This is a genomic window from Phenylobacterium sp. (assembly GCF_016793225.1).
Classification (GTDB): domain Bacteria; phylum Pseudomonadota; class Alphaproteobacteria; order Caulobacterales; family Caulobacteraceae; genus Phenylobacterium.
Window position 1 is genome coordinate 1 of the sequence record NZ_JAEUMN010000010.1, and the last position, 46,754, is coordinate 46,754.

The following is a 46,754-nucleotide window of genomic DNA, read 5'->3' on the forward strand; positions in this document are numbered from 1 at the left end:
ATCGCCGGGCAGGAGCCGGCCCTGCGCCGAGAGCAGGAAGGCGGGGAGCGCCAGCAGCCGCTCGCGATAGGGTTCGCCCGCCTCGCGACTGACGGCCCGGCCGGTGCGGGGGCTGACGTAGACCAGGTCGTCGACGGCGCCGGTGGCGGCGCAGCGCGAGAGGTCGAGGCCGAAGCCCAGGTCCTGCAGCAGCCCGGCCTCGAAGCGCACGAAGACGGCGGGCCAGATCTCGGCGTGCGCGAGGGCGGCGGCCAGCGCCTCGAAGGCGAGGAAGGCCCCCGGGTGCGGCTCGCGTTCGGGCAGCGCGCCTGCGGTGACGGCGGCGGCGGCGGCCAGGCCCGCCAGCGCCAGGGGATCGTCGAAGAGCGCTGCCGGCCCCTCACCCTGGGGTTCAAGGACCGCCGAGCCCAGCTGTTCGGCGACCCGGGCGCGGTAGCGGACGAGGCCACGGGCGCCGGGCTGCAGATGCGGTCGCATGCGCTTGGAGCCGCCGCCGGCGACGTGGGCGGCCCAGCGCCCGTGCCGGGCCGTGAGCAGCTCGACGATGGCCCCGCTCTCGCCGTGGGCGCGGGCCGAGAGCACGTAGGCGTCGTCGGTGAATTCCATCGGATCAAGCTGTGGGCTCCGCCCGAGGAAATCCAGCCCCCGGAAACAGCGTCCGCAGCGGCGGCGTCCGAGGCGGCGCTGTCCGGCCTGAAGGCGCTGCTGGAGGTCTACCGGGCGCAGGTGATGCGCGGGGCGCGCCGTCAGGCGGCGTAGAGCCTCACCCGTTCAGGGCGCGCCCCGGGCCGCCGTCTCGATCGCCGGACGCCACGACGGCTCGACGGGCAGGCCGAAGGTCTCGCGCAGGTGGTGCTCGATGCCGTCGGCGTCGAGGAACGCATAGGTGGGCTCGCCGCCCACGGGCCGGATCGCCAGGCGGTTGAAGAGCAGGCCGTAGCGGGCCTCCGGCGTCGTGCGGCCGGCCAGCAGGGTGTGGCGGAAGTGGCTGGTCGGGTGCGTGGAGGTGAACCAGTTGGCCATCTCGTAGTCGCGTGGCTCGCAGGGCGTCAGCGAGACGTCGTAGGCCGCGACCCAGCCGGCCTCGCGGCGCACCTCGAGGCGCAGTTCGTCGCCGACGGGCGTCAGGCGGTAGACGTCGTGCGGGGTTTCCGTCTCGACGTGCGGCGCGAGCGGCAGGGGCGTGGTGAGCACGCAGCCGCCGAATCCCACGTCGACCAGGCGGCGGCCCGGCTCGCCGGGAATCTCGACGCTCAGCACCTGGTGCGTGCGCGGCTGGGCCGGCGCGTCGGGCGGCATGTTCCAGCGGACCCGGGCGGCGAGCCCGGTGACCCGGAAGCCCAGGGCCTCCAGCACACGGCGGAACAGGCTGTTCTGCTCGAAGCAGTAGCCCCCTCGCCCGCCCGCGATGATCTTGGCGTCCACGGCCGCGGGCGAGATGTCGACCCCGCGGTCCAGCAGGCAGTCGATGGCCTCGAAGGTCACCGCGGCGGGATGCAGGGCGTGCAGGCGCGCCAGCACCTGCGGCGTGGCCGCGCGCGGGCCGTCGTAGCCGATACGGGCGAAGTAGGCGTCGAGGTCAACCATGCCGCTGACTAGTCCGCCGCGCGGCCCGGCGGAAGGGGTTGCGGGCCGGCGTCAGCGATGCACACGCTGGGTGCGGGAGGGTCGGACATGCTCCAGATCGTCGACATGGCGGGCGACGCGCGGACGCGCGGCGTCGCCTGCGGGCGGGCGCTGGCGGGCCGGATCGCGGCGCACATGGCCGACTGGGAGCGGTGGCTGGCGGCGGCGACCGGCCGGCCCGGCCTCGACTACGTGCGGGCGATGGTGCGCGACACCGACTACCGGACCGCCATCGCCGCCCACACGCCCGATCTGATGGAGGAGGTGCAGGGCCTGGCCGAGGGCGCGGGCGCCGATCCGGACCTGGTCTACGGCCTGCAGCTGATGGACGAGGAGTGGTTCTACCGGGGCCGGGCGATCCAGAAATGCACCAGCTTCGCGGTTGTCGAGCCCGGCGGCGACGCCTGGATCGGCCAGAACATGGACCTGGGCGCCTACACGGACGGCCATCAGGTGATGCTGCGGATCGCGGCCGACGGCGATCGCCCTGCCGCCCTGGTGTTCACGACAGCGGGCGTCATCGGGCTCATGGGCGTGAACGATGCCGGCGTCGGCGTTTGCGTGAACTCGCTGCCTCAGTTGCCGGCCGCGCCGCATGGCCTGCCCGTGGCGTTCGTGTTGCGGCGGCTGCTGCAGGCGCGCAGCGTGACCGAAGCGGCTGAACTGGCCTGCACGCTGCCGCACGCGACGAACCAGCACTACGTGATCGCAGGGCCGGGCGCGGTGCGCGCGTTCGAGACAAGCTCTGCGGGGGTCGTTGAGTACATGCCGCCGGATCCGGCGCGCGTGTTCCACACCAATCATCCCCTGTCGGACGTCGAGGCCGCGCCCGAAAGCGAAGCTGCTCGGCGGAACTCGGTTCGGCGGCTGGCCTCGGTGACGGCGCGGCTGGCTCAGGGACGCCCCGGGCTGCCGGAGTATCAGGCCGCATTGTGCGCCCGCGACGATCCCGAGCATCCGGTCTGCCGGGAGGGCGGTGGGAACATCGGCTTCACGTGCGGGGCGATGATCGCGCGGGTGGCGCCCGGCGAAGTCGAGGCCTGGGCGAGCCCCGGCCCGCCGCGGCGCGAAGGCTTCACGGCCGTGGGCTTCTGAGCCCGATGCGGCGGGCTCTGCTGGCGACCGTGCTGGCGTTGCTGGCGGCGGGTTGCGGCAAGGGTCCTGTCACGCGGGGCGACTGTCCGACCGACGAGCGCTGCCTGCGGGCCGGCAACGTCTCGGACCCCGGTACGCTGGACCCCGCCCGCGCCTTCGTGAAGCAGGAGCAGACGGTCATCAACGACTTGCTCGTGGGGCTCACCACCTTCGACGCCGCCGGGCGGCCGGTTCCGGGCATCGCCGAGCGCTGGACCGTCAGCCCCGACCGGCTCACCTGGACCTTCCACCTGCGCCCCGCTCAGTGGTCGGACGGGGTTGCGATGACGGCGCAGGACTTCGTGTTCTCGCTGCGCCGGGTGGCGGACCCGAAGACCGGCGCGCTCTATGCCAATCTGATCTACCCGTTCCTGAACGCGCGGGCGGTGATCCGCGGCCGCCTTCCCCCCGAGCGCCTGGGCGTCGAGGCGCCGGATTCCCGGACGGTCGTGATCCGGCTCGAGCATCCCGTCCCCTACCTGCCCGACCTGATGGCCCACTACGGCCTCGTGCCCGTGCCGCCGCACGCGGTGCGCCGCTGGGGCGACGGCTGGACCGCGCCGGGCCGGTTCGTCTCGAACGGGCCGTTCCGGCTGGCCGAGTGGCGGCTGGGCGACCGGCTGATCCTGGTGAAGAACCCGCGCTTCCACGACGCCTCCAGCGTCTGCCTGGATCGCGTCGTCTACCTGCCGATCAACGACTACGTCTCAGCCGAACGGCAGGTGAAGCGCGGCGAGCTGGACCTCAACTCGGCCTTCGCGGCCAACCGCATCCGGTATCTTCGGGGCGCGGGCGGCATGGGCGCCTATGTGCGCACGCACCCGTGGACCGACCTCGTCTACGTCGTCTTCAACCAGAAGCATCCGCCGTTCCAGGACGTGCGGGTGCGCCAGGCGCTGGCCATGGCGATCGACCGCCAGTTCATCGCCCGCAGGCTGCTGGGCGCGGGCCAGGCGCCGGCCGACGCCTTCGTGCCGCCCGGCATGGGAGCCCTGCCCGCCGCGCCCGACTGGGCGGGCCTGAGCTTCGCCCAGCGGCAGGCGCGGGCGAAGGCGCTGCTGGCGCAGGCCGGATACGGGCCGGAGCGGCCGCTGCGGTTCCAGCTCAAGACCTTCATCGCCTTCGAGCGGGTGACGCCGGTGCTGCAGGCCGACTGGCGCGCGATCGGCGTGGAGGTGACGCTCTCCACCACCGACATTCCGGTGTTCTTCGGCGAACTGCAGACGGGCGCGTTCGAGGCGGGTCTCACCGACTGGATCGCGGACTATCCCGATCCGACCAACTTCCTGAACCTGATGCGCTCGGACGAGCCCGGCGCGAACTACGGCGGCTTCGAGGATCCCGAGTACGACCGGCTGGTGGGCGCCGCCGAACGGGAGGCCGACGCCGGGGCGCGAGCCCGGCTCCTGCAGGCGGCCGAGCGGCGACTGCTGCAGGCCGCGCCCGTGGCCCCCGTCTGGGTCAACCCGAGCCAGAACCTGGTGAACCCCCGCATCACGGGCTGGGTGGACAACGTCGCGGACGTGCACCCCAAGCGCTGGGTCTGCTTCCGCGAGTGACGCCGCAGCGCGGCCCCGCCCGGCCCTACCGGTGCGCGGCGGCGGCCGTGCGGACGGCGCGCTGGAAGGCCGAGAGGGCGTCGAAAAGCGCCTTGTCGTCGGGCTTCGGCCACTGGGAGTTGACGGCGATCACCAGCCGCTCCTTGGGGACGATCAGGATCGACTGGCCGTAGATGCCCGACGCCTCGAACGCCTCGGGGCCGATCCACCAGAAGTAGCCGTAGCCGGCGGGTGCGGGACGGCCGTTGTCGATCTGGCGCGAGGTGGACTCCGCGATCCAGCCGGGCGGCACGACGCGGCGGCCGTCGATCACGCCGTCATCGAGCACGAACTGGCCCAGGCGCGCATAGTCGCCCAGCGTCATCAGCAGGCAACAGCCGGCGAGCTCGCGCCCCTGCGGGTCGACCCGCCAGGCGGCGTCGCGGGCCATGCCGTAGGGCCGCCAGATCTTGCGGGAGAGGTAGTCGGCCAGCGGCTCGCCCACGGCGCGGGCGATGACCAGGCCCGCGAGGTGGGTCTCGGCGGTGTTGTAGTGGAACGCCGCGCCCGGCGGCCGCTCGCGCGGCAGCTTCGCCATGACGTCCGTCAGCGGATCGCTCCCGCCAAGCGCCGCGCGGTACCAGCGGAAGAGGTCGGACGACCCGCCGACGTAGCCCTCCTCCCATTTGACGCCGGAACTCATGGTGAGGAGCTGGCGAACGGTGACGCCCTCGTAGGCCGACCCCTTCAGCTCGGGCACGAACCGCTCGACGCGGTCCGAGAGCCGCAGCCGCCCGTCGCGGATCGCGGCGCCGGCCAGGAGCGACGTCACCGACTTGGCGACCGACTGCGACACCCAGCGATCGGTGGGCTGGCGTCCGCCGGCGTAGCGCTCGAGGATGATCTCGCCGTCCTTCACCACCATGACGCCCGAGACGTTGTACGCGGCCATGTAGCTGTCGAGGGTCCAGCGCTTCCCCTGCCAGTCGTACGCCGGCGCGATCTGCCGGGCGGCGATCGGCAGGCCGCGGGCGACGGGCCCGCGGGGCACGATCCGCACCTTGAAGGGCGTGGCCGTGTCGTTGCCGCCGTCCATCGGCCCGTCGGGCGCCCAGGCGACGGGCGCGGAGGCCTGGCGCGACGGTTGGGCCGTCATCGGCGCGGCGACGGCCAGCAGCGCCGCGATGCTCGGCAGGACAGTTCGGCGCATAGGTCCCTCCCAGGCTCGCCGAAGGCCACCTCAGCAGGGCTCGAAGGCGCCGTCGACCTTGAAGTCCCAGGTCAGCTCGACGTCCATCTTGACCTGGGGGTTGAGCCTCACCGCCCGGCACCAGTCTGCCCGCCCCTCGTCCAGTTCATTGCGCAGGCTGTGGGCGAGCGCGCGCCCGTAGAGGGCGACGGCGTGCTCCGGGTGGTCGACAAGCACCTGATCGAAGCGACGCCGCGCCGCGAGGCCCTTGCCGACCTTGATGTTGAGAAAGCCGTTGTCGAGCAGGACCTCGGCGTTGCCGGGATTGAGGCTGACGGCATGATCGCAGTCGTTGAGCGAACTCTCGCGCCACCAGCCCTCAGCGGTCATCCGGCACAGCCGTGCCCAGGTGTTGGCGTCGTGCGGCTCAGCGTCGGCCTTCATGGCGAGCTGTTCGTTGGTCAGCTCGCCGATCGGAACATCAGGAAAGGGACTGTCGGGCGTCGAGGCGAGGACCACCAGCGCGACGACGCCAGCGATCGCAGACAGCCAGACCATCAGTCTGCGGCGGCGCGCGAGGCGTGGGTCCAGGTGGCGCTTCCACCATTTCACAGACTCCGGACTGAACTCAGGCTCCAGCCATCCGTCAGTGGTCGTGGCCCGTCGCAGGAGCCGGCGCACGGCGTCGCGGTCGAAGCGGGTGTCGCGGCTCTCCTTCCGCGGGGGCGGGCTCGTGAGGAGCTGATAGGCACGCGTGTCGCGGACCTCGGCGCGGTCGGTCACCGTGCGGCCGAGCTCACGGAGGGCATCCACTTCGGGCAGGCTCGCCCAGCCGAGCTGGCCGGCCCGGCGCCAGCCGAAATGGTCAAGCACCGGCCAGACCAGGACGTCGGCTTTGGGCGAGAGCTCAAGCAGGGCCCGGGCAAGGCCCACGCCGGTGTGCTGGAAGACTTCGAGATGGTCCAGGACCGGCGACTTCAGGATGGCGTCGAGGGCGGCTGTCAGGTCGGCGTCGGACGCTCCCCCGGAACGAGCCCGATCGATAAGCGCGCGGCAGGCCGCCCAGTGCTCCTCGAATGGGTCTCGGGCCTCGGCCTCGGGCGACGTCTCGGGCGACGTCTCGGGCGACGACGCAGCTTCGGAGGCCGACGGCGGCCGCGGCTCGCTCTCCCCTTGGACGGCTTCGGCCGCCTTCGGCCCGTGCTCGGCCCAGGCCATCGCCGCTTCGTAGGCGCTTCGGAGGCGCTTGAACGCCTCGGGGTCATCCTCGGGATGCGTGACCTTCAGCCGTTGCGCATAAGCGCGGCGGACCGACCTGGTGTCAGCGGTGGCCGCCAGGCCGAGTTCGGCCCAGACTTCCTCGGGCGTCACAGGACGACCTGACCCTCAAGGCGGTCGAGCGCTTCGGTCAGCTCGTTTCGGTGGTGCTCGATGGCGCGCGGGTCCTGGCCGGCGAGCACGGCCTCGAACTGGTGCATCCAGCCCGCGACGGCGGCGCGCTCGTCGCCCAGCAGGGACTCGAAGCAGCGGGCGGCGCGGGCCAGGACGGCGAGGTTGGCCTGCTCGTCTCGCGGGTGCACCTTGAGGGCCGCCAGCCTGGCCCTTCGCTCGGCGAAGTCGTCGCTGGACACCACGTCCGCATCGGCGATCACCAGTTCGCGTCGCTCGCCCGTCTCGGGGACGAGGACGTCCACTTCCAGCAGGCCATTGATGTCGTACGAGAAGCGGCAACTGATCGCGACCTGGCCTGCGGGCTTTGGCGGCACCTGGATGTCGACCGAGCCCAGATGGATGTTCTCGCTTACGAAGCGTGACTCGCCCTGGTAGACGCGCACCTCGATGTAGGGCTGGTTGTCGACCATTGTGCTGAAGACCTGCTCGCGGCTCGCCGGCACCGTGGTGTTGCGCTCAAGGATCGGCGCGAAGAGGCCATCCCGGACCCCGCCGTTCGGCAGGCTTTCCGCGACGCAGATTCCCAGCGAATAGGGGCAGACGTCGGTCAGCACGATCTCGTCGAGGGCCGCGTCGCGCGCCTTCAGCCCGGCCTGAATGGCGGCTCCCCGGGCCACGGCCTCATCGGGGTCGATCGCGCTCGAGGGGAAGCGGCCGAACATGCGGGTGACGGCCCGGCGGACCAGGGGCATGCGGGTCGCGCCGCCCACCAGGATCACCTCGTCCATCTCGTCCACGCGCAGGCGCCCGTCCTGCAGGGCGCGAAGCACCGGCTCGCGCAGCCGTGCGACGAGCGGCTCGGCCCAGCTCTCGTATTCGTCGACCGTGACCGTCATCTCCTCGCGATGGCCCTGCCAGGTGAGCGCGAGCGTGGCTTGAGGCTCGGTCGACAGGGCGCGCTTGGCGCGTTCGGCCAGGTCGCGGATCTTCTGGGTGAGCGCGTCGACCCGCTCGAGCTTCAACCCAAGGGCCTCTCCGAAACGGGCGCGCATGCGGGCGACCAGGATCTCGTTGAAGTCCTCGCCTCCGAGCCGGTTGTCGCCGGAGGACGCACGGACCTCGAGCACGCCCTCGAAGATCTCCAGGATCGAGACGTCGAAAGTGCCGCCGCCCAGGTCGAAAACCAGGAACCGGGTCTCGCGTCCTCGCTCAGCGATGCCATAGGCCAGCGCCGCGGCGGTGGGCTCGTTGATCAGGCGGTCGACCTTGAGGCCGGCGAGTTGCCCCGCCTGGCGGGTGGCCTTGCGCTGCTTGTCGTTGAAGTAGGCCGGGACGGTGATGACGGCCTCGGTGACGGGTTCGCGCAGGAAAGCCTCTGCGTCGGCCTTGAGGCTGCGCAGCACCACCGCCGAGAGTTCCTCGGGCGTGAAGGTCACCTGGCCAAGCCGCACCTTTCGCTGGGTCCCCATGTAGCGCTTGAAGGCGGTGGCGGTGAGCTCGGGATGGGTCACCTGCCGCTCCCGGGCGGCAAGGCCGACGATGACGTTCTGCTTCTCGTCTAAGCTGACCGCCGACGGCGTGAGCACGTGCCCCAGGCTGTTGGGGATCATGACGACCTGACCGTCGCGCCAGATCGCAACCGCGCTGTTTGTCGTCCCAAGGTCGATACCGATAATCACGCGCGTCCCCCTCGGGGACGCCCGCACCCCTGGGCGCGCCCGGGCCAAATCTGGCGCAAACCGGAGGGCATCGTCACGCTTGTTTTTCGAGTGTTGTCCGCCGGGCCGCGGGCGGCCGTTCTCAACAGGCGGCCTCGCGGATCAGGCGTCGAAGTCGAGGCCGACGGGGCCGTAGAACTCGCGCTTGTCGGCCCAGCGTTCGTCCACGGCCACGTGGAGGAACAGGTGAACGGGCCTGTCGAGCAGCTCGGCGAGCTCCTCGCGGGCCTTCTGGCCGATCCACTTCAGGGTCTGGCCGCCCTTGCCGAGGATGATCGGGCGCTGGCTCTCGCGCTCGACGTAGATGGTCTGCTCGATGCGGACGCCGCCGTCCTTGCGCTCCTCGAAGGCGGTGGTTTCCACCGCGGCCGAGTACGGCAGCTCCTCGTGGACGCGCAGGTAGAGCTTCTCGCGGGTGATCTCGGCGGCGAGCAGGCGGGCCGGCAGGTCGGCGGTCTGGTCCTCGGGGTAGTACCAGGGGTTCTCCGGCATCAGGGCCGCGAGCCGCGCCTTCAGGTCGTCGACGCCGTCGCCGGTCTTCGCCGAGATCATGAAGACCTCGTCGTAGACGCCGGTCTCGAACAGCGTCTGCGAGACGCCCAGCAGCTCCTCCCGCTTCATGCCGTCGATCTTGTTGAGGGCGAGGATCGCCTTGCGACCGGCCTTCTTCAGGCCCCCGACGATCGACTCGACGTCGGCCTGGGCCTTGCGGTCGGCCGGACTGTCGTGGAGCTGGGCGGGCACGTCCACGAGGTGGACCACCGCGTCGGCGTCCTCGGCCCCGCCCCAGGCGGCCCGCACCATCGCCCGGTCCAGCCGGCGGCGGGGGCTGAAGATGCCGGGCGTGTCCACCAGCACGATCTGCGCGTCGCCGTGGATCGCCACGCCGCGGACCGGGAACCGCGTGGTCTGCACCTTCTGGGTCACGATCGAGACCTTGGCGCCGACGAGGCGGTTGGTGAGGGTCGACTTGCCCGCGTTGGGCGCGCCGATGATCGCCGCGAAGCCGGCGTGCTGGGTCTGGGTCATGGGATCTCGGCGGCCTCCGGGCCTTCGCCTTCGCGCTTCTGCAGCATCGCCTGGGCGGCGGCCTTCTCGGCGGCCTGGCGCGAGCCGCCCTGGCCGCGCTCCTCGGCGAAGCCCTTGACGCGGACCGCCACCGTGAAGGCCGGGGCGTGGGCCGGCCCCTCCCGCGACAGCACCTCGTAGGCGGGCAGCGGCAGGCCCTGTCCCTGCGCCCACTCCTGGAGGCGGGTCTTGGGGTCCTTGGCGCGCGGGGTGTCGATATGCTCGAACTCCGGCGCCCAGAAGACGTCGAAGAAGGCCCGCGCGGCGCCCAGTCCGCCGTCGATGTAGAGCGCGGCGATCAGCGCCTCGCAGGCGTCGCCCATGACCGCGTCGGACCGCCGGGCGCCGACCTTGGTGGCGCTGGCCGAGAGGCGCAGGGCGGCCGGCAGGCCCGCCCGCTCGGCGGCGCGGGCGCAGGCGTGGTAGTTCACGAGGGCGGCCAGCCTGCGGCTCATCTCCCCTTCCCGCGCGTCGGGGTCCAGGGCCATCAACCGCTCGGCGGCGCAGAGGTTCAGCACCCGGTCTCCGAGGAACTCCAGGCGTTCGTTGTGGCGCACCTCGCGCGCGCCGTCGCCGACGCTGGCGTGGGTGAGCGCGCGCTCCAGGAGGTCGCGGTCGGAAAAGGTGTAGCCGATCCGGCGTTCGAGCTCTTCGACCGCCGCCGCCCGGGCGTTCATTCCGGGCTCACTTGAGGATCTTGAAGAACCGGCTGGGACGGGCGTCGAGGATCCACGTCCAGGGCTTGAAGATCGAGGCCTCCGGCTTCCAGGACAGCAGGATGATCTGGGCCTTGCCCACGAGGTTCTCGGCCGGGACGAAGCCGACGCCGCCGAAGCCGGACGGGACCCGGCTGTCCAGCGAGTTGTCGCGGTTGTCCCCCATGGCGAAGTAGTAGCCCTCGGGCACGACAAAGGCCTCGGTGTTGTCGAGCTGGCCGTCCGTGCCGAAGTCCTGGGTCACGAACCTGCGGCCGTCCGCCAGGGTTTCCTGGTAACGGGGCACGTCGACCGCGCCGTTGGGCGTCTCGGTGCGCGCGGGCGAGAGCGCGTCGCGCTGGACCAGCTGGTCGTTCACGTAGAGCAGGCCGTTCCGCATCTGCACGCGGTCGCCGGCCACGCCGATGATCCGCTTCACGTAGTCGGTGCGACCGTCGCTCGGCAGCTTGAAGACCGCGATGTCGCCCCGCTTTGCGGGCTGATCCATGATCCGGCCCTCGAACAGCGGCGGGCTGAACGGGATCGAGTGGCGCGAGTAGCCGTAGCTGAACTTCGAGACGATGATGTAGTCGCCCTCGTAGAGGTTGGGCTCCATCGAGGCGGACGGGATGGTGAACGGCTGGAAGAACAGGATCCGCAGGAACAGCGCGATCAGGAGCGCGTAGACGATCGTCTTCACGATCTCGACGAATTCCTGGACCGCGTTGCTCTTCTCGGGGGCCTGGGCGCCGCCCTGCACGTTCTCGCTCATGGAAGTCCCTGGTCCGCGCCGCGCCGTCCCGAAGCGGCCGTTAGCTAGCCGCTGGATACCCCATGAGCAAGTTCGGCGCCCGTGAACATTGCGACAGGCGACGATCGAGCGCGGCCGCCGGCCTGGGCGGGCGGGCCAATTCATGCTGTTTCCTGCCTCCCACGTTCGCCGAAGGAGCCTGACCCATGCCGACCCGCGAGACCGTCGACGCCTTCGTGGCCCAGGTGCTGCGCGGCGAGCACGTGGAGGCGATCCGGGACTGGTACGCCGAGGACGCCTCGATGCAGGAGAACCAGCAGCCGCCGCGCGCGGGCCGCGAAACCCTGATGGCCGGCGAGGCCCGGACCCTGGCGCGCGTGGCGGCGGTGAAGACCGAGCTCCTGGCGCCGCCGCTGGTGGACGGCGACCGCGTGGCCATCCACTGGCGCTTCACCTTCACCTCGAAGGCGGGCGAGGACCGCAGCTTCGAGGAGATCGCCCTGCAGACCTGGCGCGGCGACAAGGTCTGGCGCGAGGTGTTCTGGTACGACCCGGCGCAGATGACGGGGTAACCCGGCGCGGCGTCTCTGCGTCCTGCCTCACAGCCGGCGCCACCGACCCCTCCACCATGCTGGCGCATGGTCCCCCTCCCCTTGCAGGGGAGGACCGGAGGCTGTGTCCCCGGGCGACGCTATCCGCGCTCCACGGCGGCCTTGATGGCGGCGAGCCCGGCCCGCATCCAGGCGCCATAGGGTCCGTTCAGGAAGGCCAGCTTCAGCAGGAAGCCGCCGAGCCCGGGGCCCAGGACGCCCGGAAAGACATCGGGCTTCAGCTCGAACGAATAGGTCCAGGTGACGCGCGTCCGGTCGCCCTCGGCCGTGTAGAGGAAGTCTCCCAGACCGTAGCGGAGCGCCTTGGCGGCGGGCGTGGTGTAACCCCAGACCACATAGCGGAAGCGCCAGGCCGTCTCGGACCTTTCGTTGTCCAGCACCTGTTCGACCACCGTGGTGCCGTCGGTCAGGAACACGAGGTGACGGCCGCCCACCGGCCCGAAGCCGTTCGGCGTGAGCGGCAGGGTGTCGACCACGCCCGGGAGACCGGCCGCAGCCGGGTGGCGGCGGCTGAGGGGCGTGGCGTCCACCGCCCGAACCGTTTCGGCGAACGGGCGGTCGATCAGCGTCGTCTCGACGCGGCTCACCACCCGGTCCGACACGGGCGGGTGCGGCGTCTCGACAAAGCCTGGCGGCAGGCTCCGGCGGATCGTTTCGGACATGGCCCCTCCCCCTCGCGCCGCCGATCGGCGGCTACTTGATCTTGATGGTGGCCGCGCCCTGCGGCCCCTCGATGTCGAAGCTGTCGCCCGACTTCTTGTCCGCGGGATACGCCACGCACTGCTCGTTCGGATCAAAGTTCGATTTCGTGCACAGCTTGTCGCCGTCCCGCCGCCACTCGCCGGTGACCTGGCCTTCCATGGCGGTGAACTTGCCGTCGGGCGTGTACTTCACGTCGATCTCCATCCCCTGCACGCTGAGGATGATGCCCTTGCCCACGACCTCGTCGATCGTATCGGCGGCGGCCGGCGTCGCCAGCGCCAGGCAGGCGGCGGCCAGGATCAGTCTCTGCATCGTCATCTCCCCGATCTGTCGACGGACGCCGTCGAGGCGACCGCATACGGCGACGCTAGCACACATCCCGCTGCTTGACGCCGGCACGGGAAGCGTCGGATGGGATGGCCGGGCCGGACCCGACGGCCGTCGCGAGGCGAGCGCATGGCGTCTGGACTGGCTGCACTTCTGGACGACGTCGCCGCCATCGCCAAGCTGGCCGCCGCCTCGCTCGACGACGTCGGCGCGGCCGCGGGCAAGGCCGGCGCGAAGGCCGCCGGCGTGGTGGTGGACGACGCGGCGGTGACGCCGGGCTACGCCATGGGCTTCACGCCCGACCGCGAGCTGCCGATCGTGGGCAAGATCGCCCTCGGGTCGCTCAAGAACAAGTTCCTGTTCCTCCTGCCGGGCGCGCTGCTCCTCAGCGCCTTCGCCCCATGGGCGGTGACGCCGCTGCTCATGATCGGCGGCGCCTATCTCTGCTTCGAGGCCGCCGAGAAGATCCTCGAGGCCGTCCAGGGGGAGCATGCGGACGACCAGCCCGAAGAGCTCGCGCTCTCGTCCGAGGAGATGGAGAAGGAGAAGGTCGCCGGCGCCATCCGGACCGACCTGATCCTGTCGGCCGAGATCATGGCCATCGCCCTGGCGCAGGTGGAGACCCTTTCGTTGCCGATGCAGGCCGCGGCGCTCGCCCTGGTCGCGCTGGCCATCACCGTGGGGGTCTACGGCGTGGTCGGCCTCATCGTGAAGATGGACGACATCGGCCTGCACCTGGCCCAGCGGCGCGCCGCGGCCCTGCAGGGCGCGGGGCGCGCGCTGGTGAAGGGCATGCCGGCGGTGCTGAGCCTGCTGTCGACGGTGGGCACCGCGGCCATGCTTTGGGTCGGCGGCGGCATCATCGTGCACGGCCTTCACGAGTATCACTTCACGCCGGTTCCGGCCTGGATCGAGCACGCCGCGCACGCGGTCGCCGACGCCACGCCCGGCGGCCTCGGCGCCGTCAGCGGGTGGATCGTCACCGCCGGGCTGTCAGGCGTCGTGGGCCTCGCCGTCGGGGCCGTGATCGCGGGCGTCCTGCACCTCGTCCCGCGCCGCAAGACCGCGCACTGAGCGCGGCCGGCGTCAGCTCTTCTCGATCCGGGTCCAGACCTGGGTCTTGCAGAGGATGTTGCCGATGAAGCAGCCCTTGGCGCGCAGGCGCTGGGCGTCGATCGGCTCGGCCTGGCCGCTGAAGGTGCGGTTCAGGTCGGGTACGAACACCTTGCCCTGCCAGACGCCGTTCTTGCGCGGCTGGAACTCGCGGAACAGCTGCAGGCCGATCAGGTTGGGCGTCCCGCCCTCGCGCGCGTCACGCTTGGCCTTCTCGCTGGCCCAGACGACGTAGCCGCAGGCGCCCTGGGCGCAGGGGCGGATGTCCACGTGCACCGAGTTCTTGGGATTGCGCCAGGTGCCGAACAGGCTCGCATCCTGCGCCGCGGCGGCGGGCGTGGCGCTCAGCAGGGCGATGGCGGCGAGGACGAGCTTCAGCTTGGGCATTCCAATTCTCTGGCGGAACAACGCGGCGCATATGCGGCGTTCCGCATGAGCGTCAAATGAACAACGTTCTGCCCGGACGTTCAGGTTTCCGGCAGCGCTTCGATGATGACGAACGCCTGAGCATACGGATGATCGTCGGTGAGCGACAGGTGGATGACGGCCCGATGGCCCGGCGGCGTCATCTCCTGCAGGCGGGCGAGCGCGCCGCCGGTGAGCTGCATCGTGGGCTGGCCCGAGCGCATGTTGACCACGCCCATGTCGCGCCAGAAGACACCGCGGCGCATGCCGGTGCCCAGCGCCTTGGCGCAGGCCTCCTTCGCGGCGAAGCGCTTGGCGTAGCTGGCGGCGGCGTCGGCCTTGCGCTCGGACCGGGTCCGCTCGAGCTCGGTGAAGACGCGGTGTCGGAACCTGTCGCCGAAGCGGTCCAGGCTCGCCTGGATGCGCCGGATGTCGGAGAGGTCGGAGCCGAGGCCGAGGATCATGCGGCCCGAGTCACGCGTGCTTCGTCCATCAGCGCCCGCATGCGCTGGATGGCGGGCCCGAGGCCGATGAAAATCGCTTCGCCGATCAGGAAATGGCCGATGTTGAGCTCGGCCACCTGAGGGATGGCGGCGATCGGCTTGACCGTCTCGTAGTCGATGCCGTGGCCGGCGTGCACCTCGAGGCCCAGGTCGGCCGCGCGTTCGGCGGCGGCGGCAAGGCCCTTCAGCAGCGCCTCGGCCTGGGGCTTCCGTTCGCGGACCGCCTGGCAGTAGGCGCCGGTGTGCAGCTCGACCACCTGGGCGCCGACGGCCTGCGCCGCCTGCACCTGGGCGTCGTCGGCGTCGATGAAGAGCGAGACCCGGATCCCGGCGTCGGCCATCCGGCGCACGACGGGGGCGATGGCGTTGCGGCCGCGCACGACGTCGAGGCCGCCCTCGGTCGTGACCTCCTCGCGCCGCTCGGGCACGAGGCATGCGGCGTGCGGGCGATGGGCGAGCGCGATCGCCTCCATCTCGGGCGTCACCGCGCATTCGAAGTTCAGCGGCCGGCCGCGGCGGCGGCAGATGACCGCGAGCGCGTCGATGTCGGCGTCGGAGATGTGGCGGCGGTCCTCGCGCAGGTGGGCGGTGATCCCGTCCGCGCCGGCCGCCAGGGCCATCTCGGCCGCGCGCACGGGGTCGGGATAGCCCTCGCCCCGCGCGTTCCGCACGGTGGCGACGTGGTCGATGTTCACGCCGAGTCTCAGCCGGCTCACTTGCGCAGCCTCTTGGAGCCCGGCTCCTCGGCGGGGATGGCGGCGAGTTCGGGCGGGATCTCGTCCGGCGCGTAGCTGGGCACGTCGACGGTGGCCAGCGCCACGAGCGGCCAGCCCACGTCGGCCCGACCGCCGGACCGGTCGACGATGCACGCGCAGCAGAGCACCTGGCCGCCCGCCGCCTCGATCGGCTCCACCGCCTCGCGGAAGCTGCCGCCGGTGGTGATGACGTCCTCGACCACGACGACCTTGGCCCCCGGCGCGATCGTGAAGGCGCGCCGCAGCTTGAACCGGCTGTCCTCGCGCTCGACGTAGATCGACGGCACGCCGAGCGCGCGGGCGACCTCGTAGCCGGGGATGATCGCGCCCACCGCGGGCGCCACGATCACGTCGGGCTTGCCGAACCGTTCGACGATCTTCGCCGCCAGGGCCTTGCAGAGCCGTTCGGTGCGGTCGGCGTACTGGAAGACCAGGTTCTTCTGCAGGAACATCGGGGAATGGCGGCCGCTGGCCAGGATGAAGTGGCCTTCGCGCAGGGCGCCGGCGCCGCGGAATTCCTCGAGGACGTCGTCGGTGTTCATGGTCTGCGAGATAGTCCCGTTTTCGGCGCGCCGGAAGGTCCCCCGGCCCGGCGGACGCGCGCCACTTTTCGGGCGTATCGAAAGGATGCGTTAGCCCGCAACCGCTAAAGCTCAGCCATGGCCGATGGTGCGGGCATCAATCCGCCGACGAGCGCAACAGCGCCGGGCGGGCAGGAGATGTTTCCGGGAGACTTCCCGGAAGGTCTGAAGCCGCGCCTGCGGCTCTTCTTCAGCGCCGACCTGGTCGAGGCCACCCGCTACAAGCAGTCCCGCAACGTCTGGCGGCCCGAAATCCTGAATTTCTACAGGGACTTCGACTTCATTCTGAAGGCCGAGCATCGGGCCTTCGCCGACCGCCATCAGCCGGACCTGACCGCCCCCACGTTCTGGAAGAGCAACGGCGACGAGCTTCTCTACGTCTGCGAGATGGCGAGCCCCGGCGAGGCCCATGCGCTGATGTACGTCTGGCTGACGGCGCTGGAGCGCTACCGCGCCACCACGGCCGACGACGCCGAGCACCTGGACGTGAAATCGACGGCCTGGATCGCGCTTTTCCCGGCGCCGAACGCCGAGATCTTCTTCCGCCGCGGCGACTTCGGGCCGCTGGACCAGTCGGCGCGCGACCCGCTGGTCGTGCAGTCCGAGATCCGTGACGAGTGGTACGCCTATCCCTTCGGCTCCACGATCACGCGCGAGTTCGTGGGCCCCTCGATCGACACGGGGTTCCGGCTGACCGCCTGGGCGACGCCCTGGCGCATGGCGCTGTCCGTCGATCTCGCCTTCCTGTTGATGGGCACCTCGCCCGGCGGCATCGGGCAGCTGCGGCTGAACCTGAGCGGCTGCGCGCGCCTGAAGGGCGTGGCCTGCGACCAGCCGTACCCGCACCTCTGGGTCCCCGTGGGCGGCCGGGCCGCCGCCGAGGAACTGCGCTGCGAGCCCTATATCGACGACCAGCAGGTGATCCGCGCCTTCTGCGAGGCGCTGATCGAGCAGAACTACAGCTCGATCACGCCGCTCTTCATCGAGCCCGGGCGGACCGACAGCTACGACTGGGTGCCCCCCTACATCCTGAAGCGGATCCGGGCGCACTGGCGCGACGAGATCGAGCATCGCCTGGCCATCGAGGAACTGGCGCGCCTGGGGGCGTGATCGGCGCTTGCCGCAGGCCCACCGCGGCGACACACTCAACTTCCTCGGGGGGCGGCACGGAACACATGCTCAGGATGCTTATGCTGGCGGCTGCCTTGTTGATCGCAGCGCCTGCCGTCGCGCAGAACGTCGCGCCCGACGATGTCGCGAACGGCTTCTTTCAGAAACTGAAATCCGGCCAGACGGCCAAGGCTTACCGGGACCTCTGGCAAGGGACGCTCATGGACCGGAAGCAGGCCGAAGTGGACTTCGTCATCAGCCAGACTGACCTGATTATGAAGGCCTATGGCCCCATGGCGGACTGGGAGCTGATGAAGGACGACGTCCTGTCGCCCAGCTTCCGCATCCGCACCTATCTCGTCCGCTTCGACGCCGGGGCCTTGTTCTTCAAGCTTCAGTTCTACCGTGCGCCGAGAGGATGGATGGTGCTGAACCTCGATTTCCGCGACCGTTACGCGGCCCTGCCCTAGCTAGCCCTTCGTCCGCTCGACGTCTTCCACGCTGGGATTGGCGCGCAGCGCCGCAGAGATGTGGGTCAGGTGGCGGGCGTCGTTGACGTCCACGTCGATGTCGACGGCGAAGAAGTCGGACTGCCGGTGGTGCATGCGCAGGCCCACGATGTTGCCGCCCGCGTCGCCGATGATGGTGCAGACCTGGCCCAGCACGCCCGGCGCATTGCGGATGGTGGCCGTGAGCCGCGCGCGGGCCGTGGCGTTGCGCTCGGCCTCGGGCGTCCACTGCAGGTCGCGCCAGAGCTCCTCACGGTCCTCGTACTGGGCGAGCTGCTCGCAGTCGATCGTATGGACCGTGAGGCCGCGCCCGTCGTTCTCGAGGATGCCGACGATACGGTCGCCGGGCACGGGTGAGCAGCACTCGCCGAAATGCAGCGACACGCCGGGCGTGAGGCCGCTGCCCCGGACGTAGAGCCGGGCGCCCTTGCCGTCCTGGATGTGCTGGCGGGCGGTGGCCGCCTCGCGCTCGGCCGCCTTCAGGCCGGGGAAGACCGTCTCCAGCACCTGGGCCGGCGAGGCCCGGCCGCGGCCGACGGCGTCGAACAGCTCGTCCTCGCTGGCGACCGCGAAGCGCTCCATCGCCGGGCGCAGGGAGACGTCCTTGCGGCTCTTCCCGGCGGCCTCGAACATCTGGTCCACCGTCGCGCGGCCGAGGCGGATGAACTCCTCGCGCTCGGTCTGGCGGATGTGGCGGCGGATCGCCGAGCGGGCGCGGCCGGTCACCGTGAGCGAGCGCCAGTCGGGCGGCACCACCGGCTTGCCGCCGCGGATCACCTCGACCACGTCGCCGTTGGAGAGCGCGGTGCGCAGCGGCTTCAGCTCGCCGTTGATCTTGGCGCCGATGGTGGTGTCGCCGATGTCGGTATGCAGGGCGTAGGCGAAGTCGAGCGGCATGGCGCCGCGCGGCAGGCTGACCAGCTGGCCCTTCGGCGTGAAGACGAACACCTGGTCGAGGTACATCTCGAGCTTGGCGTGCTCGACCAGCTCCTCGGCGTCTCCGCCGTGCTCCAGCACCTGGACGAGGTGGCGCAGGTTGACCAGCGGGTCCCGGCCGCCGGCTGCCTTCTGGTGCTCGGGGTCGAAGCCGTACGAGGTGTTCTTGTAGCGCCAGTGGGCCGCCACCCCTTCCTCGGCCACCAGGTCCATGGCCTCGGTGCGGATCTGCATCTCGATGCGCATGCCGCGGTACCCGACCACGGTGGTGTGCAGCGAACGATAGTTGTTCCGCTTGGGGGTGGAGATGAAGTCCTTGAACCGCTCGGGAACGCTGGGCCACGCGCGGTGGATCACGCCCAGGGCGCGATAGCAGTCCTCCTCGGAGTCGGTGATGACCCGGAAGGCGTAGATGTCGGAAAGCTGAGAGAATCCAATCGATTTCCGCTGCAGCTTGCGCCAGATCGAATAGGCGCTCTTCTCCCGGCCGTAGACGCGTGCGGGGATGCCCGCCGCCTGCAGCCGCGTGGTGATCTCCTGGCTGACCGCCGAGACCGCCCCGCCCTGCTCGCTGCGCAGCACCTCCAGCCGCCGAAGGATGGCGTTGCGTCCCACCGGGTTGAGGTGGGCGAAGGCCAGCTCCTCCAGCTCCTCGCAGATGCGGTGCACGCCGATGGAGCGGGCCAGCGGGCCGTAGATGTCGAGCGTCTCGCGCGCGATCCGCTCGCGCTTGGCGGCCTGCTTGATGAAGTGCAGCGTCCGCATGTTGTGCAGCCGGTCGGCCAGCTTCACGAGGAGGACGCGGACGTCCTTGGAGATGGCGAGGATGAACTTCCGCAGGTTCTCGGCCTGGCGGAGGTGGTCCTGGGAGAGCTCCAGCTTGGAGAGCTTGGTGACGCCCTCCACCAGCTCGGCGATCTCGGCGCCGAACAGCTGCTCGACCTGCTCCCGGGTGGCGTCGGTGTCCTCGATGACGTCGTGCAGGAGGGCCGTGACGATCGTCTCGGTGTCGAGCCGGTAGTCCGTGAGGATGCCGGCCACCTCGATCGGGTGGGCGAAATAGGGGTCGCCGGACGCCCGCTTCTGCGAGCCGTGCTGGCGCATGGCGTAGACATAGGCGCGGTTCAGCAGCGCCTCGTCGGCCGTGGGGTCGTAGGAGCGGACCTTCTCGATCAGCTCGAACTGGCGCAGCATCTTGGGCCGCGGCGGGCTGGCCGCGGCCGGCGCCGGCATAGGTGCGTCTTTAGGGGGTGCGGCGGGCTGGACCGCCGCGTCCTGGATCAGAGGGTCTGCGCCTTCCGGGCTCAGTACCGCTCCTCCTGGCCGCCGTCACGGTCGCTCTGCAGCGCGCGGACCAGTTCCAGCTCGCTCATCTGCATGTGGGTCGGATCGGCCAGCAGGGCGAGGGTTTCGGCCTCTTCCTCGGCTTCCGAACGCTCGTCGACACGCTGCAGGGACGCGATCACGCTCTCCCGCAGTTCCTCGCCATCGACCACGTCGTCGGCGATCTCGCGCAGGGCCACGACCGGGTTCTTGTCGTTGTCGCGGTCGACCATGATCTGCGAGCCGGCCGAGATGGCGCGGGCGCGATGGGCGGACAGGAGAACGAGCGAGAAGCGGTTCGGGACCTTCTCGATGCAGTCTTCGACGGTGACGCGGGCCATTCAATCTCTCGGAGCGGCGGGGAAGTAGAACCGGCGAAGATAGAGCTTCGGGCCATTTTGTGCAACGCCGCAAAGGCCGCAGGCCCGCCGTCAGCCTCCGCCGAGGATCCGCTGCGCGTCGGCCTTGAGCTCGGGCGTGAAGGCGTCGCCGAAGTCCTCGATCTCGTAGAGCGGGCGGACTTCCAGCTCTACCTCACCGTCGCCGTCGAGGGCCGGCCAGCGCTTCGCCCATTCCAGGACCTCGGCCAGGGAGCCCGCTTCGACGAGCGTGAAGCCGGCGACGATCTCCTTGGTCTCGGCGAACGGGCCGTCGATGACCAGCGGCTTGCCGTTCCGGAACTTGACGCGCGCGCCCTCCCGCGACGGCTTCAGCCCGTCGCCGCCCAGGATCTTCAGCGAGCGCCCCATCGCCTCGTGGTAGGCCATCATCGCCTCGGCGAGCTCGGGCGTGGCCTCGTCGGCGCCCTCGCTGTTGGCGTCGGCCTTGCGGATGATGATGAAGCGCATGGAGTCCTCCGTGACCCGGCCGCCATGTGCCGGCCGTTCCCGAGCCTAGGACGGACCGCGGTCGCTGACGCCGACATTCCGGCCGCTTGGGCGACAGTAGGATTCAACCACGAACGACACGAACGACACGAACGGGTCCAGGCGGATAGCCGCGCCGCCTGGAGCGACCGCGCGGCGCGTTCGCCTGGTTCGTGTGGCTCGTGGTCCAGAGGGCGCCTGCGGCGCGCCTTGCGACGGGATCAGGCGCGCGCGGCGTCGCGACCGACGGTCGTCGCGGACACCAGCTCCGCGGCCGTCTTTTCCAGCACGGGATGCCGCCAGTCGGGCGCGATCTCGGCCAGGGGGCCCATGACGAAGAGGCGTTCGTGGGCGCGGGGGTGCGGGACCACCAGGCCCGGCTCGTCCAGCACGCGGCGGCCATGGGCGATGAGATCCAGGTCGAGGGTGCGCGGCGCGTTGCGGGCCCAGCGCTCGCGGCCCATCTCGGCCTCCAGCTTGAGAAGGGCGGCCAGCACGCCGGCGGGTCCGGCGTTCGCCTCGACAAGAACGACGCCGTTGCGATACTCAGGGCCATTGGGATCGGGCCAGGCGGCCGAGCGCCACCAGGACGACCGCACGAGGATTTTCAGGCCGACATCCGGGAACCGCGCCAGCGCCGCCTCCAGGAGCGCCTCGGACGAGCCGTACGGCCCCGGAAGGTTGCTCCCCAGCGCGATGACGACGGCGTCCTGCAGGTCGGGGAGTTGGTTGGCGATGACGTTCTATCCTACCGACCGGCTGGCCTTGTTCATCGACGGCGCCAACCTCTATTCCGCCGCCAAAAACCTCGGCTTCGACATCGACTACCGGAAGCTCCTCGACGAGTTCAAGAAGCGCTCGGTGCTGGTCCGGGCCTACTACTACACCGCCCTCGTCGAGAACGAGGATTACTCGCCGATCCGGCCGCTGGTCGACTGGCTGGACTACAACGGCTACCGCCTCGTCACGAAGCCGGCGCGAGAGTACGTGGACAGCCACGGCCGCAAGCGCTTCCGGGGCGACATGGACGTCGAGATCGCCGTCGACATGCTGGAGATGGCCGAGCATGCCGACCACATGGTGCTGTTCTCCGGCGACGGGGATTTCCGCCGACTGGTTGAGGCCGTGCAGCGCCGGGGCTCGCGGGTGACGGTCGTCTCGACCGTGAAGAGCCAGCCGCCGATGGTGTCCGACGACCTGCGCCGGCAGGCCGACAACTTCGTGGACCTGGCCGACCTGGCCGACATGATCGGCCGGCCCTCGCGCCTGCCGAAGTTCATTTCCGAGAGCCGCGGGCCCGCACGTGAAGACGCCGAGAGCTGAGGCCCCGCCGGAGGCGCCGGCCGACTGCCCGCTCTGCCCGCGCCTGGTGGCCTACCGCGAGGCCAACAAGGTCAGCGTGCCGGGGGGATTCAACGGCGCCGTGGCCTCGTTCGGCGACGAGGCCGCGCGGCTGTGCGTGGTGGGGCTGGCGCCGGGCCGGATGGGGGCGAACCGCACCGGCCGGCCGTTCACGGGCGACGGCGCCGGGTGGATGCTCTACGAGACCCTGCTGAAGACGGGCTTCGCGCAGGGAACCTACGAAGCGCGGCCGGACGACGGCGTCACGCTCGTGGACTGCATGATCACCAACGCCGTGCGCTGCGCCCCGCCGGGCAACAAGCCGGAGACGGCCGAGGAAGCGACATGCCGGCCGTTCCTCGCCGCCCGCCTGGCCGCCCTGCCCCGGCTGAAGGTGATCGTGACCCTGGGCGACGTCTCGCGGCGCAACGTGCTGCGGGCGCTGGGGCTGAAAGCCTCGGCGGGGATCGCGGGGCACGGGACCGAGTTCCCGGCGGGCCCCTACACGGTGCTGAACAGCTACCACTGCTCGCGACTCAACACGAACACGGGCCGGCTGACGGCGGAGATGTTCGAGGCCGTGTTCCGCCGCGCGCGGGCGATCGTCGAGGGCTGACCGCCTCTCCCCGCGCGCCGCAGGCGCGACGAGAAGGTGAGGAGGCTGTTGCCTCTGCGGAAACGCGCAGTTGGGGTAGGCTCTCCGAAACTCCGGAGGATCCCATGGCCGACAGCGCCGTCACCGCAGATCAGGACGAAGTGCTCTACGAGGTGAGCGAGCACATCGCGACGATCACCTTCAACCGCCCCGAGCGGATGAACACGATCTCAGGCCCGATGCTGAACCAGCTCACCGAGCTGCTGCTGAAGGCCGATCGCGACCGGGACGTGCGCTGCATCATCCTGACGGGCACGGGGCGCGCGTTCTGCGCCGGGCTGAACCTGGGCGGGGCGACCAAGGGCTCGACGGGACTTGAGGGCGCATCGACCTCGACCGACATCGACCTGCGCGCGACGCCGCCTACGGTGCTGTTCAACCTCGGAACGCCGACCATCTGCGCGCTGAACGGCTCGGCCGCGGGCTACGGGATGGACACGGCGCTGGGCTGCGACATCCGCATCATGGCCGACAACGCCAAGATGGCCGCGGCCTTCACCAAGCGCGGGATCGTGCCCGAGAGCGGCGGCACCTGGCTGCTGCCGCGGCTGCTGGGCTGGTCGAAGGCGGCCGAGATCATCTTCACCGGCCGCACCCTGAACGCCGCCGAGTGCGTCGAGCTGGGCTTGGCCTCGCGGGCCGTGCCGGCCGACCAGGTGGCGGCCGAGGCGCGCAAGCTGGCGCTGGAGATCGTCGCCAACGCCCCGCTGGCGGTGCAGGCCTCGAAGCGGCTGATGCGCATGGGCCTGTCCGAGGGCTTCGACGAGCACGTGCACCACGTGTTCCTCCAGCTCCTGCCGCTGCTCAAGACCGAGGACTCGCTGGAAGGCATGCGGGCGTTCATGGAAAAGCGCGAGCCGGCGTTCAAAGGCCGCTGACCTCAACCGCAGGGATCGGGGCGATCCGCAGAGGTGGTGGGGCCCGGGCGGCCCTGCACACTTCGCGGTCGCTGCGGTCCAAAGAATGCGCTGCGGGGCGCGCCGCCTATGGCCGATGTCCCGGCGCGCCTGTAGCGTCGCCGCCATCAGCCGCTTCGGATTCCCGCGTGAAACTCGTCCTTGCCGCCGCGCTCGCGGCCGCCCTCGCCGCCCCTGCCCTGGCCGCTCCGCCGAAGCCGGACCCCGCGCTTCTCGACCGCACCCTTGAGATCCTGAAGCGGGGCGTGGCGTTCCCGACGGTGGCGGGCCGCGGCCAGACCGTGGCCTACGCCGAGTACCTGAAGAGCGTCCTCGTCGCCGGCGGATACCGGCCGGACGAGATCACGATCGAGCCGCTGAACGGGACGGCGTTCCTGATCGCCCGCTATCCCGGCACCGACCCGAAGCGGCCGCCGATCGTCATCTCGGGCCACATGGACGTGGTCGAGGCCAGGGCCGAGGACTGGGCGCGCGATCCGTTCACGCCGGTCGTCGAGGGCGGCTATCTCTACGGGCGCGGGGCGGACGACAACAAGGCCGACGTGTCGGTGGTCGTGGCGACGCTGGCGAAGTTGCGGAAGGAGGGCTGGAAGCCCGGCCGCGACGTGGTCCTGGCGCTTTCGGGCGACGAGGAGACCACCATGGTCACCACCGCAGAGCTCGCCAGGCGGCTGAAGGGCGCCGAGATGGTGCTGAACGCCGACGGCGGCGGCGGCTCGCTGGACGAGGCCGGCAAGGCGGTGGCCTACGGCGTCCAGGGCGCCGAGAAGACCTACGCCGACTTCACCATCACCTTCACCGACCCCGGCGGGCACTCGAGCCGGCCTACACCCTCGAACGCCATCTATCGCCTGTCGGCGGCGCTGGAGAAGCTGCGCGCCTACCGCTTCCCGACGATGCACAACGAGATCACCCGGGCGATGCTGGAGGCGGCGTCGCGGAGCACGCCGGGCGACCTGGGTGCGGCGATGAAGCGCTTCGCGGCAGATCCCGCCGACAAGGACGCCGTCGAGCGTCTGTCGGCGGACGCGAACTACAATCCGGTGCTGCGGACCACCTGCGTCGCGACGATGCTGTCGGGCGGACATGCGCCCAACGCCCTGCCGCAGAAGGCGAGCGCGACGGTGAACTGCCGGATCTTCCCGGGCACCTCGTCCGAGAGCGTGCGGCGGACCCTCGCGGAGGTGATCGGCGACGCGAGCGTCACGGTGACCCGGGTCGACGACGGCTCGGTCGACAGCCCCGCCTCGCCGCTGCGGCCGGACGTGATGACGGCGATCCGGAAGGCCGTGCACGCCCGCTTCCCGGGCCTGCCGATCGTGCCGAGCCAGGCGTCGGGCGCGACCGACAGCATGCATTTCCGCGCCGTGGGAATCCCCAGCTACGGGGTCTCGGGCCTGTTCATGCGGCCCGGCGAGGCCTTCGCCCACGGCCTCAACGAGAAGGTGCCGATCGCCGCCCTGGACGGCAGCCTCGCGCACTGGGACTCGATCCTGCGCGACCTGGCGAAGTAGGTCAGCCGTAGAGCGCCTGCAGGCGCGCGCGTTCGGCGCGGGAGGCCTCGGCGAAGTCGGCCGACGCCCACAGGCGGTGCTCGCCGCGGGCGTAGGCGGCGGCGTTGCGGGCGTACATCCAGGCGTTCATGGCGTTGGCGGCGGCGTTGTCCCGCTCGCGCACGACCTTGCCGGGCGCGCCCATGACGATCGAGTTGGGCGGGATGATCGTGCCCTCCTTCAGGAAGGCCTGGCCGGCGATGATGGAGTTCTCGCCGATCTCGCAGCCGTCCATGATGGTGGCGCCGATGCCCACCAGAACCCGGTCCCCGATCCGGCAGCCGTGCAGCGTGACGTGATGGGTGATCGAGCAGTCCTCGCCGATAATCGTGCCGGTCCCGGCGCCGATGTGGATCATAACGAAGTCCTGGATGTTGGTGCGGGCGCCGATGCGCACCTCCAGCACCTCGGCGCGCACCACGACGTTGGGCCAGATGGACGCTTCCGACGCGAGTTCGACTGCGCCGTAGAGCTGCGCACTCGGGTGCACGAAGGCGTCGGGCGCGATGCGCACGTTGGGGCCGAAGCGGGACTGGGGACCTTGCTGCATGGCGCGAGCCTAGCGCAGCTTCCGCAGCGTCAGCGCCAGTAGCGGTAGGTCCAGAGCGGCTGGAAGCCGGCGCGGCGATAGAGGCGGCGGGCGGGGTTGGCCTCCTCCACCTGCAGGACCACCCGGCCGATCCCCTCCGAGGCCAAGGCGCGTCCGAATGCGCCCAGGATCGCCGCCGCATGGCCCCGGCCGCGGGCCTCGGGCGCTGTGCGCATGCCGTGGACGCCGCCCCACCCTTCGAACACCGTCAGCACGCCGACGGCGCGGGTCGCCCCGTCCGCGCCGGCGGCGCCGTAACGGGCCGAGGGCGCGCGAGAGAGGTTGCGGATGCGCAGCGCGCCTTCGGCCGGATCGAAGCCGTCCCCCAGGAAGACCGCGCTCCAGGCGTCGTCGGGCCGCTCCAGCAGCCGCGCCGGCGCGTCGCCCAGGGCCGCGATGCGGGCCGCCTCGCCTAGCTTCATCACGGTGGGCTGCCGGCCGGCGACGCCGTGACGGGCCGCCGCCTCGCGGATCGGGTCGAGGGCCGGCGTGTCGGCGAGGCGGAAGGCCGGCGGCAGGCGATGGTCGCGGAAGGCCTCGACGACCCGGTCCACGCTGCGAGGATCGAGGTCGTGAGAGAGGGGCACGGCGCTCTTGGCGCGGCCGATCGCGCCATCGTCCAGCGGCACCAGCCAGCCGTCCACCTCCAGGACCCGGGGCGGCGCGACCGCGGCCACCACCGACCGCTCGAGCGCGGCGACGTCGAGGCTCAACCCTTGTCCCGCATGAGCCGGGCCTTGTCGCGCTGCCAGTCCCGCTCGGCCGCCGTCTCGCGCTTGTCGTGGATCTTCTTGCCCTTGGCGAGCGCCACCTCCAGCTTCGCCAGGCCCTTGTCGGACCAGTAGAGCTTGGTGGGGATCAGGGTCAGGCCTTCGCGCTGGACCGCGCCCATCAGCCGGTCGATCTCGCGGCGCTTGAGCAGCAGCTTCCGCGGCCGCCGGGGCTCGTGGTTGAAGTGCGGGCCGGCCTGGGCGTACTTCGGGATGTCGGCGTTCACGAGGACGATCTCGTCGCCTTCGACCGCCGCATAGCTCTCGGCGATATTGGCCTTGCCGTTGCGCAGGCTCTTCACCTCCGAGCCGGTGAGCGCGAGCCCCGCCTCGAACGTCTGTTCCAGGAAATAGTCGAACCGCGCGCGGCGGTTCTCGGCGATCGTCTTGCCGGCCATGGCTAGATAACGCCCGCCTCGCGCATTCCGGCCAACACCTCGGCGCGCGCGGCTTCGGAGCACGGCACCAGCGGGAGGCGGCCCTCCTCGCGGCAGAGGCCCAGATGCGACAGCGCGAACTTCGTGGGGCTGGGGCTGGCGTCGGAGAAGAGCGCCTTGTGCAGCCGGATCAGCCGGTCCTGGCCATAGAGCGCCTCGGCCCAGCGGCCGGCGAGCGCGTCGTTGTAGAAGGCCGACACCTGCTCGGGCGCCACGTTGCAGGTGACCGAGATGCAGCCATGGCCGCCGTGGGCCATGTAGCCCAGGGCCGAATCGTCGTTGCCCGAGAGCATCACCCAGTCCTCGCCGCACTCGAGGCGCTGGAGGCTGGCGCGGGGCAGATCGCCGGTGGCGTCCTTGATGCCGACGATGTTCGGGAGCTTCGCGAGCCGGGCGAGCGTGGCGTTGGAGATGTCGACGCTGGTCCGCGCGGGCACGTTGTAGACCAGGATCGGCAGCTGCACCGCGTCGTTGATCGCCTTGTAGTGGGCGAAGAGGCCCTCCTGGCTTGGGCGGTTGTAGTAGGGCGTCACCACCAGCGCGGCGTCGCAGCCGATGGCCTTGGCGTGGCGCACCAATTCGATCGCCTCGTCCGTAGAATTGGAGCCGGCCCCGGGAATCACCGGCACGCGGCCCCGCGCCGTGGCGACGCAGAGCTCCATCACCCGGCGGTGCTCCTCGTGGCTCAGCGTGGACGCCTCGCCGGTGGTGCCGACGGGAATCAGGCCATGGACGCCGCCGGCGATCTGGCGCTCGACCAGGGCCACGAAGGCGTCCTCGTCGACCGCGCCGTCGCGGAACGGGGTCACCAGCGCCGGCAGGACGCCGCGGAAGAGAGGTTCGGACATGGGGTGTGCAAAAGGCCGTGAATATGTCGCCTAGTGAGGCGACGTTCAGATTTGGCCGGACAATATGTTGCCGCGGGCTTGGCTCGCAATGTCGATTCCATTCATCCCCAGTCGGGGGGAGACAGGTTGAACGCACGGGTCCGTAACGCGCTGCTCGCCGGATGCGCCCTGGTGGTCGCCACCACGATGGCCCGCGCCCAGGGCGTCGACCCGATCGGGGACCTGCTGTCCGGCGGCGCCCAGGCGCCCCCCGCGCCCGCGGCGCCGGCGCCCCCGCGCCAGACGGTGGCCCGGCCTCTCTCCGCGTCCGACCAGCAGCTGTTCGCCCAGGGCCTGTCGGCGGCCCGCCGCGGCGACGTCGCCGGCGCCCGCGCGATCATCCAGCGCCTCGACGACACCGTCGCGCGCCGGACCGTCACCTGGGCCCTGGTGGACGCCAACGCCGGCGCGCTGAGCTTCGCCGAGCTGGACGCCGCACGCCGCGAGCTGGCCGGATTCCCCAGGCCCGGCCGCCGGCAAATCGCGGCCGAACGGCTCGTGGAGACCTCGGGCAAGTCCCCGTCGGAGATCGTCGCGTGGTTCGCCGGCGACCCCCCGCAGAGCGCCCAGGGCGCCATGGCGCTGGCGAGCGCCTACCGCTCGCTGGGGCGCCAGGCCGAGGCGGCGGAGCTGATCCGCACCTGGTGGCGGACGCGCAGCTTCGAGGCCGAACCGCAGCGGCAGATGCTGACGCGGTTCTCCGATGTCCTGACGGTCGACGACCACATCCGGCGGGCCGACGTCCTGCTCTACGGCGCCCAGGGCCCCGCGGCGCGCGACATGGTGACCCTGCTGCCCGCGGACCGGCAGCCGGCGGCGATCGCGCGGATCGCCCTGCGCTCCGGCGGCGCCGACGTCTATGCGGCGCTGTCGCCCGCCGACCAGGCTTCGCCCGGCGTGGCCTTCGAGCGCGCCGCCGCGCTGCGTCGCGCGGGCCGCGAGGCCGAAGCCATCGCGCTGCTGCCGAACTTCCCCACGGAGATCGTCACCCCCGAGGGCGCCGACCGCATGTGGGACGAGCGCAAGCGGCTGGTCGCCTACGCCCTGAAGCTGAACAACTGGCGCGCGGCGTACCAGGCCGCCGCCAACTCGGGGCTGAACGAGGGGACCGACGCCACCGAGGCCGAGTTCTACGCCGGGTGGATCGCCTTGAACCGGCTCAACGACGCCCCCGCCGCCGCCCGGCATTTCGCGGCGATCGAGAGGATCGGGTCGTCGCCGATCACCCGCGGCCGCGCCTTGTACTGGATGGGCCGCGCGGCCGAGCAGCGGGGCGACCGCGCAGGCGCCGAACGCCACTACCGGGACGGCGCGCAGTACCTGACGAGCTTCTACGGCCAGCTCGCCGCCGAGAAGGTGGGCCAGCCGATCCGCCTGGCGAGCGATCCGGTCCCCACGGCCGCCGAACGCGCCCGCTTCGAGGGACGCCAGGAGGTGCAGGCCATGCGGCTCCTGGCCGACCAGGGCCAGCGCGACCTGTTCCGGGCCTTCGCCCTGCACATCGACGACATCCTGCCGACCACGGTGGAAGTCGCCATGCTGGTGGACGCGATCCGCGGCTATGGCGACCAGGACACCTCGATGAAGGCGATCCGGGCCGCGGCGACCCGCAACCTGATCCTGATCGACCGCGGCTATCCCTACCGCACGCCGCCGAGCGTGGCCGGCGCGCCCGAGCCTGCGCTGGTGCTGGGGATCACGCGGCAGGAGAGCGGCTTCGACCCCGGCGTCCGCAGCCACGCCGACGCCCGCGGCATGATGCAGCTCCTGCCCTCGACCGCCCGCATCGTGGCGCGGCGGATGGGCGAGCCCTACTCGGGCCCTGCCGCGCTGTACGAGGCCGACTACAACATGCGCCTCGGCTCGTCCTTCCTGGGCCAGCTGGTGAACCAGTTCTCGGGCTCGTACGTGATGGCGGCGGCGGGCTACAACGCCGGGCCCGGCCGGCCCGTGCAGTGGATCAACACCTGCGGCGACCCGCGCGCCGGCTCGAACGATCCGCTCGACTTCATCGAGTGCATCCCGTTCTCGGAAACCCGCAACTATGTGATGCGGGTGCTGGAGAACATGACGGTCTACCGGGCCAAGTTGAACGGCGGCTCGGCGCCGATCACCCTGTCGTCGGACCTGCGGCGGGGCGGATACAGCTACGCCGCCGCCACGGGCGCGGCGACCTCCGCGAGCAACCCGTAGCGGTTAGACTGCGGCGAGACGCGCGGGCGCGGTCCTGAACCACGCGACGACGAACAGCGCGGCGAGCAGGATGTCCGGGCTCGCGACCAGCGGGACCGCGATCGGGATCCGTCCCGTCAGGTGGAGCGCCCAGCAGGCGGCGAAGTAGATCACCTTCCCCCCGGCGCCGAGCAGCATGAAGGGGCGGTAGCGGGCGGGATCGCGGCCGATCACCAGGTAGCCGAACTGCCACATCAGCGTCGAGGCGGCGAAGCCGTAGTAGGTGTCCGGATGGCTGAAGGGTCCGCTCGCGCCGGCCAGGACGCCCTCCAGGACGAAGAGCGGGGCGATGATCAGGACGCCCCAGACGCCCCCGATGGTGAAGACCCACTTCGCGAATGTCATGACCGCCCTCCCCGGCGCCTGGCGACCAGGATGGGCCCGTCGGCGGTCTCTTCCAATCGGCCATCGAGCGAGAACGCCTCTGCAAGAATGCATGGCCGGAGCGCGTGGCCCGGGGGGCCATCGGCGATGACGCGACCGCCGCTCAGGACCACGAGGCGGTCGCAGCAGCGCGCGGCGAGGCCGAGGTCGTGCAGCGTGACGACGACGCCCGCGCCGCGGGCGGCTTCCTCGCGGAAGAGCTCCAGAGCCAGCAGCTGGGCGTCCGGATCGAGCCCGGCGACCGGCTCGTCGGCCACCAGGAGCGGCGCGGCCGCGACGAGGAGCCGCGCGAGCAGCACCCTGGCGCGTTCGCCTCCGGACATCTGCAGCACGCCGCGGTCCTCCAGTCCGGCCAGGCCCACCCGGGCCAGCGCGGCCTTGGCGGCGGCCAGGACGGCGGCGGGCGGGAGCCGCGCGGCGCCCAGGCTGGCGATCCGCAGGGCGGTCATGTTCCAGCCCACGTGACGCTCCTGCGGCAGGTAGGCGGCCAGGCGCGCGCGCTCGGGGTCGGAGAGGCGCGCCACGTCGCGGCCGCCCAACTGGGCGCTGCCGGCGGCGAGGGACGCCAGGCCGAGGCCCGCGCGCAGCAGCGTCGTCTTGCCCGCCCCGTTGGGACCGACCACGCCCACGACCTCGCCCGCGGCGACGGCGAAGGTCGCGGCGTCGAGCACCGTCCGACCGCTCCGGCGGACCGTGGCGTTCTGAAGGAGGAGCGCGCTCATCCCCGCCAGCTCCGCGCCGCCCGCCAAGCGATCAGCCCGAACAGCGGCGCGCCGAAGAGCGCGGTCACCACCCCGAGCTTGAGTTCCAGGTCGGTGGGAATGAGCCGTGCGGCGATGTCGGCGGCGGCCAGGAGGACAGCGCCGGCCAGCGCGGACGGCAGCAGCATGCGCCCGGGATCGCCGCCGGCGGCCGCGCGCACCAGGTGCGGGGCGGCAAGGCCGACGAAGCCGACGATGCCCGCCATGGCGACCGAGGCCCCCGTGAGCAGGCTGGCCCCGGCGACGGCCGCGGCGCGCAGGCGCGCCATCGGCAGGCCGGACAAGGCGGCCGTCTCCTCCCCGAGCGTCAGCATGACGAGGCCCCGGGCCGCGTAGAGGCAAAGCCCCACGCCCGCCGCCAGCGCCGGGAGCTGGCGCAGGATGTCGCCCCAGTCGCGGTTCGCGACCGATCCGAGAAGCCAGGAGAACACCTCGGCCAGGGTCACCGGCGAGGGCGAGAAGTTGAACACCAGCGAGGTGAGCGCGCCCAGGAACGCCGAGAGGGCGACGCCGAAGAGGATCAGCGTCTCCGGCTCGCGAAACCGCGCCGCCAGCCAGGTGAGCAGCGCGCCGACCAGCAGCGCCGCGCCCAGCGCGGCGGCCTCGATGGCGCCCTGCAGGCCGGCGAGCCCCAGCGAGATCGCGAGCGCCGCGCCCAGTCCCGCGCCGCCCGAGACGCCGAGGACACTGGGATCGGCGAGCGGATTGCGCAGCAGCCCCTGCATGACCGCGCCGGCCAGGCCCAGCGCGCCGCCGACCACGAGGGCTGCAGCCGTACGCGGAAGCCGGATGCCGAAGAGGATCTCGTGCGGGCCGGACGACGGCTGCGCGAACGCCTGGGCGACCTGGTCCCAGGTCAGCGCCACCTCGCCCATCAGCAGCCCGGCCACCGCCAGCGCCAGGACCGCCGCCGTCAGCAGAAGATTCAGCGCGAGCGGCCTCATGGCCGGCCCGCCCGGCGCGGCGCGCGGTCCGCGAGCCTCTCGGCGGCCTCCGCTGCGCCCCAGTCGGGGCAGCCCAGCAGGGCGCCCGGCAGGCTGGCGACCGTAGCGCGCTCGACGGCGCGCTGCAGGATCCGGTGCCGACCGACGCCCCAGCTGTCGCCGGCGAGCTGGAAGGTGTCGAAGAAGCCCTGCACGACCGCCCTGGGGGGATCGAGGGCCAGGGCCTCGAGCGAGACCACCTGGTAGCCGGGCCGGCGTTCCACATTGGTGAAGCCCGCGGCCCGCAGGATCGCGTCCACCAAGGTTCCATGGCCCGCCGTGGCGCCGCCGGGCGTCAGGTAGAGGGCCCGCGCGCCGGCCCAGGCGCCGGCCGCGCGGCGCAGGCGGGCGTCCATTCCGGCGATCAGGGCCTCCCCGGCCGCCGGGCGTCCCAGCGCAGCCGCCACGGCGCGGACGCTGCGGCGGACATCGTCGAAGTCGTCGGCGTCGCCGATGGTCACCACCGTCACGCCGCGGTCCTGCAGCGCGCGGAGCAGGCGCGGCTCGCCGCCCCAGTAGCGCACCGCCACCTGGGGGCGCGCCGCAAGCGCCGTCTCCAGATCCACGCGCCGAATGGGCAGGCCTGCGGCCAGCCGGCGCAGGCGCGAGTCCGCGTCATCCGCACGCGTGGAGAGGCCGACAATGGACTCGCGGGGGCTGAGCGCCAGCACGTACTGGTCGGCGCACTGGTCGAGGGAAATGACCCGCGGCGCGGCCTGCAGGGCGGCGGGCGCCAGCAGCGTGGCGCCTAGGGCGGCCGCTAGTCGGCGACCAGCCCGTGGAGCATGCCGTCCAGGGTGATCTGCATCAGCTCGTCGGAATCGGCCCACTCGAACGCCGGCCGGCTGATCAGCAGCGCCACCACCCCATGGCAGGCCATCCAGAGCGCCTGGGCGGCCGAATCGCCCGCGCCCGTCCGCAGGCGTCCCTGCGCTGCGATCTCGCGCACCACGCCGGCGAAGTGTTCGTAGCATTGGTGGCTCAGGTCCGAGGGCGGCGCTGGCGCCTGCGATACCGGACCGCGGTCGCAATACACAAGCTGGTACGCATAGGGATGCTCGAGCCCCCAGCGCATGTAGCCTTCGAGGATCATGCGCAGGCGCACGACCGGATCCAGCTTCAGGGCCGCGCACTCGGCGTTGCGGACCAGAAGCTGCTGCAGCACGCCCTCGACGATCTCGTGCAGGATGCAGGCCTTGTCGTCGAAGTGCATGTAGAGCGCCGTCGAGGAGACCCCCACCTCGTCCGCGATCTTGCGGATGGTCGCGCCCTCGTAGCCCTCGGCCACGAAGATGCGCTCCGCGGCTTCCAGGATTTCGGCGCGGCGCAGGTGCCCGTCGCCCTTGGCCTTGCGCGCGGTCTTCCGCGTCGCAGTCCCCACCGTGCTCATGGAGTCTCCCCAGATCCTTGGCCCGGACAGCGGACCCCAATTCATGGACGGTGACAACCCCCGGGCGGCGGGCTGGACGGTGCGGGCCCGCAGCGCGTAAGGCACGGCCATGAGCGCCCCGGAGATCGCCGACGCCGCAGAGGTGATGCGCACCCACGGGTGGGCGGACTACGCCCTGCTGGATTCCGGCGGTGGCCGCAAGCTGGAGCGCTACGGTCCGTACAAGGTCGTGCGGCCCGAGCCGCAGTGCCTCTGGACGCCGCGCCTGCCCGCACACGAGTGGGAAACCGCCGACGCGGTGTTCGACCCCTCCGACGACGAGGACGCCGGGCGCTGGCGCTTCCGCGGCCGGCCGAAGGAGACCTGGCCGCTTTCGTGGCGCGACGTGCGCTTCCATGGCCGTTTCACGGCCTTCCGGCACCTGGCGTTCTTCCCTGAGCAAGCCGCCAACTGGGCGTGGCTCGACGCTCAGGTCCGCGCCGCCCGGCAGGCGGGCGAACAGCCGCGGGTGCTGAACCTGTTCGGCTACACCGGCGTGGCGAGCCTCGCGATGGCCGCGGCCGGGGCGGCCGTCACCCATGTGGACGCCTCGAAGAAGGCCGTGACCTGGTCGCGGGAGAACGCCGAGCTGTCCGGGCTGGCGGACCGTCCGATCCGCTGGATCACCGAGGACGCGCGCAAGTACGTTCAGCGAGAGGTGCGGCGCGGCTCCACCTACGAGGGGATCATCCTGGATCCGCCGAAGTACGGCCGAGGCCCCGGCGGCGAGGTGTGGCGGCTGTTCGAGGACCTGCCCGAGCTGGCAGGTCTGTGCGCGCAGCTTCTCTCGGAGAACGCGCGGTTCCTGGTGCTGAACGCCTACGCCGAGCGCATCTCCGGCGCGGCGCTGTCCGGCCTCCTGGCGGAAAAGCTCGCCGGCCGCGGCGGGCGCATCGAGTGGGGCGAACTGGCGCTGGTGGAGGCGCGAGGCGACCGCGCCATCGGCATGAGCTTCTTCGCCCGGTGGTCGCGATGAGCAGCCGGACCATCACCTCGCTCTCGAACGAGACCGTCAAGCGCGTGCGGGCCCTGCACATGCGCAAGGAGCGCGACGAGACGGGCCTCTTCGTGGCCGAGGGCCTCAAGAACGTGATCGAGGGGATCGACACCGGGCACGCGCCGAAGATCCTGATGCACGGCGCCGACGCCGCCGGTCACCCGATGATGCGAAAGGCCGTCCAGGCGACGCTCGCGGCGCGTGGCGAGGTGATCGAGGTCACCCACGACATCCTGGCCAAGGTCTCGCGGCGCGAGAACCCGCAGGCGGTGGTGGGGGTGTTCCCCCAGGCCTTCACGCCGCTCGCCGACGTGACGCCCGGGACGGCGGCGTGCGTGGTGGCGCTGCACCGGGTGCGCGATCCCGGCAACCTCGGGACCATCGTGCGCACGGCCGACGCCGCGGGCTGCGGCGCCGTGGTGCTGGTGGGCGAGTGCTGCGACCCCTACTCGGTGGAGGCGGTGCGGGCGACCATGGGCTCGATCTTCGCCGTGCCGCTGGCCAAGGCGTCGGAGGCCGAGTTCGCCGCCTGGCGGAAGGACTGGGGTGGCTCGGTCGTGGGCACCTTGCTATCGGCCACCGTGACCCATGCGGACGCCAGCTACCGCAAGCCCGCCATGGTCCTGATGGGCAATGAGCAGCAGGGCCTGCCCCCCGACATGGCCGCCCTCTGCGACGTCAACGTGAAGATCCCCATGCGCGGGCGGGCCGACAGCCTGAACCTGTCGGTGGCGACGGGGATCATGATCTACGCCGCCACGTCCTGAGCCCCCCACCGCTGTCATCCCGGTTTCGCCGCAGGCGAAGACCGGGACCCATACGCACCCGATGTCGGAAACGGCCCGCAGGCGACGCCGCGGCGCCTCATCCGGAGATGCGGAGTCTATGGCTCCCGGTGTTCCGCTGCGCGGAAACCGGGATGACAGCCTGGGTAGGGGAGCTGTGCTTCGCGGACTCCCGACGGCGGGACCCGCGAGCAAAGGGATCACGCGCCACGGGGCTTGGCGCGGGTCGTGGGCTGGGCGGCGGCGGGGTCTTCGGGCCAGACGTGTCGAGGATAGCGGCCCTTCATGTCGGTTCGGACGTCCTTCCACGAACCTCTCCAGAAGCCCGGCAGGTCCTTGGTCGTCTGGATGGGTCGGTGAGCGGGCGACAGCAGCGCGAGGGTGAGCGGGACGCCGCCCACGGCGGGGTGCTGGGCGAGGCCGTAGACCTCCTGCACGCGGACCTCCACGCGGGGGCCGGCCTCGGCGGCGTAGTCGATGGCGAAGCTGTTGCCGGTGGGGGCCGTCCAGCGGGCGGGCGCATCGGCCTCCAGGCGGCGCTGCTGGTCCCAGGGGATGAGCGCGCGCAGGGCGCCGTCCAGGGCGTCCGGCTTCAGGTCGGACAGGCGGCGGACGCCCGCGAGGAGCGGCGTCAGCCAGTCGTCGAGGCGCTCCAGCAGCGCGGCGTCGGAGAGATCGGGCCAGGCCGGTTCCCGCGCGTGCAGGAAGCCGGCGCGCTCGCGCAGGGAGGCCGCGGACGAACCCCACGGCAAGGCGGCCAGGCCCTCGCGGCGGAGGCGGTCGGCGAGCGCGCGGGCGACGAGGGCCGGGTCGGGGTTGTCGTCGATCTCCTCGCGGATCGTCAGCCGGCCGAGGCGCGTGAGCCGCTTGGCGCGCAGGCGGCCGCCGCCGCTCTCCTCCAGGCGCGCCTCGACCTCGAACTGGTCGGCGAAGGCCGCGAGCTCGGCGGGGTCCAGCGGCGCGGCGAGCAGGATGCGGTCGCGGGTCTGCCCCCCGCCCAACTCGGCGACGGCCAGCCAGGGTTCGCGCGCCAGGGCGTCCGTGGGCTCGACGAAGGCGCCACGCCCCGTGACGAGCTGGAACTCGCCCTGCCCGCCCCGCGCCTTGGCGATCCGCTCGGGATAGGCGAAGGCGGTGATGAGGCCGTCGGAGAGCGGCTCGCCCTTCCCCGCCCCGGCTGCGGCCGCCCAGCGGTCGGCGAGCGCCCGGGCGTCCCGGGCGCGGGGGCTGCGGTCGCGATCGAGCGCCTCCAGCCGATGGCGGATGTCGGCGTCGCGTCCGCCCAGGCCCCGCTCGGTGAGGAGAGCCGCGATACGCGCGGCGCGGATCGCCTGGCCAGTCTCGGCCGCTTTCAGCACCATGTGCGCCAGGCGCGGCGGCAGCGGCATGTCGCCCAGCGCCCGGCCGTGGTCGGTGAGCACGCCGTCGGCGTCCAGCGCCTCCAGCCGGCGGAGCAGTCCGCGGGCCTCGGCGAAGGCCGCGGCGGGCGGCGGGTCGAGGAAGGCCAGGTCCGAAGCGTCCCGGGCGCCCCACCGGGCGAGATCGAGGGCCAGGCCCGAGAGGTCGGCCTCGAGGATCTCCGGGTCGGCGAAGGCCGGAAGCGCGCGGGTCTCGGCCTCGTCCCACAGCCGGTAGCAGACGCCCGGCTCGGTGCGCCCGGCGCGGCCGCGCCGCTGGTCCGCCGCCGCGCGGCTGACCCGGACCGTGGCCAGGCGGGTCAGACCACTGGCGGGGTCGTAGCGGGGAACCCGGGCAAGGCCGCTGTCGATCACCACCCGGACCCCTTCGATGGTGAGGCTGGTCTCGGCGATGGACGTCGCCAGCACCACCTTGCGCCGTCCGGACGGCGCCGGCCGGATGGCGCGATCCTGGTCGCGCGGGTCCAGAGCGCCGTAGAGGGGCGCGATCTCCACCCCCGCACGGCCGCGGTCGGCCAGCCGCTCGGCCACGCGCAGGATTTCCCCCTGTCCCGGCAGGAACACGAGAAGGCTGCCGGCCTCCTCCGCGAGGGCCCGCTCAACCACGCGCACGACCTGGTCCTCGACGCGCAGCGCGGGATCGCGGCCGACGTAGCGCGTTGCGACAGGAAACATCCGCCCCTGGCTATCGATCACCGGGGCGCCCTCGAGCAGGCGCGCCACCGCAGCGCCGTCGAGCGTCGCAGACATCACCAGCAGGCGCAGGTCCGGGCGCAGGACCGACTGGGCGTCACGGGCCAGCGCGAGGCCGAGATCGGCGTCCAGGCTGCGCTCGTGGAATTCGTCGAAGATCACGGCGGCGACGCCCGACAGCTCGGGATCGGCGAGGATCATGCGGGTGAAGACGCCCTCGGTGACCACCTCCACCCGCGTGCGGGACGACACCCGGGTCTGCATCCGCACGCGCAGGCCGACCGTCTCGCCGACCCGCTCGCCCAGCGTCGCCGCCATCCGGTCGGCCGCGGCCCGCGCGGCCAGCCGGCGCGGCTCCAGCACGATGATCCGCCCGCTTCCGCTCCACGCCTCGCCGAGCAGCTCGAGCGGGACCACGGTGGTCTTGCCGGCGCCGGGCGGCGCGACAAGGACGGCGGCGTTGCGCTCGGCCAGCGACGCCTTCAGTTTGGGCAGGGCTTCGTGGATGGGAAGCATTGCCCCGCCTCTAGCCGGAAGCGGGGGCATGTGGGAACCGGCTCCGGCCTTCCCGCTTGACCCGGGGGCCGCACGCAGGCCACGGTCGCGCCAAATTTTACCTGGCGGCCGGGGGGCCGCCATTCGGAGGACCTCCACAAATGTGGCGTGTTAAGCCGCTCGACGCGATCCTTGCGACCGCGGAAAAGAAGTCCCTGCACCGCTCGCTGGGCGCCTTCCAACTCACCATGCTGGGCATCGGCGCCATCATCGGCACCGGCATCTTCGTGCTCACGGCCGAGGCGGCTCAGAAGGCCGGCCCCGGCATGATGCTGGCGTTCGTGATCGCAGGCTTCGTCTGCGCCGTCGCCGCGCTCTGCTACGCCGAAATGGCCGCCATGGTCCCGGTCTCGGGCTCGGCCTACACCTACAGCTACGCCGTCATGGGCGAGCTCCTGGCCTGGATGGTCGGCTGGGCGCTGATCCTGGAGTACGCCGTCGCCGCCGGCGCGGTCTCGGTTGGCTGGTCCGGCTACGTCGTCGGCCTGATCGAGAACGCCTTCGCCATCGACATCCCCAACGCGCTCGTGCGGGGTCCGATGGACGGCGGCCTCGTGAACCTCCCCGCCATGGGCATCGCGCTCGTCGTCACCGCCCTGCTGGTGGTCGGCACGCGGGAGAGCGCCGTGGTCAACTCGTTCCTGGTGGCGATCAAGGTGGCCGCGCTCACCCTGTTCATCGTGCTCGCCGTGCCGGTGATGAACATGGAGAACTTCACCCCGTTCGCCCCGCTCGGCTTCGCCGGCATCTCGGCGGCGGCCGCGTCCATCTTCTTCGCCTACGTGGGCTTCGACGCGGTCTCCACCGCGGCCGAGGAGACCAAGAACCCGCAGCGGAACATGCCCATCGGCCTGATCGGCTCGCTGGCCGTCTGCACGATCTTCTACCTGCTGGTCGCCGCCGGCGTGATCGGCACGGTGGGCGCCCAGCCCGTCCTGGGGGCCGACGGCGCGGCGCTGCGCCCAGGCAGCCCCGAGCTCTCGGCGGCGTGCACCGCGATCGGCGACGCCAAGGTGGTCTGCTCCAAGGAGGCGCTCGCCTGGACCCTGCGCGAGATCGGCTGGCCGCAGATCGGCAACCTGATCGGCCTCGCCGCCGGCCTCGCCCTGCCCTCGGTCATCCTGATGATGATGTTCGGCCAGACCCGGATCTTCTTCGTGATGAGCCGCGACGGCCTGCTGCCGCCGGTGCTCTCCAAGGTGCACCCGAAGTTCCACACGCCGCACGTGATCACGATCATCACGGGGGTCTTCGTGGCCCTGTTCGCGGCCTTCTTCCCCGTCGGCGTGCTGGCCGACATCTCGAACTCGGGCACTCTGTTCGCCTTCGCCATGGTGGCGATCGCGGTGGTGGTGCTGCGCCGGACCGACCCGAACCGCAACCGTCCCTTCCGGACGCCGGCGGTCTTCGTGGTCGCGCCCCTGGCGGCGATCGGCTGCGTGTACCTGTTCTTCAGCCTGTCGAACGAGACCAAGCTGATGTTCGTCGGCTGGGCCCTCTTCGGCCTGCTGGTCTACTTCCTCTACGGCTATCGCAAGAGCCACGTGGCGCACGGCTCGCCCGAGACGCACGAGCTCGATGCGGACGCCCCGCCCCCGCCGATCGCGGGGGCCTGACGGACAAGTCCAGGCGACGGAAAGGCCCGGGGGCTCCTCCCGGGCCTTTTCTTATGGAGCGTGTCGCCCGATCATGGGGCCATGAACGCGCCCTCGCCTCCGCCGCTTCCGATCCGCGCCCTGATCGCGCCGGTCACGCCCCTGCAGCAGAACTGCACCATCGTCTGGTGCGTGAAGACCAGGAAGGCGGCGATCATCGATCCCGGCGGCGAGGTCGATCGGCTCCTGGCGGCGTTGAAGGAACATGACCTGACGCTCGAGAAGATCTGGATCACGCACGGCCACCTGGACCACGCGGGCGGCACGGCCGCGCTGAAGGAGCTGACCGGCTGTCCCATCGAGGGGCCCCACCCGGACGACCAGTTCTGGATCGACGATATCGGGACCTCGGCGGCCAAGTGGGGGATGCCCGAGGCGCGGCCGTTCACGCCGGACCGCTGGCTGCAGGACGGCGACGTGGTGACCCTCGGCGAGACCGAGTTCGAGGTCTACCACTGCCCGGGTCACACGCCGGGCCACGTGGTCTTCTTCCATCGGGAAGCCAGGTTCGCCCAGGTCGGCGACGTCCTGTTCCAGGGCTCGATCGGACGCACCGACTTCCCGAAGGGGAACTACCAGCAGCTCATCGACGCCATCACCGGCAAGCTGTGGCCGCTGGGCGAGGACGTGCGCTTCGTCCCCGGCCACGGGCCGATGTCCACCTTCGGCCAGGAGCGCAAGACCAACCCGTTCGTGGCGGACATGATCCTGTCGGACGGATGAGGCCCGCTTCGTCCAGGACGCTTGCGACCAACGGGTTTCAGGTGAGACATCTGCAGGTTACGGGCGGCCGCGAACCTGTCGCCCATGGAGCTTGCGACTGACATGGCCGGGGCCGGCGCCCGTATCCTCATGGTCGACGACGACCCCGGCATCCGCGACGTGGTGTCGGACTTCCTGGGCCGTCACGGCTACAAGGTCGAGACCGCAGCCGACGCGACCGAGATGGAACGCGTCCTGGAGCGCGGCCCGATCGATCTCATCGTCCTGGACGTCATGCTGCCCGGCGAAGACGGTCTCGCCGTCTGCCGCAGGCTGACCTCCAACGACAACGCGCCTCCGATCATCATGCTCTCGGCCATGGGCGAGGACACAGACCGCATCGTCGGCCTCGAGTTGGGCGCCGACGACTATCTGGCAAAGCCCTGCAATCCTCGCGAGTTGCTGGCGCGTGTTCGCGCGGTCCTGCGGCGGGCCGAGCAAAGGTCGACCGCGGGCGCGCTGGGGGCAGGCTGCGAGTTCGCGGGCTGGCGCCTGGACCTCGTCCGCCGCGAGCTGCGGTCCCCGGACGGCGTGGTCGTGAACCTCTCCTCGGGCGAGTTCTCGCTGCTGCGCGCCTTCGTGGAGCGTCCGCAGCGGGTCCTGACCCGCGACCAGCTGCTGGAGTTCGCCCGCGGCCCGGACAGCGACGCCTTCGACCGTGCCATCGACGTCCAGATCAGCCGCCTGCGCCGCAAGCTCGACGACGGCGGCGGCGGGCACGACCTGATCCGCACTATCCGCAACGAAGGCTACATGTTCACCGCCAAGGTGAAGCGCACGTGACGCGCCGCTCCGCGCCGCTCATCGTCCAGCTGCTCACCCTGACCGGGCTGACGCTGGTGGCGGCGTGGGCCATGAGCACGCTGCTGCTGTTCGCCCTCCCCCCGCCGGCGCCGGACTTCTACCGGGTGTCCGAGATCGCGCGGACATACCAGGGCGCGGACCTGACCTTCACCGAGCGCAAGCCGCTGACGGTCGTCACCACGCGCAGGGCGCCCTCGCCGGTGCTGGAAGGCCGCACGATCCCGGACATCCGCGCGAAGATCGCTGACGACCTGGGGGTCCCGGTCGCCGACGTGGTCGTGGCCGGCGAGCGTGGGCCGCTGTCGGATCGCCGCGTCGGCCGCATCATCCGCGACCGCGCCGCCCGCGTCGGCATGACCGGCGAGGAGCACTTCCTGGTCCTGCCGTTCAAGGTGGGGGTGCGGCAGGCCGACGGGACCTGGCGGGTGGTGCAGACCAAGCCCACGTTCGGCCTGTCGGACTGGCAACAGCGGCTGGCGCTCTGGTTCGCCCTTTCGGCCCTGCTGATGTCGCCGATCGCCTGGCTGTTCGCCCGGCGGCTCACCAAGCCGATCAAGGAGTTCGCCGAGGCCGCCGAGCGGCTGGGCCGCGACCCCAACGCCCCGGCGCTGGCGCTGAAGGGGCCGGCCGAGATCGGCATGGCGTCCCGCGCCTTCAACGACATGCAGGAACGCCTGAAGCGCTACGTCGAGGATCGCACCGCCATGGTCGGCGCCATCGCCCACGACCTGCGCACGCCGCTCACGCGGCTGCGGTTCCGGATCGAGGCGCTGCCGGAGGACCAGCGCGCGAAGTACTCCGCCGACCTGGACCAGATGGAGGAGATGATCACCGCCACCCTCGCCTTCGTGCGCGACGCGACGAAGACGGGCGAGCGGACGCCGCTGGAGCTGTCCTCCCTCGTGGAGAGCCTGTGCGATGAGATGGCCGAGACGGGAGCCCGGACCGAGGTGGAGCCCGGCGACAAGGTGGTGCTCGAGGGCGACCCCATGGCGTTGCGCCGGCTGATCGCGAACCTGCTCGAGAACGCGGTGAAGTTCGGCGGCCGGGCCCGCGCCCGCGTGTTCGCCCAGGCCGGCCATGCGGTGGTCGAGATCGACGACGACGGTCCCGGCATCCCGGCGGCCGACGCGGAGAAGGTGTTCGAGCCCTTCTATCGGCGCGAGCCGTCGCGCAGCCGGCAGACGGGCGGCATCGGGCTGGGCCTCGCGGTCGTGCGCACCATCGCCCGCGGTCACGGCGGCGACGTCAGCCTGATCAACCGGGCCGGCGGCGGCCTGACAGCGCGGGTCCAGTTGCCGCTGTAAGTCGGGCGATTCCGCGGCGCGCTTCGACGACGCCGGTATCCGAACTGAAATCCTCCCGCAAAGCGCCGCCGCCACGAGTCACGTCGGGTTCATGCGGGCCCGTCGATGCTGGACCAGACATGACCGCCACACCGTCGAAACGCCGCCGCTTCCGTCTCCCGAAGGCCGCCTGGATCGCCCTGGGCGTGATCGTGCTGGTGGTGGCGGCCCTCGTCGCCTTCCAGATGCGGCCGAAGGCGCCGAAGGATCCCTACCGGTTCGCCACCGTCGAACAGGGTGACCTGACGCGCTCGGTCTCGGCCTCGGGCAGCCTGCAGGCCCTCATCACCGTCGACGTGGGCTCGCAGATCTCGGGTCAGGTGACCCGCGTGCTCGCCGACTTCAACGACGAGGTGCGCGCCGGACAGACCCTGGCCGTGATCGACCCGCAGACGTTCCAGTCGCGCGTGGCGCAGAGCCGGGCCGACATCGCCGCGGGCGAGGCCGGCGTCCGCCAGGCCGAGGCCACGCTGGCCAACGCGCAGGCCGACTACAACCGCAAGAAGGAGCTGGTGGACAAGGGCATCTATTCCCCGAGCACCCTCGATCAGGCCACCGCGGCCATGCGGGTGGCCCAGGCCCAGGTGGCCGCCGCCCGCGCCCGGGTCCAGCAGAGCCGCGCCACCCTGCGCAGCCAGCAGGTCGACCTCGGCCGCACGACCATCTCGGCGCCGATCGACGGCGTCGTGGTCGACCGCAAGGTGGAGCCCGGCCAGACGGTCGCGGCCAGCCTGCAGGCGCCGGTGCTGTTCACCATCGCCCAGGACCTCTCGAAGGTGGAGGTCAGGATCAGCGTCGACGAGGCCGACGTCGGTCAGGTCCAGGAAGGCCAGATGGTCCGCTTCACCGTCGACGCCTTCCCGGACGACACGTTCGAGGGGATCGTCACCCAGGTGCGCAAGCAGCCCACCACCGAGCAGAACGTGGTCGCCTACACCGTCATCGCCGAAGCCGATAATCCGCAACGCAAGCTGCTGCCCGGCATGACCGCCAACGCGGACATCGTCATCGAGACGAAGCGGAACGTGGTGAAGGTCCCGGCCGCTGCGCTGCGCTGGACGCCGCCGGCCGAGAACGCCGGCGGACGCGGCGGCGGCGCGCCTGGCGCGCCTGGCGGCGGCATGGTCGTGGGCGGCCCGGGCTTCGGCGGAGGCCCCCAGCGCGGCGGCGGCGCCCGGCAGGGCCAGGGCGGCCAGCGCGGCGGCCCGGGCGGGCGCATCGTCGAGCAGCTCGACCTCGACGCCCGGCAGCGGAAGGCCTGGGAGGACATCCAGGCCGAGATGCGCCCCAAACGCCAGGCCGCCATGGCTGCCGCGGCCGGTGATCGCCGCGCGGCGATGACCGCCATGCGCCAGGTGACGCAGGAGAGCCTGGCCGAGCTGACGCCGCAGCTTCGGCCCGACCAGCGGACCAAGCTGGCCGCGCTCCTGGAGACCCTTGCCGAGGGACGCGGCCGCGCCGCCGGCATGCGCGGCGGCACGGTCTATGTGCTGCGCGACGGCAAGCCCACGCCGATCCCGGTGCGCGTCGGCGCCACCGACGGGACGGCCACGGAGATCGTCAGCCGCCAGCTGAAGCCGGGCGATCAGGTGATCGTCGGCGGCGGCCCCAAGCCGCCGGCCCGGCTGGGACCGCCCGGAGGCGGCGGCGGCGGGGGCGGCGTTCGGGTGAAGATGTGATCTCGGTCGCCGACCTCACCAAGGTCTACCGGATGGGCGACGAGGACGTGCCCGCGCTGGCGGGCGTGTCGCTCGAGATCGGCCGCGGCGAATACGTGGCGGTCATCGGCCCCTCCGGCTCGGGCAAGTCGACGCTGATGAACATCCTGGGCGGGCTCGACCGGCCCACCTCGGGCAGCTACCGCTTCGAGGGCGAAGAGGTCGGCGAGTTCGACGACGACCAGCTCGCGGGCTTCCGCCGGCGGCGGATCGGCTTCGTCTTCCAGTCCTTCCAGCTCCTGCCCCGCCTGACGGCCCTTCAGAACGTCGAGCTGCCGATGATCTACGCCGGCGCCGCGCCGGCCGAGCGCCGGGCGCGGGCCCGGGAACTGCTGGAGCGCGTCGGCCTCGGCTCGCGCATGGGACACCGGCCGACGCAGCTCTCGGGCGGGCAGCAGCAGCGGGTCGCCATCGCCCGCTCGCTGGCCAACCGCCCCGACCTGCTGCTCGCCGACGAGCCGACCGGCGCGCTCGACACCCATACCGGCGAGGAGGTGCTCAAGCTCTTCCACGAGCTCAACGCCGACGGGCTCACGCTGGCGATCGTCACCCACGATCCGGATGTGGCGAACGAGGCCCACCGGCGGGTGGCCTTCCGCGACGGCCTGATCGTCTCGGACGAGCGGAGCGCGGCATGAGGTTCGTCGAGCTGATCCGCTTCGCCCTGGGCGCCATCGTCGCCCACCCCATGCGCAGCGGCCTGACGTCGCTGGGGGTGGTGATCGGCGTCGCCGCCGTAGTGATGATGACCGCCATCGGACTGGGCGCGCAGCAACGGGTCACCAGCGCGATCTCCGGGCTGGGCTCCAACCTCATCATCGTGAGCCCCAGTTTTCAGCGGGGTCCCGTCAGCCAGGGCGCGGGAGCCGGCATGTCCCTTCGCGACAGCGACGCCGAGGCCATCGCGCGCCAGGTCGAGGACGTCGCCGCCGTCGCGCCAGCGGTCACCACGCGCGCGCAGCTGGCGGCGGACGGAGCCAACTGGAACACGCGGATCGACGGCGTGACGCCGGACTATCTCGTGGCCCGCGACCTCGTCATCGCCCGCGGCCGGATGTTCGACGAACGGGAAGCGCGGCAGGGCAAGAAGGTGATCGTGGTGGGCCCGACGGTGGCCCGCGAGCTGTGGGGCGACACCGATCCGATCGGCAGGCGCATCCGCGTGCGCTCGGTCCCGTTCGAGGTGATCGGGGTCCTGGAGTCCAAGGGCAACGCCGGCCTGGGCCAGGACCAGGACGACGTGGCCCTGGCGCCGCTGCAGGCGGTGCGGTCGCGGCTGGTGGGCCGCCGGTTCCGCGGGGACACGATCCAGACGATGTACGTGAAGTCGCTGGACGCCGACTCCCTCGACCGGGTGCAGGAGGACGTCACCAACCTGCTGCGCGAGACCCACCGCATCCGGCCCGGCGAGGAGGATGACTTCCAGACCCAGAACATGGCCTCGATCCTGGCCACCATGCAGGCGGCGGTGGCCACGTTCACGGTGTTCCTCGCCGCCGTGGCGGCGGTGTCGCTGGTGGTGGGCGGCGTCGGCATCATGAACATCATGCTGGTCTCGGTCACCGAACGGACCCGCGAGATCGGCCTGCGCATGGCGCTGGGCGCGAAGCGGTCCGACGTGCTGATCCAGTTCGCCCTGGAGTCCGTCGCGCTCTCGATGGCGGGGGGACTGATCGGCCTCACGATCGGTGTGCTGGGCGCGCTCGGCGTCGCCAGGCTGGCCGACTGGCCGGCCGCGGTCCCGCCCTGGGCCGCGCCGCTGGCTCTGGGCTTCTCGATGGTCGTGGGGCTGGTGTTCGGCGCCTACCCGTCGTGGCGGGCCGCCCGCCTCGACCCCATCGAGGCGCTGCGTCGCGAATAAGTCGCGTCTGCGGCTGCAACCTTGACTGGCTTCAGGGGTTAGCCAGACCGCAAGCCCCTTGCGGAACGACCCCAGTCAGCACGGAGACCCACCGTCGACGAAAACGCCCGAGGAACCCAGGCGCGCCGCGCCGGCGTCCCTCCCGTGCACCGGCCGATGGCGAGCGGTCGGCGGCGCGCGTCCCGCGAAGACAGCCCCCAACTCGCCGAGTAAGTGAGGAGAGTCCCTCGATGGCCACCGCTGACACCGGCAAGCCCCGCGCCCGACGCGGCTTCGCCGCCATGAACCCCGAACGCCGCCGCGAGATCGCCCGCAAGGGCGGCGCCAGCGTCCCCGGCGAGAAGCGCAGCTTCGCCAAGGACCGCGACCT

General features: G+C 71.6%; 49 protein-coding genes. 21 read left to right on the top strand and 28 right to left on the bottom strand.

The genetic code is table 11. The features are described from left to right. Both recO and JNK30_RS00685 read right to left on the bottom strand, forming a co-directional pair. A partial coding sequence (recO, locus tag JNK30_RS00680) for a DNA repair protein RecO (RefSeq protein ID WP_293479223.1) occupies positions 1–606 on the bottom strand: 606 nt, incomplete at its 3' end. 165 nt (positions 607–771) lie between these two features. After that, entirely contained in the window at positions 772–1,587 is an 816-nt protein-coding gene (locus tag JNK30_RS00685; RefSeq protein ID WP_293479224.1) for an arylamine N-acetyltransferase, read from the bottom strand. Between the two features lie 87 nt (positions 1,588–1,674). Between JNK30_RS00685 and JNK30_RS00690 the strand changes: the two genes are divergently transcribed. Next, positions 1,675–2,721 carry a C45 family peptidase gene (locus JNK30_RS00690; RefSeq protein WP_293479226.1) on the top strand — a complete coding sequence of 349 codons (1,047 nt, stop codon included), beginning with the start codon at positions 1,675–1,677 and terminating at the stop codon, positions 2,719–2,721. A gap of 5 nt (positions 2,722–2,726) precedes the next feature. Next, positions 2,727–4,319, top strand: a complete 1,593-nt coding sequence (locus JNK30_RS00695; protein WP_293479228.1) for a peptide ABC transporter substrate-binding protein — start codon at positions 2,727–2,729, stop codon at positions 4,317–4,319. A 25-nt stretch (positions 4,320–4,344) separates the two neighbouring features. Here the strand turns inward: JNK30_RS00695 and JNK30_RS00700 are convergent, their stop codons facing one another. The 6 genes from JNK30_RS00700 to lepB all read right to left on the bottom strand — a co-directional run bounded on the left by JNK30_RS00700 (position 4,345) and on the right by lepB (position 11,132). Continuing rightward, entirely contained in the window at positions 4,345–5,508 is a 1,164-nt protein-coding gene (locus tag JNK30_RS00700) for a serine hydrolase (protein ID WP_293479230.1), read from the bottom strand. A 30-nt stretch (positions 5,509–5,538) separates the two neighbouring features. After that, a complete protein-coding gene (locus tag JNK30_RS00705) occupies positions 5,539–6,858 on the bottom strand; it encodes a J domain-containing protein (RefSeq protein ID WP_293479232.1) in 1,320 nt (439 codons plus the stop codon). Further along, positions 6,855–8,558: an Hsp70 family protein gene (locus JNK30_RS00710; RefSeq protein WP_293479234.1), complete on the bottom strand. Its 1,704-nt coding sequence runs from the start codon at positions 8,556–8,558 to the stop codon at positions 6,855–6,857. The genes JNK30_RS00705 and JNK30_RS00710 overlap by 4 nt, the downstream gene beginning before the upstream one ends. A gap of 141 nt (positions 8,559–8,699) precedes the next feature. Next, complete coding sequence (gene era / locus JNK30_RS00715; protein WP_293479235.1) at positions 8,700–9,626, bottom strand: GTPase Era; 927 nt, start codon at positions 9,624–9,626, stop codon at positions 8,700–8,702. Continuing rightward, the gene (gene rnc, locus JNK30_RS00720) at positions 9,623–10,342 is read right to left on the bottom strand and encodes a ribonuclease III (protein ID WP_293479236.1); all 720 of its coding nucleotides are present in this window, start codon (positions 10,340–10,342) and stop codon (positions 9,623–9,625) included. The genes era and rnc overlap by 4 nt, the downstream gene beginning before the upstream one ends. Positions 10,343–10,349: 7 nt before the next feature. Continuing rightward, positions 10,350–11,132 carry a signal peptidase I gene (gene lepB / locus JNK30_RS00725; RefSeq protein ID WP_293479238.1) on the bottom strand — a complete coding sequence of 261 codons (783 nt, stop codon included), beginning with the start codon at positions 11,130–11,132 and terminating at the stop codon, positions 10,350–10,352. Positions 11,133–11,317: 185 nt separating this feature from the next. Here lepB and JNK30_RS00730 point away from each other — a divergent pair, with 185 nt between their 5' ends. Then, complete coding sequence (locus JNK30_RS00730) at positions 11,318–11,683, top strand: nuclear transport factor 2 family protein (protein ID WP_293479240.1); 366 nt, start codon at positions 11,318–11,320, stop codon at positions 11,681–11,683. 119 nt (positions 11,684–11,802) lie between these two features. On the opposite strand, the gene JNK30_RS00735 is transcribed toward JNK30_RS00730, so the two are convergent. Together JNK30_RS00735 and JNK30_RS00740 are read right to left on the bottom strand one after the other, a co-directional pair. Further along, positions 11,803–12,384: an SRPBCC family protein gene (locus JNK30_RS00735; protein WP_293479242.1), complete on the bottom strand. Its 582-nt coding sequence runs from the start codon at positions 12,382–12,384 to the stop codon at positions 11,803–11,805. A 31-nt stretch (positions 12,385–12,415) separates the two neighbouring features. After that, entirely contained in the window at positions 12,416–12,736 is a 321-nt protein-coding gene (locus JNK30_RS00740; RefSeq protein WP_293479244.1) for a hypothetical protein, read from the bottom strand. Between the two features lie 144 nt (positions 12,737–12,880). Here JNK30_RS00740 and JNK30_RS00745 point away from each other — a divergent pair, with 144 nt between their 5' ends. Continuing rightward, entirely contained in the window at positions 12,881–13,825 is a 945-nt protein-coding gene (locus JNK30_RS00745) for a DUF808 domain-containing protein (protein WP_293479246.1), read from the top strand. Between the two features lie 12 nt (positions 13,826–13,837). On the opposite strand, the gene JNK30_RS00750 is transcribed toward JNK30_RS00745, so the two are convergent. From JNK30_RS00750 to pyrE, 4 genes are all read right to left on the bottom strand, one after another. After that, positions 13,838–14,251: a DUF2147 domain-containing protein gene (locus JNK30_RS00750; RefSeq protein ID WP_293479248.1), complete on the bottom strand. Its 414-nt coding sequence runs from the start codon at positions 14,249–14,251 to the stop codon at positions 13,838–13,840. An 80-nt stretch (positions 14,252–14,331) separates the two neighbouring features. Continuing rightward, a complete protein-coding gene (gene acpS / locus JNK30_RS00755) occupies positions 14,332–14,733 on the bottom strand; it encodes a holo-ACP synthase (RefSeq protein WP_293479250.1) in 402 nt (133 codons plus the stop codon). Continuing rightward, positions 14,730–15,488, bottom strand: a complete 759-nt coding sequence (locus JNK30_RS00760; RefSeq protein WP_293479252.1) for a pyridoxine 5'-phosphate synthase — start codon at positions 15,486–15,488, stop codon at positions 14,730–14,732. Before JNK30_RS00760 ends, acpS begins: the two co-directional genes overlap by 4 nt. Further along, entirely contained in the window at positions 15,485–16,069 is a 585-nt protein-coding gene (gene pyrE, locus JNK30_RS00765) for an orotate phosphoribosyltransferase (RefSeq protein WP_293479254.1), read from the bottom strand. The genes JNK30_RS00760 and pyrE overlap by 4 nt, the downstream gene beginning before the upstream one ends. 117 nt (positions 16,070–16,186) lie before the next feature. Between pyrE and JNK30_RS00770 the strand changes: the two genes are divergently transcribed. Both JNK30_RS00770 and JNK30_RS00775 read left to right on the top strand, forming a co-directional pair. Continuing rightward, positions 16,187–17,218, top strand: a complete 1,032-nt coding sequence (locus tag JNK30_RS00770) for a hypothetical protein (RefSeq protein ID WP_293479256.1) — start codon at positions 16,187–16,189, stop codon at positions 17,216–17,218. A gap of 74 nt (positions 17,219–17,292) precedes the next feature. Next, positions 17,293–17,688: a hypothetical protein gene (locus tag JNK30_RS00775; protein ID WP_293479258.1), complete on the top strand. Its 396-nt coding sequence runs from the start codon at positions 17,293–17,295 to the stop codon at positions 17,686–17,688. Here JNK30_RS00775 and JNK30_RS00780 read toward each other — a convergent pair whose 3' ends face one another. From JNK30_RS00780 to folK, 4 genes are all read right to left on the bottom strand, one after another. Beyond that, a complete protein-coding gene (locus JNK30_RS00780) occupies positions 17,689–19,896 on the bottom strand; it encodes a bifunctional (p)ppGpp synthetase/guanosine-3',5'-bis(diphosphate) 3'-pyrophosphohydrolase (RefSeq protein WP_293479260.1) in 2,208 nt (735 codons plus the stop codon). A 71-nt stretch (positions 19,897–19,967) separates the two neighbouring features. Next, positions 19,968–20,327, bottom strand: coding sequence for a DNA-directed RNA polymerase subunit omega (gene rpoZ, locus JNK30_RS00785; protein WP_293479262.1), 360 nt, complete (start codon positions 20,325–20,327; stop codon positions 19,968–19,970). Positions 20,328–20,417: 90 nt separating this feature from the next. After that, entirely contained in the window at positions 20,418–20,834 is a 417-nt protein-coding gene (locus JNK30_RS00790) for a YciI family protein (protein WP_293479264.1), read from the bottom strand. A gap of 239 nt (positions 20,835–21,073) precedes the next feature. Continuing rightward, positions 21,074–21,589, bottom strand: a complete 516-nt coding sequence (gene folK, locus JNK30_RS00795) for a 2-amino-4-hydroxy-6-hydroxymethyldihydropteridine diphosphokinase (protein WP_293479311.1) — start codon at positions 21,587–21,589, stop codon at positions 21,074–21,076. Here folK and JNK30_RS00800 point away from each other — a divergent pair. From JNK30_RS00800 to JNK30_RS00815, 4 genes are all read left to right on the top strand, one after another. Then, positions 21,588–22,175, top strand: a complete 588-nt coding sequence (locus JNK30_RS00800) for an NYN domain-containing protein (protein ID WP_293479266.1) — start codon at positions 21,588–21,590, stop codon at positions 22,173–22,175. The genes folK and JNK30_RS00800 overlap by 2 nt on opposite strands. Continuing rightward, complete coding sequence (locus JNK30_RS00805) at positions 22,156–22,809, top strand: uracil-DNA glycosylase (protein ID WP_293479268.1); 654 nt, start codon at positions 22,156–22,158, stop codon at positions 22,807–22,809. Before JNK30_RS00800 ends, JNK30_RS00805 begins: the two co-directional genes overlap by 20 nt. A gap of 104 nt (positions 22,810–22,913) precedes the next feature. Continuing rightward, positions 22,914–23,726 carry an enoyl-CoA hydratase-related protein gene (locus JNK30_RS00810; RefSeq protein ID WP_293479270.1) on the top strand — a complete coding sequence of 271 codons (813 nt, stop codon included), beginning with the start codon at positions 22,914–22,916 and terminating at the stop codon, positions 23,724–23,726. Positions 23,727–23,893: 167 nt separating this feature from the next. Then, positions 23,894–25,279 (top strand): M20/M25/M40 family metallo-hydrolase, encoded by a 1,386-nt coding sequence (locus JNK30_RS00815; protein ID WP_293479272.1) that lies wholly within the window; start codon positions 23,894–23,896, stop codon positions 25,277–25,279. A 1-nt stretch (position 25,280) separates the two neighbouring features. Here the strand turns inward: JNK30_RS00815 and JNK30_RS00820 are convergent, their stop codons facing one another. From JNK30_RS00820 to dapA, 4 genes are read right to left on the bottom strand one after another with little or no spacing between them, the layout of a single operon-like run. Next, a complete protein-coding gene (locus tag JNK30_RS00820; protein ID WP_293479274.1) occupies positions 25,281–25,868 on the bottom strand; it encodes a gamma carbonic anhydrase family protein in 588 nt (195 codons plus the stop codon). A 29-nt stretch (positions 25,869–25,897) separates the two neighbouring features. Then, entirely contained in the window at positions 25,898–26,620 is a 723-nt protein-coding gene (locus tag JNK30_RS00825) for a GNAT family N-acetyltransferase (RefSeq protein ID WP_293479276.1), read from the bottom strand. After that, positions 26,617–27,075 (bottom strand): SsrA-binding protein SmpB, encoded by a 459-nt coding sequence (gene smpB, locus JNK30_RS00830; RefSeq protein WP_293479278.1) that lies wholly within the window; start codon positions 27,073–27,075, stop codon positions 26,617–26,619. Before smpB ends, JNK30_RS00825 begins: the two co-directional genes overlap by 4 nt. Positions 27,076–27,077: 2 nt before the next feature. Beyond that, the gene (gene dapA, locus JNK30_RS00835) at positions 27,078–27,962 is read right to left on the bottom strand and encodes a 4-hydroxy-tetrahydrodipicolinate synthase (RefSeq protein WP_293479280.1); all 885 of its coding nucleotides are present in this window, start codon (positions 27,960–27,962) and stop codon (positions 27,078–27,080) included. A gap of 126 nt (positions 27,963–28,088) precedes the next feature. On the opposite strand from dapA, the gene JNK30_RS00840 reads away from it, so the two are divergent. Continuing rightward, a complete protein-coding gene (locus JNK30_RS00840; RefSeq protein ID WP_293479282.1) occupies positions 28,089–30,194 on the top strand; it encodes a lytic transglycosylase domain-containing protein in 2,106 nt (701 codons plus the stop codon). Between the two features lie 3 nt (positions 30,195–30,197). Here JNK30_RS00840 and JNK30_RS00845 read toward each other — a convergent pair whose 3' ends face one another. The 5 genes from JNK30_RS00845 to JNK30_RS00865 are packed head-to-tail and all read right to left on the bottom strand — an operon-like array spanning position 30,198 to position 33,751. Continuing rightward, a complete protein-coding gene (locus tag JNK30_RS00845) occupies positions 30,198–30,578 on the bottom strand; it encodes a hypothetical protein (RefSeq protein ID WP_293479284.1) in 381 nt (126 codons plus the stop codon). Then, positions 30,575–31,339: an ABC transporter ATP-binding protein gene (locus tag JNK30_RS00850; RefSeq protein ID WP_293479286.1), complete on the bottom strand. Its 765-nt coding sequence runs from the start codon at positions 31,337–31,339 to the stop codon at positions 30,575–30,577. Before JNK30_RS00850 ends, JNK30_RS00845 begins: the two co-directional genes overlap by 4 nt. After that, positions 31,336–32,322 carry an iron ABC transporter permease gene (locus JNK30_RS00855; RefSeq protein ID WP_293479288.1) on the bottom strand — a complete coding sequence of 329 codons (987 nt, stop codon included), beginning with the start codon at positions 32,320–32,322 and terminating at the stop codon, positions 31,336–31,338. The genes JNK30_RS00850 and JNK30_RS00855 overlap by 4 nt, the downstream gene beginning before the upstream one ends. Further along, positions 32,319–33,191 carry an ABC transporter substrate-binding protein gene (locus JNK30_RS00860; protein ID WP_367118718.1) on the bottom strand — a complete coding sequence of 291 codons (873 nt, stop codon included), beginning with the start codon at positions 33,189–33,191 and terminating at the stop codon, positions 32,319–32,321. The genes JNK30_RS00855 and JNK30_RS00860 overlap by 4 nt, the downstream gene beginning before the upstream one ends. Next, complete coding sequence (locus JNK30_RS00865) at positions 33,122–33,751, bottom strand: TetR/AcrR family transcriptional regulator (RefSeq protein ID WP_293479290.1); 630 nt, start codon at positions 33,749–33,751, stop codon at positions 33,122–33,124. The genes JNK30_RS00860 and JNK30_RS00865 overlap by 70 nt, the downstream gene beginning before the upstream one ends. A 109-nt stretch (positions 33,752–33,860) precedes the next feature. Here JNK30_RS00865 and JNK30_RS00870 point away from each other — a divergent pair, with 109 nt between their 5' ends. Further along, positions 33,861–34,766 (top strand): class I SAM-dependent methyltransferase, encoded by a 906-nt coding sequence (locus tag JNK30_RS00870; RefSeq protein WP_293479292.1) that lies wholly within the window; start codon positions 33,861–33,863, stop codon positions 34,764–34,766. Beyond that, entirely contained in the window at positions 34,763–35,554 is a 792-nt protein-coding gene (locus JNK30_RS00875; RefSeq protein WP_293479294.1) for an RNA methyltransferase, read from the top strand. The genes JNK30_RS00870 and JNK30_RS00875 overlap by 4 nt, the downstream gene beginning before the upstream one ends. A 218-nt stretch (positions 35,555–35,772) precedes the next feature. On the opposite strand, the gene hrpB is transcribed toward JNK30_RS00875, so the two are convergent. Then, complete coding sequence (gene hrpB, locus JNK30_RS00880; RefSeq protein WP_293479296.1) at positions 35,773–38,199, bottom strand: ATP-dependent helicase HrpB; 2,427 nt, start codon at positions 38,197–38,199, stop codon at positions 35,773–35,775. A gap of 140 nt (positions 38,200–38,339) precedes the next feature. Between hrpB and JNK30_RS00885 the strand changes: the two genes are divergently transcribed. From JNK30_RS00885 to JNK30_RS00920, 8 genes are all read left to right on the top strand, one after another. After that, positions 38,340–39,854: an amino acid permease gene (locus tag JNK30_RS00885; RefSeq protein ID WP_293479298.1), complete on the top strand. Its 1,515-nt coding sequence runs from the start codon at positions 38,340–38,342 to the stop codon at positions 39,852–39,854. Positions 39,855–39,935: 81 nt separating this feature from the next. Then, entirely contained in the window at positions 39,936–40,616 is a 681-nt protein-coding gene (locus tag JNK30_RS00890; RefSeq protein WP_293479299.1) for an MBL fold metallo-hydrolase, read from the top strand. A gap of 84 nt (positions 40,617–40,700) precedes the next feature. Continuing rightward, on the top strand, positions 40,701–41,438 hold the full coding sequence (locus JNK30_RS00895) for a response regulator (protein ID WP_293479301.1): 738 nt from the start codon (positions 40,701–40,703) through the stop codon (positions 41,436–41,438). Next, entirely contained in the window at positions 41,435–42,766 is a 1,332-nt protein-coding gene (locus tag JNK30_RS00900; protein WP_293479303.1) for an ATP-binding protein, read from the top strand. The genes JNK30_RS00895 and JNK30_RS00900 overlap by 4 nt, the downstream gene beginning before the upstream one ends. Before the next feature lie 119 nt (positions 42,767–42,885). Next, positions 42,886–44,484 (top strand): efflux RND transporter periplasmic adaptor subunit, encoded by a 1,599-nt coding sequence (locus JNK30_RS00905; protein ID WP_293479305.1) that lies wholly within the window; start codon positions 42,886–42,888, stop codon positions 44,482–44,484. Continuing rightward, complete coding sequence (locus tag JNK30_RS00910; RefSeq protein ID WP_293479307.1) at positions 44,481–45,161, top strand: ABC transporter ATP-binding protein; 681 nt, start codon at positions 44,481–44,483, stop codon at positions 45,159–45,161. The genes JNK30_RS00905 and JNK30_RS00910 overlap by 4 nt, the downstream gene beginning before the upstream one ends. Next, a complete protein-coding gene (locus JNK30_RS00915; protein ID WP_293479309.1) occupies positions 45,158–46,384 on the top strand; it encodes an ABC transporter permease in 1,227 nt (408 codons plus the stop codon). The genes JNK30_RS00910 and JNK30_RS00915 overlap by 4 nt, the downstream gene beginning before the upstream one ends. Positions 46,385–46,614: 230 nt before the next feature. Then, positions 46,615–46,754, top strand: a 140-nt coding sequence (locus JNK30_RS00920; RefSeq protein ID WP_293479315.1) for a KGG domain-containing protein, incomplete at its 3' end; no start/stop codon positions are given.

What these genes read in the sequence shown, in the direction of transcription:
- pyrE (WP_293479254.1), bottom strand. Translation starts at nt 16,069, where the DNA reads ATGAACACCGACGACGTCCTCGAGGAATTCCGCGGCGCCGGCGCCCTG.
- JNK30_RS00695 (WP_293479228.1), top strand. Translation starts at nt 2,727, where the DNA reads ATGCGGCGGGCTCTGCTGGCGACCGTGCTGGCGTTGCTGGCGGCGGGT.
- JNK30_RS00775 (WP_293479258.1), top strand. Translation starts at nt 17,293, where the DNA reads ATGCTTATGCTGGCGGCTGCCTTGTTGATCGCAGCGCCTGCCGTCGCG.
- JNK30_RS00790 (WP_293479264.1), bottom strand. Translation starts at nt 20,834, where the DNA reads ATGCGCTTCATCATCATCCGCAAGGCCGACGCCAACAGCGAGGGCGCC.
- JNK30_RS00865 (WP_293479290.1), bottom strand. Translation starts at nt 33,751, where the DNA reads ATGAGCACGGTGGGGACTGCGACGCGGAAGACCGCGCGCAAGGCCAAG.
- JNK30_RS00745 (WP_293479246.1), top strand. Translation starts at nt 12,881, where the DNA reads ATGGCGTCTGGACTGGCTGCACTTCTGGACGACGTCGCCGCCATCGCC.
- smpB (WP_293479278.1), bottom strand. Translation starts at nt 27,075, where the DNA reads ATGGCCGGCAAGACGATCGCCGAGAACCGCCGCGCGCGGTTCGACTAT.
- hrpB (WP_293479296.1), bottom strand. Translation starts at nt 38,199, where the DNA reads ATGCTTCCCATCCACGAAGCCCTGCCCAAACTGAAGGCGTCGCTGGCC.
- JNK30_RS00780 (WP_293479260.1), bottom strand. Translation starts at nt 19,896, where the DNA reads ATGCCGGCGCCGGCCGCGGCCAGCCCGCCGCGGCCCAAGATGCTGCGC.
- acpS (WP_293479250.1), bottom strand. Translation starts at nt 14,733, where the DNA reads ATGATCCTCGGCCTCGGCTCCGACCTCTCCGACATCCGGCGCATCCAG.
- JNK30_RS00700 (WP_293479230.1), bottom strand. Translation starts at nt 5,508, where the DNA reads ATGCGCCGAACTGTCCTGCCGAGCATCGCGGCGCTGCTGGCCGTCGCC.
- JNK30_RS00850 (WP_293479286.1), bottom strand. Translation starts at nt 31,339, where the DNA reads ATGAGCGCGCTCCTCCTTCAGAACGCCACGGTCCGCCGGAGCGGTCGG.
- JNK30_RS00895 (WP_293479301.1), top strand. Translation starts at nt 40,701, where the DNA reads ATGGAGCTTGCGACTGACATGGCCGGGGCCGGCGCCCGTATCCTCATG.
- rpoZ (WP_293479262.1), bottom strand. Translation starts at nt 20,327, where the DNA reads ATGGCCCGCGTCACCGTCGAAGACTGCATCGAGAAGGTCCCGAACCGC.
- dapA (WP_293479280.1), bottom strand. Translation starts at nt 27,962, where the DNA reads ATGTCCGAACCTCTCTTCCGCGGCGTCCTGCCGGCGCTGGTGACCCCG.
- JNK30_RS00800 (WP_293479266.1), top strand. Translation starts at nt 21,588, where the DNA reads ATGACGTTCTATCCTACCGACCGGCTGGCCTTGTTCATCGACGGCGCC.
- JNK30_RS00750 (WP_293479248.1), bottom strand. Translation starts at nt 14,251, where the DNA reads ATGCCCAAGCTGAAGCTCGTCCTCGCCGCCATCGCCCTGCTGAGCGCC.
- JNK30_RS00690 (WP_293479226.1), top strand. Translation starts at nt 1,675, where the DNA reads ATGCTCCAGATCGTCGACATGGCGGGCGACGCGCGGACGCGCGGCGTC.
- era (WP_293479235.1), bottom strand. Translation starts at nt 9,626, where the DNA reads ATGACCCAGACCCAGCACGCCGGCTTCGCGGCGATCATCGGCGCGCCC.
- JNK30_RS00770 (WP_293479256.1), top strand. Translation starts at nt 16,187, where the DNA reads ATGGCCGATGGTGCGGGCATCAATCCGCCGACGAGCGCAACAGCGCCG.
- rnc (WP_293479236.1), bottom strand. Translation starts at nt 10,342, where the DNA reads ATGAACGCCCGGGCGGCGGCGGTCGAAGAGCTCGAACGCCGGATCGGC.
- JNK30_RS00810 (WP_293479270.1), top strand. Translation starts at nt 22,914, where the DNA reads ATGGCCGACAGCGCCGTCACCGCAGATCAGGACGAAGTGCTCTACGAG.
- JNK30_RS00730 (WP_293479240.1), top strand. Translation starts at nt 11,318, where the DNA reads ATGCCGACCCGCGAGACCGTCGACGCCTTCGTGGCCCAGGTGCTGCGC.
- JNK30_RS00820 (WP_293479274.1), bottom strand. Translation starts at nt 25,868, where the DNA reads ATGCAGCAAGGTCCCCAGTCCCGCTTCGGCCCCAACGTGCGCATCGCG.
- JNK30_RS00915 (WP_293479309.1), top strand. Translation starts at nt 45,158, where the DNA reads ATGAGGTTCGTCGAGCTGATCCGCTTCGCCCTGGGCGCCATCGTCGCC.
- lepB (WP_293479238.1), bottom strand. Translation starts at nt 11,132, where the DNA reads ATGAGCGAGAACGTGCAGGGCGGCGCCCAGGCCCCCGAGAAGAGCAAC.
- JNK30_RS00885 (WP_293479298.1), top strand. Translation starts at nt 38,340, where the DNA reads ATGTGGCGTGTTAAGCCGCTCGACGCGATCCTTGCGACCGCGGAAAAG.
- JNK30_RS00875 (WP_293479294.1), top strand. Translation starts at nt 34,763, where the DNA reads ATGAGCAGCCGGACCATCACCTCGCTCTCGAACGAGACCGTCAAGCGC.
- JNK30_RS00905 (WP_293479305.1), top strand. Translation starts at nt 42,886, where the DNA reads ATGACCGCCACACCGTCGAAACGCCGCCGCTTCCGTCTCCCGAAGGCC.
- JNK30_RS00845 (WP_293479284.1), bottom strand. Translation starts at nt 30,578, where the DNA reads ATGACATTCGCGAAGTGGGTCTTCACCATCGGGGGCGTCTGGGGCGTC.
- JNK30_RS00685 (WP_293479224.1), bottom strand. Translation starts at nt 1,587, where the DNA reads ATGGTTGACCTCGACGCCTACTTCGCCCGTATCGGCTACGACGGCCCG.
- JNK30_RS00735 (WP_293479242.1), bottom strand. Translation starts at nt 12,384, where the DNA reads ATGTCCGAAACGATCCGCCGGAGCCTGCCGCCAGGCTTTGTCGAGACG.
- JNK30_RS00890 (WP_293479299.1), top strand. Translation starts at nt 39,936, where the DNA reads ATGAACGCGCCCTCGCCTCCGCCGCTTCCGATCCGCGCCCTGATCGCG.
- JNK30_RS00870 (WP_293479292.1), top strand. Translation starts at nt 33,861, where the DNA reads ATGAGCGCCCCGGAGATCGCCGACGCCGCAGAGGTGATGCGCACCCAC.
- JNK30_RS00740 (WP_293479244.1), bottom strand. Translation starts at nt 12,736, where the DNA reads ATGCAGAGACTGATCCTGGCCGCCGCCTGCCTGGCGCTGGCGACGCCG.
- JNK30_RS00855 (WP_293479288.1), bottom strand. Translation starts at nt 32,322, where the DNA reads ATGAGGCCGCTCGCGCTGAATCTTCTGCTGACGGCGGCGGTCCTGGCG.